A 57,004-nucleotide genomic window follows, 5' to 3' on the forward strand; every position below is an offset into this window, starting at 1 on the left:
TACGCGCCCGGGTCAACGTTCAAGGTCGTCACGGCCCTGGCCATGCTCCGCGAGGGCGACGTCCCCGGGACGGTCGTGCAGTGCCCGCCGTCCACGACGGCGGCGGGCGTGCGGATCGACAACGTCGAGTCCTATCCGCCCGAGTTCACCGGCTCCATCACCCTCACCGAGGCGATCGCGCACTCCTGCAACACCACCTTCGTGGACCAGCACGAGCGGATCAGCCAGTCCGAGCTGGCCGGCGCGGCCGCGGCCCTCGGCGTCGGCGCGGAGACGGACCTCGGGGTGCCGGTGTTCACCGGCTCCGTCCCCGAGGAGGAGGAACCGGCCCAGCACGCCGCCGCGCTGTTCGGGCAGGGGCGGACGCTCGTGTCCCCGCTGGCCATGGCGAACCTGACGGCCTCGGTCGCCGCCGGGGAGCTCGTCACCCCCCGGCTGGTCACCACCGAGGGCCTGCTCGACGACGCAGCCACGGCCGGTCCCGGCCCGGAGGAGCCCCTGACCGCCGAGGAGGCGGAGCAGCTGCGCACCATGATGCGGGCCGTCGTCTCCTCCGGGCACCTGGGCGTGCTGCAGGAGCTCGAGCCGGACACCGCGATCGGCAAGACCGGCACCGCCGAGTTCGGCGACGAGGACCCGCCCCGGACCCACTCGTGGGTGATCGCCGAGCACGAGGACCTCGCCGTGGCCGTCTTCGTGGAGGACGGCGACCTGGGCTCGGTCACCGGCGGACCCCTCATGCGGGACTTCCTGGCGGCGGCCTCCGCGTCCCGCGCCGGCTGAGGCGCGCCGCGACACGGCGCCCCAGGCCCTTCCCCGGCCTGCGCCGCTGGCCCAGGATGGAGGGGTACCGTCCGCTGCCGCGGACCGCCGAACCCCTCAGGAGCTCCCCGTGCCCGAGACCGTGCCCACCACGCCCGCGAGGACCAAGATCGGCGTGGTCGGCGCCGGCTCCGTCGGCTCGTCCCTGGCCTACGCGGCCCTCATCAAGGGCGTCGCGCAGGAGGTGGCCCTCTACGACCTCGCGGGCGACCGGGTCCGCGCCGAGGGCCTGGACCTGGCCCACGGGGCCATGTTCACCCCCAGCTCCCGGGTGACCGGCTCCGACGACGTCGCCGTGCTGGCCGGCTCGGACATCGTCTTCGTGACCGCCGGGGCCAAGCAGCGGCCCGGTCAGACCCGGATGGAGCTGGCGGGCGCCAACGCCGCGATCCTCGAGCAGCTGATGCCGCGCCTGGTGGAGCAGGCGCCCGAGGCCGTGTACGTGCTGGTGACCAATCCGTGCGACGTGCTCACGGTCATCGCGCAGAAGCTCACCGGCCTGCCCCCGGAGCGGGTGATGTCCTCCGGGACCGTGCTGGACACCTCCCGGCTGCGGTGGCTGCTGGCCGAGGAGGGCGGGGTCTCCACCACGAGCGTGCACGCCACGATCGTCGGCGAGCACGGGGACACCGAGTTCCCCCTGTGGTCGAACGCGAACATCGGGCAGATCCCGCTGCGGGACTGGACGGTCGAGGGACGCCGGCCCTTCACCGACGAGCGGCTGGACGAGATCACGCACCGGACGATCAACGCCGCGTACACGGTGATCCAGGGCAAGGGCGCCACCAACTACGCGATCGGCCTGGCCGGGGCGCGCGTGGCCGAGGCGGTGCTGCGGGACGAGCACGCCGTGCTGCCGGTCTCCACGGTCCTCGACGACTACCGGGGGATCAGCGGGGTCGCCCTGTCCGTTCCCTCGGTCGTCGCGCGGCGGGGCGTCGTCGAGCGCCTGGTCGTGCCCATGGACGAGCAGGAGCTGGCCATGCTGCACCGCTCGGCCGAGGCGATCCGGGCCACCCTGGCCTCGATCGGGTACTGACCCCCGGACGGCGACGGGGCCCGAACCGGTGTGCGGAACGGGCCCCGGTGCTGCAGCGCGAGAGGTCAGCGGGCGGCCATCTCGTCCTGCGCCGCGTGGGTGAGGCGCACGGCGTCGTCGAACTCGCGCTCGACCTCATCGTCGCGCCGGTAGGTGGCCTTCGAGACCAGCACGGCGGACACGAGGCTCACGACGAAACCGGGGATGATCTCGTAGAGGTCGGCCCACGGGGTCACGGTCCACGCGAACACGGTGACCGCGCCCAGGACCATGCCGGTGATCGCGCCCAGGTTCGTGAGCTTGCGCCAGAACAGGGACAGGATCACGATCGGGCCGAACGAGGCGCCGAAGCCGGCCCATGCGAAGGCCACGAGGCCGAGGATCGTGTTGTTCTGCTCCCAGGCCAGGAACACCGCCACGAGGGCGACGGCGGCCACGCCCGCGCGGCCCATCCACACCTGCTTGCGCTCGGACGGGGACTGCTTGACGGTCAGCTTGTACAGGTCCTCCACCAGGGCGGAGGAGGAGACGATGAGCTGGGAGGAGACCGTGGACATGATCGCCGCGAGCACGGCCGCCAGCACGAAGCCCGCCACGACCGGGTGGAAGAAGACCTGCGCGAGGTCCAGGAACACGGACTCGGGGTCGGTCGGGCTCTCGTCGGGGCGGTTGCCGTAGTAGGCGATGCCCACGAGCGCAGTGGCGATCGCCCCGACGACGCTGAGCACCATCCAGGTCAGCCCGATCCGGCGGCCGGTCTTGGCGTCGGAGGGGGAGCGCATGGCCATGAAGCGGACGATGATGTGCGGCTGGCCGAAGTAGCCCAGGCCCCACGCGAGGGCCGAGATGACGCCGATCACGGTGGCGCCGCGCACGAGGGAGAGGGCGTCCGGGTTCACCGCGGCGATGTTCTCCGCCATCTGCCCGAAGCCGCCGACGTTGATGATCCCGACGACCGGGACCATGATCAGGGCGAGGAACATGAGGATGCCCTGGGCCACGTCGGTGTAGGTCGCGCCCAGGAAGCCGCCGAAGAGGGTGTAGGCGATGGTCACGCCGACGACCAGGAGCAGGCCGGCGTGGTACGTCGAGCCGAAGGACGACTGGAAGAACAGCCCGCCGGCGACCATGCCGGAGGAGACGTAGAACGTGAAGAACACCAGGATGATCAGCCCGGAGACGATGCGCAGCAGCCGGGTCCCGCCCTTGAGCCGGTTGTCCAGGAAGGACGGGATCGTGATCGAGTTGTGCGACACCTCGGTGTAGGAGCGCAGCCGGGGGGCGATGAACTTCCAGTTGACCCACGCGCCGATGATCAGACCGATGGCGATCCACGCCTCGACCAGACCGGAGAGGAACACCGCGCCCGGCAGGCCGAGGAGCAGCCAGCCGGACATGTCGGAGGCCCCGGCGCTGAGCGCGGCGACGCCGGGCTTGAGGTTGCGCCCGCCGAGCATGTAGTCGTCGAGGTTCTTCGTCCTGCTGTTGGCGTAGAGGCCGATCGCGATCATGGCGGCGAAGTAGATGACGATCGCGATCGTCTGGGGCAGCTGGTCGGGCATGGATTCCTTTCCGCCCGGCGCCGGCCCGGTGGAGCGCAGCGTCCAGGAGGGTGGGTGGGGCAAAGGTCCCACAGGACTTTACGCGCGCTCCCGGGCAGTGGCCAGCCACTACGGGTGTAGGGAGACCGGACCGGCGGCCCGCGGGACCGGCTCAGGCGTCGTCGTGCGCCTGCAGGAACTCGTAGACCTCGCGCTCGTCGACGCCCGGGAAGGCACCCTCCGGCAGGGCGGCGAGCACGTGCGAGTGCGCCCGGGTGTTGGGCCATGCGTGGCCCGCCCACACCCGGCTGAGCTCCTCGGGCGGGCGCCGGCAGCACGAGGGGTCCGGGCACGTCGACACGGTGCGGTGCGGGGTGTCGCGGCCGCGGAACCAGCGGGCGTCGGTGAACGCGACACCCACGCCGATCGAGAACACGCCCTGGCTCGAGAGCTCCGTGCGCGTGGAGCACCAGAACGTGCCGGAGGGCGTGTCGGTGTACTGGGCGAACGCCGTGAACTGGTTGGGCTGGTCGAAGACGGTGCGCCCGGACCACTTGCGGCAGGAGATCTGGCCCTCGATCGCCCCGGTGTGGTCCGTGGGGAACGCCAGGCCGTTGTTCTCGTAGGCCTTGTGGATCACCCCCGACGAGTGCACCTTGTGGAAGTGGGTGCGGATGCCCAGGTGCCGGGTCGCGAGGTTCGTGAAGCGGTGGCCCGCCGTCTCGTGGGAGACGGCGAAGCGGTCCTTGAGGTCCTCCAGGAACAGGTCCCGGTTCCGCTTCGCCTCGAGCAGGAACGGGACGGTCTTGTCCTCCGGCAGCATCACCGCCGCGGCGAAGTAGTTGGTCTGCACCCGCTGGGCGAGGAACTCGGCGTAGTCCTTGGGCGGCTCGTGGCCCAGCACCTGGTGCCCCACGGCCTGGAGCAGCACCGCGCGGGGGTCGTGGTCCGCCCGCGGGCTCTGCACCAGGTAGATCCGCCGGTTGAGCAGGTCGGTGACCGAGCGGGTCGAGTGCGGGAGGTCGGTGACGTGGTGGATGCTGTAGCCGAGCTTGCCCACCATCTCCGAGATCACGGAGTTGGACACGGGGCCCGAGGAGTAGCCGCCCAGGGTCAGCAGCTCCTTGGCGGCCTGCTCCAGGTCCGGGAAGTAGTTGTCCTGCTCCCGCATGAGCCGGCGCAGCTGCACGTTGGCCCGGCGGGCCTCCTCCGGGGTGGCCGAGTTCTTCTCGAGGGCCTCGGCCAGCCGCTCCTGCAGGGCCACGAGCGCCTCGAGCACCTCGGTGGACAGGGCGGAGCTGACCCGGACGGTCGGCAGCCCCAGCTGCTCGTAGAACGGGGAGCGCTGGGCGCGCTCGAGCTGGATCTCGAGCGCCTCGCGCCGGGTGCCGGGCTCGGCCCCGAGCAGGGCGTCCACGCTCGTGCCCAGGACCTCGGCGAGGCGCCGCAACAGGCTGAGCCGGGGCTCGCGCCGCCCGTTCTCGATCACGGACAGCTGCGACGTGGCCGTGCCGGCCCGGTCGGCCAGCTCGGCGAGGGTCAGCCCCCGGTCCTTGCGCAGGGACCGGATGCGCCGGCCGAGACCGATGAGATCGGTGCTGCCGGCGGGCTCGGTCGACGTCGGCAACTCGGTGCCCCAGGCGTTCGTCATCATTTCTTCACCATATGCGAAGAACGGCGAAAATTCACCAGGAAATGTGGGTTCATCCGCCCGGAACTGGGGCAAAGTGGGATGTGTCACCACGGGAGAGCGAACTTCCCGGTGACCCCGCAGCCGAAGCACCCGTTCTCGGACAACTCAACGAGGAGCCGACATGTCCTACCCCAACGCCCCCAAGACCGCCGACGAGATCCGCCACGAGTGGGACGCCGACCCCCGCTGGGCGAACATCACCCGCGAGTACACGGCGGAGGAGGTCGTCCGTCTGCGCGGGTCGGTGCAGGAGGAGATGACCCTGGCCCGCCGCGGCGCGGAGCAGCTGTGGGAGAAGCTCCACACCGAGGACTTCGTCAACTCCCTCGGCGCCCTGACCGGCAACCAGGCGGTCCAGCAGGTGAAGGCCGGTCTCAAGGCCATCTACCTGTCCGGCTGGCAGGTCGCCGGCGACGCGAACCTCGCGGGCCAGACCTACCCCGACCAGTCGATCTACCCCGCGAACTCCGTCCCCGCGGTCGTGCGGCGGATCAACAACGCCCTCATGCGCGCCGACCAGATCGAGCACTCCGAGGGCATCAGGACCGTGGACGACTGGCTGGTCCCGATCGTCGCCGACGCCGAGGCCGGCTTCGGCGGCTCGCTCAACGCCTACGAGCTCATGAAGTCCATGATCGCCTCCGGCGCGGCCGGCGTGCACTGGGAGGACCAGCTGGCCTCCGAGAAGAAGTGCGGCCACCTGGGCGGCAAGGTGCTCATCCCCACCCAGCAGCACGTCCGCACCCTCAGCGCGGCCCGGCTCGCGGCCGACGTCGCCGACGTCCCCTCGCTGATCATCGCCCGCACCGACGCGGAGGCGGCCACCCTGATCACCACCGACGTCGACGACCGCGACAAGCCGTTCGTCACCGGCGAGCGCACCGCGGAGGGGTACTACAAGGTCCGCAACGGCCTCGAGGCCTGCATCGCCCGCGGCAACGCGTACGCCCCGTACGCCGACCTGCTGTGGATGGAGACCGGCACCCCGGACCTCGAGCTGGCCCAGAAGTTCGCCGAGGGCATCCACGCGGAGCACCCCGACCAGATGCTCGCCTACAACTGCTCGCCGTCCTTCAACTGGAAGAAGCACCTGGACGACGACACGATCGCCAAGTTCCAGCGGGAGCTGGGCGCGATGGGCTTCAAGTTCCAGTTCATCACCCTGGCCGGCTTCCACGCCCTGAACTACTCGATGTTCGACCTGGCCCACGGCTACGCCCGCAACCAGATGACGGCCTACGTGGAGCTGCAGGAGCGGGAGTTCGCGGCCGAGGAGCGCGGCTACACGGCCACCCGGCACCAGCGCGAGGTCGGCACGGGCTACTTCGACCTGGTCTCCACCGTCCTCAACCCGGAGTCCTCCACCACGGCGCTGGCCGGGTCCACGGAGACCGCCCAGTTCTGAGCCGCACGGCCGCGACCGGCCGGGGGCCCGAGAGGGTCCCCGGCCGCGCCGCATCCGACGACGGCCCGCTCCGGCCCGCTCCGGAGCCGCCCCACCCGATCTCCCAGGACACTCTTCAGGCGAGGAACCAGCCATGATGACCATGACCAGCAACCCCGTGACGATCAACGGCGTGACCCTCACCGGTCACCACGTGCCCCGGCAGAACAGTGTGCTCACCCCGGACGCGCTCGGCTTCCTGGCGGCCCTGCACCGCGAGTTCGAGCCCCGCAGGCGGGAGCTGCTGGCCGCCCGCGAGGAACGGCGCAAGGCGATCGCCCGCGGCACCGACCCCACCTTCCTGCCGGAGACGCAGAAGATCCGCGAGGACGACTCCTGGCGCGTGCCGCCGCCCCCGCCCGGGCTCGAGGACCGCCGCGTGGAGATCACCGGCCCCACCGAGCGGAAGATGACCATCAACGCGCTCAACTCCGGGGCGAAGGTGTGGCTCGCGGACATGGAGGACGCCAACACCCCGCACTGGACGAACGTGGTCACCAACCAGCTCAACCTGATCGACGCGCTCGAGGGGACCATCGAGTTCACCAACCCGGACGGCAAGAAGTACGCGCTGAAGAACAAGGACGCCCGGGCCAACCCCACCATCGTGGTGCGGCCCCGGGGGTGGCACTTCGAGGAGAAGCACCTGTCCGTGCGGGACGAGCCCATCGCGGGCGCCGTCGTGGACTTCGGCCTCTACTTCTTCCACAACGCGCGCCGGCTCAAGAAGCTCGGCCTGGGCCCCTACTTCTACCTGCCCAAGACCGAGTCCCACCAGGAGGCGCGGCTGTGGCACGACATCTTCAGCCGCGCGGAGTCCATGCTCGGGACGAACCGCGGCACCATCCGCGCCACGGTGCTGATCGAGACGATCACCGCGGCCTTCGAGATGGAGGAGATTTTGTACGAGCTCGGGGAGCACGCCGCGGGACTCAACGCGGGGCGGTGGGACTACATCTTCTCGATCATCAAGAACTTCCGGACCCGCGGGCCCCGCTTCATCCTCCCGGACCGCAACGCCGTGACCATGACGCAGCCGTTCATGCGGGCCTACACCGAGCAGCTCGTGCGGGCCTGCCACCGCCGCGGGGCGATGGCCATCGGCGGGATGGCCGCGTTCATCCCCTCCCGCCGGGACGAGGAGGTCAACCGCATCGCGTTCGAGAAGGTCCGCGCGGACAAGACCCGCGAGGCCGACGACGGCTTCGACGGGTCCTGGGTGGCCCACCCCGACCTGGTCCCCGTGTGCCGCGAGATCTTCGACGCGGTGCTCGGTGACCGGCCGAACCAGCTGGACCGGCTCCGCGAGGACGTGGTGCCCGACGACAAGGCGCTCATCGACATCGCCTCCGCGACGGGCAAGATCACCGAGGCGGGGATCCGCAGCAACATCGAGGTGGGGATCCGCTACATCGAGGCGTGGCTGCGCGGCAACGGCGCGGTGGGCATCCACAACCTGATGGAGGACGCCGCGACCGCGGAGATCTCCCGCTCCCAGATCTGGCAGTGGGTGAACACCCGCGCCATCACGGACGAGGGCGAGGAGATCACCCGGGACTGGGCGCAGGAGCTGATGGAGGAGGAGTTCGCGAAGATCGAGCGCACCGAGGGCGACCGCTTCGACGACGCCCGCTCCATCTTCGAGGAGGTGGCCCTGGGCGACGACTACCCCCCGTTCCTGACCACCCCCGCCTACGAGCGGTTCCTGGCCGAGCCCGAGGACCCGCACGCCCCGGAGGAGGCCGGGACCTCCGCGCCCTCGCGCGCCTGAGCGGCCCACCGGGCCGGGTCCACGACCCAGGGCTCCCGGGGCAGGACGTCCTCGTCGAAGACGGCGAGGACGTCCTGCCCCGTCCGGACCGGCCCCGGGAGGCGCAGCGACGCGGTCATCCAGCCCAGCACCTCCTCGACGCCGTGCCCCGCCGCCGCGAGCTCGGCGAGGGTCACGGCGCCGTCGCGCTTGGCGAGGCGCTGCCCGTGCGCGTTGAGCACGAGCGGGACGTGCACCCACTCCGGCTCGTCCAGTCCGAGCACCGAGGCCAGGTACGCCTGCCGGGGGGTGGAGGCCAGCAGGTCGTCGCCCCGGACCACCTGGTCCACGCCCTGGTGGGCGTCGTCCAGGACCACCGCGAGGTTGTAGGCGGGACGGCCGTCGTTGCGCAGCAGCACGAAGTCGTCGACGAGCCCCGTGTGCGCCCCGGCCCAGCGGTCCACGACCGTGCGGGAGCGCAGGTCCGCGCGCAGCCGCACCGCGGGGGGCCGCTCGCGCCGGCGGCGCGCCCGCTCGGCGTCGTCGAGGTCCCGGCACGTGCCCGGGTAGGCGCCCGGGGCCCCGTGCGGCGCGCTCGCGGCCGTCCGGATCTCCCGGCGCGTGCAGTAGCACTCGTAGGTGCGCCCCGCCGCGGTGAGACGCGCCACCACGGCACGGTGCTCGGCCTCCCGCGAGGACTGCAGCAGCGGCGGGCCGTCCCAGTCGAGGCCCAGCCGGGCGAGGTCCGCGAGCTGCCGCTCGGCCGCCCCCGGCTGCACCCGGTCGATGTCCTCGACACGCAGGACGAAGCGCCGGCCCGTCGAGCGCGCGAGGGCCCACGCGAGCAGCGCCGTGCGGAGATTGCCGAGGTGGAGGTCCCCAGAGGGGGACGGGGCATAGCGGCCGGCGCCTCCGACCGCACGGTCCGGGGACGGAGTGGTCATGGTGGTCAGGATAGCCAGCGGCGGTCGGTACCCTGGTCGGGTGGCGCGCATCAACGAACTCCGCGACGGCGTCTTCGCCGTGAGCACGGACAACTGGAGGCTGAACTCCGGTGTCGTGCTCGGGACCCGCCGCGCCCTGGTGGTCGACACGGGTGCGGGCCCGCGCCAGGCCCGGGAGATCCTGGAGGCGGTCCGCTCGCTCACGGGCCTGCCCCTGACGGTGGTGAACACCCACGCCCACTACGACCACTTCCTGGGCAACGCCGTGTTCCAGCGCGCCGGGGCCGAGGACTTCTGGGCCCACCGCGGCTGCGCGGCGGCGATCCGGGCGCACGGCGACTTCCAGCGCTCCTTCGTGGGCACCCACGAGCCCGAGATGGCCGCGGCCGAGGGACCGGACACCCGGCTCGTGGTGCCCAACCGGCACCTGCCGGGCACGGGCAGGCGTCCCGCCCTGACCCGGGTGGACCTGGGGGAGCGGGCGGCGGTGCTCTTCTCCTTCGGCCCGGGACACACCGACAACGACCTCTGCGTGGGCGTCGACGACGTCGTCTTCACCGGGGACCTCGTGGAGCAGGGCTCCGACCCGGACTTCGACGACTCGTACCCGCGGGGCTGGGCCACGGCCCTCGAGAGCCTGGCCGCCCTCGACCGGTACCAGGTCTTCGTCCCCGGCCACGGCAACCCCGTGGAGCGAGGCTTCGTGCTCCAGCAGGCCCGGCTCATGCGCACGGCGATCGAGCGCGTGGACGCGAGCGAGGCCGCCGCGGCGCAGCCGGACGGCATGCGCCCCGTGACGGCCTCGATGTTCCGCCTGCCCTACAACGCGGGGGCGGCGCGGATCCTCCTGGACCGGCTCGAGCGGATCAGGGCCGAGGACGCCGCGACCGAGGAGCTTGCAGCGCTGTCAGCGCCGCTGCCGCCAGCAGACTGACGCCGAGGATCGCCGCGCACGCCGCGACCGCCGCCCAGCCCCCGCCCGGAACGCGCAGGGCCGCCCACAGCGGCAGCAGACCGACCAGCAGGGTCCCCGCGCCGGAGACGGCCAGGAGTGCGGTCAGGCCTCCGCCGGGCACGGGGTGCTCCACCGGCCCGGTCAGGCGCAGCACAAGGCCGCCCAGGGCCGCCCAGCCCGCCACGACCAGCAGGGCCGCCACGACGTCCGAGGGCCGGTGCCAGCCGTTCAGCAGCGTGGCCACCCCGGTCGCCGTCGTGGCCCCCGCCCCGAGCAGCGCGACGAGCGGCCGGGACGGGGCGGGCGCCGCGAGCAGCACCACCGCGACGGCGGCGGCGGCGGCGGCCGTGTGCCCGGACGGGAAGGAGTTCACGGCGGCCTCCTGGATCCCGAGGTCCGGCTTCTCCAGCAGCACCCGCTTGAGCAGCTGGACCGTGAGGTTGGACAGCACGACCACCGCCGCCCCGACCACCGCCGGGGCGAGGCGCCGGGAGCGCACGGCCAGGACCGCGAGGCACACGGCCGAGACCGCGCCCACCACCCACGGGACCGAGTCGAGCAGCTGGGCGGCGCGGTCGGAGAGGTCGGGGAAGGCGCCGCTCGCCTGGCGCAGGGCCAGCTCGTCGAGCCACTGCCCGGTCGCGGTGGTCAGCGCCACGACCCCGGTCAGGGCGGCCGCCGCCCACAGGGCGGCGGCGCCGAGCAGGTGGCCCAGGACCTGCAGGACGGTGGGGAGGGGGCGGCGGGCGGTCGTGGTCATCGAGCTCCTGGGCGGTGGTGCGGATCGTCGGGGTGCCGGCACGGCCACGGCCGTGCCGGCACCCGCGGAGCCCTCATCATTCCACGCACGGATCGGAGCGCGCTGAGAGGCGCCCTCTAGGCTGGGAGCATGCTCCCCGCCGTGGCCCTGCCCCTGCTCGACGACCTGCTCGCGCACGCGCACGTCGTCGCCCTGCCGATGCGGGTGCGCTTCCGCGGCGTCGACGTGCGCGAGTCGGTGCTCCTGCGCGGCCCCGCGGGGTGGGGGGAGTTCGGCCCGTTCCCCGAGTACGGTGACGCCGAGGCCGGCGCCTGGCTCCGCGCCGCGGTCGACGCCGCGTGGCACGGCTTCCCGGCGCCCCGGCGCACGCGCATCCCCGTCAACGCGACCGTGCCCGCCGTGCCGGCGGCCCGTGTCCGGGAGGTGCTCGCCGGGTTCGGGGGCGGGGTCCGCGCCGTGAAGATCAAGGTCGCCGAGCGCGGCCAGGACCCGGGGGACGACGACGCCCGGGTCGCGGCCGTGCGGGCCCTGCTGCCGGAGGCCGAGCTGCGGGTGGACGCCAACGGCGGATGGGACGTGCCCACGGCCCTCGCGGCCCTGGAGCGGCTCGGGCGGCACGGGCTCGCGTACGCGGAGCAGCCCGTGCCCACGATCGAGGGCCTCGCCGCCGTCCGGGAGGGCCTCGCCGACCGGGGCGTGCCGGTGCTCGTGGCCGCGGACGAGTCCGTGCGCAAGGAGGACGACCCGCTCGCGGTGGCCCGGGCGGGCGCCGCCGACCTGCTGGTGGTCAAGGCGGCCCCGCTGGGCGGCGTGCGCCGCGCGCTGGACGTGGTCGCCCGGGCGGGCCTGCCGGCGGTGGTCAGCTCCGCCCTGGACACCTCGGTGGGCATCCGGGCGGGGCTCGCGCTCGCCGCCGCCCTGCCCGAGCTCCCGTACGCCTGTGGGCTCGGGACCGTGTCCCTCATGCGCGCGGACGTCCTGCGGGAGCCGCTGCGGCCGGTCGGCGGGATGCTCGAGCTGCGGGACGCGGTCCCGGACCCGGCGCTGCTGCGGCGCCACGCCGTGCCCGCGGACCGGCGCCGGTGGTGGCTGGAGCGGCTGCGCCGCGTGCACGCCCTGGCGGGGGCCGCGCCTCAGCCCTGAGCCACGTCCCCCAGCACCTCGGCCCGGAGCCGGTCCAGGTCCACGGGCTCACCCTCGTGCAGGTCGTGGCGCCGGACCCACGCCCGGGCGGCGCGCCACACGTCGTCGCAGCCGAGCTCCATGTCGGGGTGGGCGGCGCCGATCCGCGTCTGGGCCGTGTGCTCGGGGTCGTCACCCGTGAAGGAGAAGACCGCCACGGGGCTGCAGGCGAGCCCCACGACCCCGCGGACGGAGGCGATGATCCGTCCGTGCAGGCAGTCCCCCGGGTGGAGGTCCCACGCGCGGCGGACGCTCAGGCAGTCCACGCCCGCACGCCGGTACCGGCGCGCGCCGGGCTCGTGCGGACCGGGTTCCCCGTGCTCCTGCGGGGACAGCAGTCCCACCTCTGGTTCCGTGTGCATCGCGCGCCTCCTTCGCCCGTGTCCGGACCGGCACTGCCGCCGCGGCGGCACGGCCCGTGGGCGGACGGTGCAGAAGGAGGGGGGTCTTCCGAAAGTTCCCGGTCACGGGCCGGGCGCTGGACGGATGGGACGGCCTGACGGCACGAGCATCCCAGAACCGTGGCCGCCACGGAATCCGCCGGCGCATTGTTTCTTCGAGTGAACACGCTCGGCTCCCCGGCACGCCGGGCGCGGGCACGTCACCGCCGGCCGTCACGCAGGGGCAGCCCCGGACCCGGTCGGCGCGGCGCCCTCCACGGCCGGTCACCGTCCGTTAACGTGTGCTTCACCTCGGCGCCCCCAGGGCCCCATGCGGCGGTGGTGCAGTGGACTCGTATCCGATACCTGCGGCCGCGGACGCCCGTGGCCCCGACCGTCTGGGAGAGCCATGACCGACACCGCCAAGCGCCCCTTCCTCCCGCTGCTGGGCCACACCCGTGGCAAGCGCAGCCCCGTCACGTGCCGGCTCAAGTGCGGCAGCGCCTGCGCCGGCCCGGAGTGCAACACCTCGGGCAACGGCTACTTCCGCGACATCGCGAGCGCCGCCCTGTCCCGCCGCTCCGCCCTGGGCCTGGGCGCCGCGGCGGCCGTCACGGTCGGCGTCGTCGGCGCCACCCCGGAGGCCGCCCAGGCCCACGGTCGCGGACGCTCCGGGCTGTCCTTCGCGCCCATCGCCCCCGTGCCGAACACCGTGGACGACCTCACGGTCCCCGAGGGCTACGACTGGTCCCCGATCATCCGCTGGGGCGACCCCCTGTTCGCCGACTCCCCGGAGTTCGACCCCTCCGCGCAGACCCCCGAGGCCCAGGCACTCCAGTTCGGCTACAACTGCGACTACCTGGACGTCCTCCGGGACCGGGGCGGGCGCAGCGGCGTGCTCGTGAACAACCACGAGTACACCAACGAGAACCTCATGTTCCCCGCCGAGCAGCAGGACGACGTCCAGCGGGTGGCCCGGGTTGCCATGGCCGCCCACGGCATGTCCGTCGTGGAGATCGCCCGCACCGGCCCCGGCCGGCCCTGGTCCTACGTGCGCGGCGGCGCCCGGAACCGGCGCATCACGATGAGCACCCCGTTCCGGGTGGACGGGCCCGCGGCGGGCTCCGACCTGATGACCACGGAGGCCGACCCCACCGGAGCCCTGGTGCTGGGCACCCTCAACAACTGCGCCGGCGGCACCACCCCGTGGGGCACGGTCCTCTCCGGCGAGGAGAACTTCAACCAGTACTTCAAGGGCAACGGCTCCGCCGAGCAGAAGCGCTACGGGCTCGCCGCCGAGGCGCCGAGCAGGCGCTGGCACGAGGTGGACCCGCGCTTCGACTCGACCCTGCCGGGCTACGAGAACGAGCCGCACCGCTTCGGCTGGATCGTGGAGATCGACCCCCAGGATCCCGGGTCCACCCCCGTCAAGCACACCGCCCTGGGCCGCTTCAAGCACGAGGGCGCCAACGTGCGCGTGGCCGAGGACGGCACCGTGGTGGCCTACTCGGGCGACGACGAGCGCTTCGACTACCTCTACAAGTTCGTCTCCGCCCAGAAGTACGTCGAGGGCGACCGCGCGCACAACATGACGCTGCTCTCCGAGGGCAACCTGTACGTCGCGAAGTTCACCGGGGACACCGAGGCCGAGATCGACGGCTCCGGCCGACTGCCCTCCGACGGCGCGTTCGACGGCTCGGGCGAGTGGCTGCCGCTGGTCGTGGACGGGGAGTCGGCCGTGGACGGCATGTCCGTCGAGGAGGTCCTGGTGTTCACCCGCCTGGCCGCGGACCAGGCGGGGGCCACCAAGATGGACCGCCCCGAGGACGTCGAGCCCTCCCCGCACACCGGCAAGGTCTACGTGGCGCTGACCAACAACACCGACCGCGGCACTCCGGGAAAGGCCGGCCCGGACGAGGCCAACCCGCGCACCCAGAACCGCGACGGGCACGTGCTCGAGCTCACCGAGCGGAACAACCGCGCCGCCGCCCTGGAGTTCGACTGGAACCTGCTGATCGTGGCCGGGGACCCCTCGAAGAACGCCTCGGCCTACTTCTCCGGATTCCCCGCGGAGAAGGTCTCCCCGATCTCCTGCCCGGACAACCTGGCCTTCGACTCGGAGGGCAACCTGTGGGTCTCCACCGACGGCGCCCCGGGGACCATCGGCTACGACGACGGACTGTTCAAGGTCGGGCTGTCCGGGCGCGAGCGCGGCAGGGTCCAGCAGTTCCTCGCCGTGCCGCAGGACGCCGAGACCTGCGGGCCCGTGATCCACGACCGCGAGCGCATGGTCTACGTGGCCGTGCAGCACCCGGGCGAGGACGGCTCCTTCGAGGAGCCCCGCTCCTACTTCCCGGACTACGTCGTGGAGACCCGCCAGGGCGAGGGCGAGTGGTCCCTGCCGCGCCCGTCCGTGGCGCAGGTCTTCGCCGTGGACCGCGACGGGGAGCCCGAGTTCCCCGGCGCGATCCACGACAGGCCGGGACAGGGCCGCAACCAGCACAAGCGGCGCAAGAACGGCGAGCGCGGGCCCCGCTACCGCGGCTACAAGGGCAAGGCCTCCGCGGAGACGAAGGCGGCCGCGAGGACCGCGTCCCGCGCCTACTGAGCCCCGCCTCCGGAGCTCCCCGGTCCCCGGCCCGCCCCACGGCGTGCCGGGGACCGGTGCGTTCCCGGACTACCCTGGTCTCCTGTGACCACACCGTCCCTCGACACCGCCCGCACCGTCCTGGAAGAGCTCGTCGCCGCCGGCATGCGGCACCTCGTCGTGGCCCCCGGCTCCCGGTCCGCGCCGCTGGCCTACGCCGCGGCGGCCGCCCAGGCCGCCGGGGCGCTCGAGGTCCACGTGCGGGTGGACGAGCGGGGCGCGGCGTTCACCGCCCTCGGCATCGCGCGGTCCACCGGCCGGCCGGCCGGGGTGCTCACCACGTCGGGCACGGCCGTGGGCAACCTGCTGCCCGCCGTGCTGGAGGCCGACCACGCCGAGGTGCCCCTCGTGGTGCTCTCCGCCGACCGCCCGCCGGAGCTGCGGGGCACCGGTGCCAACCAGACCACCCGTCAGCCGGGGATCTTCGGCGACCACGTGCGCGCCTCCGTGGACCTCCTCCCCGGTGACGACGTGCCCGCCCGCCTCGCGGAGGTCCTCGACGCCCTGGCCGGCCGAGGACCGCGAGGACCCCGGCCGCCGGGACCGGTCCAGCTCAACGTGGCTCTGCGCGAGCCGCTGCACCCGGCGCCGGAGGACGGCCCGGTGCTCGCGGCCCGGGCGCGGCTGCTGGCCACCCGGGCGGGGGCGGCGCCGGACCCGGGCCCGAGCGCGGTGGCGGCCGGACCCGTCCGGGCCCCGCGTCCGGACGCCGGGACGGCGCGCTCCGTCGTCGTCGCCGGGGACGGCGCCGGGCCGGACGCCGCCCGCTTCGCCGAGGCGTGCGGGCTGCCGCTGCTCGCGGAGCCCTCGTCGAACGCGCGGAGCGGCCCGCACGCCGTGGGGGCCTACCGGCTGCTGCTGGACTCTCCGCTGGGCCGGCGGATCGAGCGCGTCCTGCTCGTGGGCCGGCCCACGCTCTCCCGCCCGGTCGGTGCCCTGCTCGCCCGGGAGGACGTCGTCACCGCGGCCGTGCGGCCCGTTCCCGTGGCCTGGTACGAGCCCGGCCGGCGCCGCGAACGCGTGCTCTCGAGCTGGGCCGAGGCGGCCGCCTTCACCGGTCGGGGCGCACCCGGCTGGGCGGACGCCTGGCGGGAGGCGGGCGCCGCCGCGGACGGCGCCGTCGCCCGGTTGCTCGCCGCCGAGCCACCGGGGCGGGCCACCGGGCCGGCCGTGGCCGCCGCGGTGTGGGAGGCCTGCCGGCGGGACGGGACCGTGCTGGTGGCCGGCTCCTCGAACCCGGTGCGCGACCTGGACCTGGCCGCCCGGTCCGGCCCCGGCTCCCCGCTCGTGCTCGCCAACCGGGGTCTCGCCGGGATCGACGGGACGGTGGCCACGGCCACCGGCGCGGCGCTCGGCGGCGGTCGCCCGGTCCGCGCCCTCCTGGGCGACCTGACGTTCCTGCACGACGTCTCGTCCCTGCTGCTGGGTCCGGGCGAACGCGAGCCCGACCTGCAGCTGGTGGTCCTCAACGACGGCGGCGGGGGGATCTTCACGACCCTCGAGCACGGGGCGCTGGGAGAGCAGGAGGAGTACCGGGCGGTCGTGGAGCGGTTCTTCGGCACTCCGCACGAGGCCCGTCTCGACGCGCTGTGCGCCGGCTACGGCGTGACCCACCGGCGTGCGGCCGGCGTCGCCGAGCTCGAGCAGGCGCTCGCCGCGCCCGTGCGGGGGCGATCGGTCCTGGAGGTCGTGGTGGACCGGCGCGGGCTGCGGGACCTCCACGCCCGGGTCCGGGCCGCCGTCGCGCAGGCCACCGCTGAAGCCACAGCGCAGGACACGGCGCAGGGCGCCGCGCAGGACACGGCTGACGTCACCGCGCAGGGCGCCGTGCAGGAAACCCCTCGGGTCCCGGACGAGCGCTGAGGGGCCCGAACCTCCCGGCGCCGCCGGGCCGGAGGACGCGGACGGGCCCCGTCCCCCCGCGAGGGGGACGGGGCCCGTCAGCGGTGCCGCGGGGGCTCAGCCTCGGACGCGGGGCGTCCCGTGCTCGGTGGGGGCCTGCGCGTGCTGGATGGCGAGCTCCTCCACCCGGTGCTCGGCCTCCTCGAGCGCGCGCTGGTGGGGCACCACGAGGGTGACCACCGCGCCGGCCAGAGCCACGCCGGCGAAGACGTAGAACGCCTGGGGACCGCCGAGGCCGGCGGCGGCGAGCCAGCCGCCGATGATCGGGCCGAAGATGCCGCCGAACCGGCCCATGCTGGCGCAGAAGGCTACGCCGGCGGCCCGGGCGTTGGTCGTGTAGTAGTTCGACTGGAACCCGTAGACCAGGACCTGGGTGCCGATGGTGCCCACACCGGCCACGGCGATGAAGAGGAACAGCAGCGGCAGCGGGAAGCCGAAGGTCATCAGGACCAGGGCGATCGCGGCCAGGGCGAACGTCGTGGCGATCATCCGCTGCGGGCCGGTGCGGTCCGCGAGGCGGGAGGCCAGCAGACCGCCGACCAGGGCGGAGCCGTTGAGCACGAGGACGAAGTACAGCGGGCTGATGTCGTGGCCGTAGCCGTTCATGATGACGGCGAGCCAGGTGTTGAGTCCGTAGGTGAGCAGCAGGCCGCAGAAGGACATGAAGCCCAGCAGGATCGAGGCCAGAGCGAACTGCCGGGAGAACACGGCCGCGTAGCCGGTCCTGCGCGGGGCCGCGCCGACCTCCTGGATGACCTGCTCCTCGATCAGCGGGACGCCGGTGCGGAGGGCGACGGCCCCGGCCCGCTCGGTCTGGCCGCGGGCGAGCAGCCAGCGCGGGGACTCGGGGAGCTTCCAGAGCATGAGCGGGACCAGCAGGACCAGGGGGAGGGCCCCGATCATGAAGAGCCCGCGCCAGCCGATGTCGGTGAGGAAGGCGATGCCCATGACGGCGGCGAACACGCCGCCCGCCGGGATGCCGGAGTAGACGATGCCGTTGTAGAACTGGCGGCGGCCGGCGGGGGCGAACTCCGCCATGGTGGCGCCGGCGGTGGCGATCACGAGGCCGAGACCGATGCCCGTGACGAAGCGCATCGCGCCGAAGGCGAGCACGCTGGTGGTGAGCGCGGTGACGAACATCCCGATCGAGAACCAGGCGACACCGGTGATCAGCAGCCGGCGACGGCCGAAGAAGTCGCCGATGGCCCCGCAGACGAGCGAGCCGATGAGCACGCCGATCAGGGCGTAGGAGCCCACCAGGCCCGCGACGGCCGGTTCCAGGATCCCGATCTGCGTGGGATCGGCGAGCAGGCCCGGCAGCACCACGCCGTAGATGACGAGGTCGTAGCCGTCGAAGAGCAGGGCGAGGCAGATGACGAACGCCACGAAGCGGGCCGTCCTCTGCTCGAGCTGCGGATTCTCCGCGATGTCGATGTGTGGTTGTGTCATGTTCCCCGGGACCTCTCTGGGCAGCGCGTGGACAAGGCAGGAAGCGGGGAGACCGGCGGTGCGTCCCCTGGCTGCGCCCAGCCTGACAGAGCGGTGATCCGGGTCATATGAGGCAAAGACCTAGGGATCCACCAGGGGGGGATTCATCTGTTCAGGATATCGATGCCCTCGATACGGACTGTTCTGGATATGAGACCGGGTCCGACGTCCGGGTCCTCGTCCGGGGACGACGGACCCGGACCGCGCCGGGTCACTGCTCCGGTGCCTGCACCTGGGTGGGGTTGAGCACGCGGGAGAGGAACGACTGGGTGCGGGGCTCGCGCGGGCTGCGGATCAGTTCCGCGGCGGGACCCTCCTCGACGACCACCCCGCCGTCCATGAACACGACCTTGTCGGCGACGTCGCGGGCGAACTCCATCTCGTGGGTGACCACGAGCATCGTCATGCCCTCGGCGGCGAGGTTGCGCATGATGGCGAGGACGTCGCCCACCGTCTCGGGGTCCAGGGCGGAGGTCGGCTCGTCGAAGAGCATGAGGGACGGGTCCATCGACAGGGCCCGGGCGATCGCCACGCGCTGCTGCTGCCCGCCGGAGAGCTGGTCGGGGTAGCTGTCCGCCTTCTCTGCCAGGCCCACGCGCTCCAGGTTGCCGCGGGCGATCCGCTCGGCCTCGGCCTTGTCCCGCTTGAGCACCTTGAGCTGGGCCACGGTGCAGTTCTCGAGGACGTTCAGGTGGGGGAACAGGTTGAACTGCTGGAAGACCATGCCCACGTGCCGGCGCATCCGGTCCACGTCGGCCTCGGGATCGGTGACCTCGAAGTCACCGATCGTGATCCGGCCCTGCTGCGGGGTCTCGAGCAGGTTGACGCAGCGCAGCAGCGTGGACTTGCCGGAGCCGGAGGGACCGATGAGGCAGACCACCTGGCCGGCGCCGACGCTGAGGGAGATGCCCTTGAGGACCTCGAGGGAGCCGTAGGACTTGTGCAGGCCCTCGATGACGACGGAGGCCGCGTCCGCGAGGCCGTCGGCGCCGCCGGGCCCGGACCGGGGAGTGGGGGAGGATGCAGTGCTCACAGTCAGGCTCCTAGGACTTCTTCATGCGGTCGGTCTTGGACTCGAAGCGGCGGGTCAGGATGCCCAGCGGCACCGTGATGATGAGGTAGCAGACACCCGCCACCACCAGCGGGGTGAGGCCGGCACCGGCCCCGGAGATCGCCTCGCGGCCGTACTTGGTGAGCTCGTACTGGCCCACGCCCATGCCCAGCAGGTAGACCAGGGAGGAGTCCTTGGTCAGCAGGATCACCTCGTTGGTCAGCGGCGGCAGCACGATGCGCAGGGCCTGCGGGATGACGATCGTGACCATGGCCCGGCCGTGGGACATGCCCAGGGAGCGGGCGGCCTCGTACTGGCCCTTCGGCACGGCCTGCAGGCCCGCCCGCAGCGACTCCGCGATGTAGGCCGCGGCCACGAGTCCCAGGGCGATCATGACCGTGACGTAGTGGTTGAAGCGGAAGCCGAAGGCCAGCGGGATGCCGTAGCCGAAGGCGAGGAAGACCAGCAGGGCGGGCACGCCGCGGAAGAACTCGATGTAGAGCGTGGCCAGCCAGCGGTAGGGCGCCACGGACGAGAGCTTCATGAGCGCGAGGACCACACCGCCGGTGAGGCCGACCACGAAGCCCAGCAGCGTGTAGATGAGGGTGTTCTTCAGCGCCACGGCGATGATGCCGGGGAACTGCTGGGCCGCGATCTCCGGGTTGAACACCTTCTCGACGAGCAGCGGCCAGTCGGCGATCGCGATCAGCGTGATGAGGACGAGGATCAGGACGGCGTACTGGACGCCGCGGGAGAGGCGTGCTCTCTGGTGCATGGTCATGGCCATGGGGTGGTCCGATCTGGGTGGTACGGGCGGGCGGTGACGTGGCCGGCGCCCCCGGTGCGGGGCGCCGGCCCGGTGGTCAGTTCTCCTGGACGGGGATCCACGTCTCGACGATCTGCTCGAGCGTGCCGTCCTCCTCGATGCGGTCCAGGGTGGAGTCGACCGCGCCGAGCATCGCCTCGTCGCCCTTCGCCACGGCCACGCCGAGCTGGTCGTCGAGGGCCGCGGTCTCCTGGACCACGAAGTCCGGGTCGTCCTGGGCGTGCTGGGCGATCGCGGTGACGTCGTCGAGCACCGCGTCCACGCCGCCGGTGCTGAGCCCGGTGAACAGCGTGGTGGCGTCCTCGAACTGGACGGCGTTGAGGCCCAGCTCCCGGGCCTGCGTCTCGCCGACCGTGCCCTGCATGACCCCGACCCGCACCTGCTCCTCGCGGGCGGCGTCGATCGAGTCGACGCCGTCCTCCCCGTCGGTCACGAGGCCGACCTCGTTGTCGTAGTAGGGGTCGGAGAAGTCCATCACCGTCTGCCGCTCCTCGGTGATGGACAGGGCGGAGATCGCGACGTCGCACTGGTCGGTCTCGAGGGCCGTGCCGGACTGGATCGACTCGAAGGCGAGCGTGACGTTCTTCATCTCCACGCCGAGGTCCTCGGCGATCTCCCGGCCGAGGTCCATGTCGAGGCCGACCATCTCGCCGCCCTCCTCCATCTCGAACGGCGGGTAGTTGGACTCCGAGCACACGGTGAGGAACCCGGGCTCCACCAGGGCCACGGCCGAGGACGCGGTGGCCCCCGCGGTCTCCCCGCCGCCGTCCGCGGCGTCCCCGGTGGGGCCCTCGGGCGTGCAGGCGGTCAGGGCGAGGGCGGCGATCGCGGACAGCGCCGCCAGGGCGGGTGCGCGGGACGGGCGGGTCGTCGGACGGGGCATGCGGGGTTCCTCCGGTGGGAGCAGTGGTGGTCGGCGCGGTCGGGCCGGGCTCGGGGCCGGCCCTGCGGGGTGGTGACCCCGACCGTGTTCGGGGACCAGGATACGGTGCGATCCCCGCGTCCGGCTCAGCCCGCGGACAGCCCCGGTGCGGGCACGAGGCGCTCCGGCGCCCCGGCGGCCCGCTGCCCCAGGGCCTGGAGCATGGGCCGCAGCTTCGCCCAGGTCTCGGCCAGCTCGGACTCGGGGTCGGAGGCGGCCACGATGCCGCACCCGGCGTAGAGCCGGACCGTGCGCTCGTCCTCCTGCACCGCCCCGCGCAGGGCGATGCCCCAGTCCCCGTTGCCGGCGGCGTCGAGCCAGCCGACGGGGCCCGCGTACAGTCCCCGGTCCATCTGCTCCAGCTCGGGGATCGTGGCGGCGGCCACGGCCGTGGGCGTGCCGCACACCGCGGCGGTGGGGTGCAGGGCCTCGGCGAGCTCGAGGGAGGACGGCGGGTCCCCGGCCGGGCCCGGCCGCAGTGCCGCGGTGACGTCCGAGGCGAGGTGCCACACGTTGGGCAGCTCGAGGATGAACGGCTCCGGGGAGGTCGTGACGGCGTCGGTGTAGGGGGCCAGCGACGCCTCGAGGGAGTCGATCGCGAACCCGTGCTCGTGCTGCTGCTTCTCGGACTCGCCGAGCACTCGCGCGGCGTACTCGTGCGGGTCCTCGTCCGGGGGCGCGGCGTCCCGGTCCAGGGTGCCCGCGAGCACGCGGGCGTGGGCGACGCCGTCGAGGACCCGCACCAGCATCTCGGGGGTGGCCCCCATCAGCCGGCCCCTGCCCGCAGGGTCCCCGCCGAGGCCCACGCAGTACGTCCAGCACTGCTCGTAGCGCCGGGCGAGCTCCCGCACCACGGCCACGGCGTCCAGCGGGGCGTCAGTGCGCGCCACGACGTCCCGGGCCAGCACCAGCTTCTCCATCCGGCCGGCGCGGATGCGCTCCACGCCGTCGCGCACCGCCTCCGTCCACTCGTGCTCGCCCAGCGTGCCGGAGGACAGCCGGACCACGGCCGGCGCCGCGGGCGGTCCGCTCGGAGCGGGCGCGCGGCCGGGGGCGGAGCCGACCCGGCGCAGCCAGGCGGCCGCGACGTCGTCGGCGCTCAGCGCGAAGGGGGCCCCGGGGGCCGCGACCACCACGAGGCTCGCCCACGCGACGTCGTCCCGGCGGCCCACGAGCAGCTCCGGGACGACGAGCCCGGAGTCCACGGCGGAGCCGGTCGCGAACGTGAAGGCGCCGAAGGCCGCGAGCCCGGTCCCCGGCACCCCCACGCGGTCCTCGACGACGGCGGCGGCCGCCAGGTCGTCCCACCACACGCGCGCGGCCGTGAACCGGTCCGCGCCGCGCACCGTGTGCTCGGCGGCACAGCCCCAGGCCACGAGGCCGCGCCCGTCCACCGTCCAGGTGAGCAGGTCCGGCCCGACGAGCAGCTCCCGCAGGTCCGGGGGGGTCCCGGGGTCCGCGCCCAGCGCGGACAGCGGCACGGTGAGAGCGTGCAGGACGGGGACCGACGGGACGGCTGCGGGGTCGGCTGCGGGGGCGGTGGAGGACATCGCCCACCAGTCTAAGCCGCCCGCCCGACAGCCCCGGGCCCCGCTGCCGCGGGCGGGGCCACCGGAAAGAGCGCAAGAGCTGCCGGGGGGAAGGGCCCGGGCGGGGGCGTCGGAGCGAGGTGCGACAATGACCGGGTGAACCGAGCAGACCTGTCCAAGCAGCCGCACGAAGTCTCCGCCATGTTCGACGACGTGGCGCCGCGCTACGACCTCGTCAACGACATCCTCTCGCTGGGGCGGACCCGCGGCTGGCGCAGGGTCGTCGCGGAGGCCGTCGGCGCCGTTCCGGGGGAGAAGGTCCTCGACCTCGCCGCCGGGACCGGGACCTCGTCCGAGCCGTACGCGGACGCCGGTGTCGACGTCGTGGCGGCGGACCTCTCGCTCGGGATGCTCGAGGTGGGCCGCGCCCGCCGCCCCGACATCGAGTTCGTCCAGGCCGACGCCACGCGCCTGCCGTTCGCGGACGCGTCCTTCGACGCCGTGACGATCTCCTTCGGGCTGCGCAACATCCAGGACTACCGCCGCGCGCTCGCCGAGATGCTGCGGGTCGCCCGCCCGGGCGGCCGAATCGTGATCTGCGAGTTCTCGACCCCCACGGCGGCCCCGCTGCGCACCGTCTACACGGAGTACCTCATGAAGGCGCTGCCCGGGATCGCCGCGCGCGCGGCGTCCAACCCGGAGGCCTACCGGTACCTCGCCGAGTCCATCGCGGCGTGGCCGGACCAGGAGGACCTCGCCGCCGAGATCCTCGCGGCCGGCTGGACCGGCGTGCAGTACCGCAACCTCACCGGCGGCATCGTGGCCGTGCACCGGGCCGTCAAGCCCGCCGCGGACGCCCCCGCCCGATGAGGGCCCTCGTGCTCGGCGGCGGGCCGGCCGGCGCCACCGCCGGGTACTGGCTCGCGGCGCACGGGATCGAGGTCACCGTCCTGGAGAAGACCGCGTTCCCGCGGGAGAAGGTCTGCGGTGACGGACTGACCCCGCGCGCCGTGCGCGAGATGCAGCTCATGGGCCTCCAGCACGGGCCCGAGCTCGGCTACGCCCGCAACCGGGGGCTGCGGCTCGTGGCCCGCGAGCGCAGCGTCGAGGTGCCGTGGCCCGAGCTGAGCGACTTCCCGCCCTACGGGCTCGTGCGCACCCGGCTCGGCTTCGACGAGCAGCTGGCCGGGCACGCCCGCGCCGCCGGGGCCCGGGTGCTCGAGCGCCGGGCCGTGACCGGGGTGCTGCGCGACGGCTCCGGCCGGGTCGTCGGCGCCCGCGCCAACGTCCTCGACGCCGCCGGGCGGCGCACCGGCGAGACCGAGGAGCACCGCGCCGACGTCGTGCTCGCCGCCGACGGCACCTCCTCCCGCACCGCGGTGTCCGCCGGGCTGCACAAGCGGGACGACCGGCCGATGGGGGTGGCGGTGCGCGCCTACTTCGAGTCCCCGCGCTCGGACCTGGACTGGATGGAGGGCTGGCTCGAGCTCACCGACGGCACCGACCCGCACCGGGCGCTGCTGCCGGGCTACGGCTGGGTCTTCGGCGTCGGGGACGGCACCGCCAACGTGGGGCTCGGGATCCTGGACACCTCCCCGGCGTTCGGGGCCCTGGACTACCGGAAGGTGCTCGCCGACTGGACCGCGTCCATGCCCGCCGAGTGGACGTTCGACGAGGAGCACCGCCGCGGCCGCGTGCTCGGCGCGGCCCTGCCGATGGCCTTCAACCGCACCCCGCACCACGTGCCGGGGATGCTCCTGCTGGGCGACGCCGCGGGCCTCGTCTCCCCGTTCAACGGGGAGGGCATCTCCAACGCGATGGAGTCCGCGCGCTACGCCGCCGAGCACGTCGTGGCGGCCGCGGCCGCCAACGGCCCCGCCCAGCGGGAGCTCGTGCTCGCCGGCTACCCCGACCGGGTGCGGCAGGAGTGGGGCGCCCACTTCACGCAGGGCCGGGTCCTGGCCCAGCTCATCGGCAGCCCCGCCGTGATGACGGCCGCCGTGCGCACCGGCATGGCCGTGCCCGCGCTGATGCGCTTCGTGGTCCGGGTCATGACGGAGCTCTCCGACCGTCCCGCCGCCACGTGGGAGGACCGCGTGGTCTCCCTCCTGGACGCCCTGACGCCCGCGACCGGCAACACCCGCCCCCCGAAAACTCGCTAGAGTGGTGGACCGTGACTGAATCCTCCTCCTCGAGCGCCGACGGCCCCGCCGCGGGTCCCGGCACCGATCAGGTGAAGCTGCCCGCCGGCTTCGACCTCATCGCGTCCGACGACCGGCTGGGCCCGGTCGTGCTGGGGTCGCTCGCCCGGATCGAGGATCGGCTGGACGAGGCGGTGCGCAGCGCCGACCACCTGGCCGACGTCACCTCCCGCCACCTGCTCCAGGCCGGTGGCAAGCGCGTGCGACCCCTGCTGACCGTGCTGGCAGGGGAGATCGGCGGCGGCATCAACGACGCCGTCCTCGAGTCCGCGGCCGTCGTCGAGCTCACGCACCTGGCGACCCTCTACCACGACGACGTCATGGACTCCGCGCCGCTGCGCCGCGGCGTCGCCACCGCGCAGACCGTGTGGGGCAACTCGGTGGCCATCCTCACCGGCGACCTCATCTTCGCCCGCGCCTCGTCGATGGTCTCCGAGCTCGGCCAGCGCGCCCTCAAGATCCAGGCGGACACGTTCGAGCGGCTCGTGCTCGGCCAGCTGCACGAGACGGTCGGCCCGCGCGACGGGCAGGACCCGCTGGAGCACTACCTCGACGTCCTCTCGGGCAAGACCGGCTCCCTCATCGCGGCGTGCGGGCACTTCGGCGCCGTCCTGGCCGGGGCCGAGCAGGACGTCGTGGACGTCATGGTCGAGTACGGGGAGAAGGTCGGCATCGCCTTCCAGCTCGCCGACGACGTGATCGACGTGACCGGCGAGGACGAGGTCTCCGGGAAGTCGCCGGGCACCGACCTCCGCGAGGGGGTGCCCACCCTGCCGGTGCTCATCCTGCGCCGGATGGCGGGGGAGGGCGACGCCGAGGCGGTGCGCGTCCTCGAGCTCCTCGACGCCGACCTCGCCTCGGACGAGTCCCTGGCCCGGGCCGTGGCCGCGGTCTCGGAGCACCGGGCCACGCAGGAGGCGTGGCGGATCGCCCGGGAGTGGGCCGACGCGGCCATCGCGTCGCTCGAGCCCCTGCCGGACACGGTGGCCAAGCGCGCGCTCGTGGCGTTCGCGCACGCCGTCGTCCACCGCGAGGCCTGAGCAGGCCCCGCGACGTGGTCCCGGGCCCGTCGCCCCGGGTGTGGTTCCTGCGGCCCCACGGGCTAGCCTGTAGCCGTCCGCAGACCACTTCCCGCACCCGAGGACGACCATGACCCCACAGTCCCCACCCGGCCGTGCCGCCGCGCCCCGCGAGGCGTTCTCCAGCCGCACCGTCTTCATCCTGGCCGCGATCGGCTCCGCCGTCGGCCTCGGCAACATCTGGCGCTTCCCCTACATCGCCTACGAGAACGGCGGCGGGGCGTTCCTGATCCCGTACCTCGTCGCGCTGCTCACGGCCGGTCTGCCGCTGCTGATGCTCGAGTACGGCATCGGGCACCGCTTCCGCGCCTCGGCGCCGCTGGCCTACCGCCGCCTGCACCCCAAGACCGAGTGGATCGGCTGGTGGCAGATGGGCATCAGCTTCGTGATCGCCGTCTACTACGCCGTCATCCTCGGCTGGGCGATGCTGTACACCTACTTCTCGTTCGGCAAGGCCTGGGGCGACGACCCCGCCACGTTCTTCCTCTCGGACGTCCTGCAGACCTCCGAGCAGGTCGGCGTGGGCCTCGACTTCGTCCCCAACGTGCTGGCCGTCACGGCGGTCGCCTGGATCGCGCTGCTCGTGGTGCTGCTGCTGGGCGTGCAGAAGGGCATCGGCCGGGTGAACCTCGTGCTCATCCCGCTGCTGGTGCTCATGTTCCTCACCATCGTGGTCATCGCCCTGACGCTGCCGGGCGCCACCGACGGTCTCAACGCCTTCTTCACCCCCGACTGGGCGGCGCTCGCGGACAGCGCCGTGTGGGTCGCCGCCTACGGCCAGATCTTCTTCTCGCTCTCGGTCGGCTTCGGCATCATGATCACCTACTCGTCGTACCTCAAGCCGAAGACGGATCTCACCGGCTCGGGCCTCGTCGTCGGGTTCGGCAACTCGAGCTTCGAGATCCTCGCCGGCATCGGCGTCTTCGCGGCGCTGGGCTTCATGGCCGGGGTCTCCGGCGTGGGCGTGGACGAGGTCGCCACCTCGGGCATCGGCCTGGCGTTCATCGCGTTCCCGACGATCATCTCGCAGGCGCCGCTCGGCACGCTCATCGGCGTGCTCTTCTTCGCGACCCTCACCTTCGCGGGCTTCACGTCGCTCGTGTCGATCGTCGAGGTCGTCGTGGCGGCCGCCCAGGACAAGCTCGGCCTGCGCCGGCGCACCGCCGTGGTGGCCGTCGTGGTGCCCATGGCGCTGATCTCCCTGGCCCTGTTCACCACCACCACGGGGCTGAACCTGCTGGACGTCACGGACAACTTCGTCAACCAGTTCGGCATCGTCGCCGCGGCGCTGGTCTCCATCATGCTGCTCACGGCCGGCTTCTCCGCGCTGCCCACCCTGCGGGACCACCTGAACTCGGTGTCCTCCTTCAAGCTGGGCCGCACCTGGATGGTCGTGGTCGGCGGCATCACCCCGATCATGCTCGGCTACATCCTCATCAACACGCTCACCACGACCCTGGCGGAGGGCTACGGCGAGATGCCCGCGTGGTTCGTCAACACGTTCGGCTGGGGCACGGCCCTCGCGATCGTCGTCGTCGCGCTGCTGCTCTCCCGGCTGCCGTGGCCGGCCGGGTCGGCGGCCTCGGACCTGAGCCCGTCGCCGGCCATCGTCGACGCCTCCGTGGACCGGCGCCGGCTGCAGGGCGGCCAGCCGCTCTCGCGCTGGTCGGACACCGCCCTGCGCACCCCGGCCCTCGACCAGGACTTCTCCTACCGCTCCCTCGCCGAGAGCGCGGCCGGGTCCACGGGCCGGCACGCCGAGGTCCCCGCCGAGGAGGCCGGCCGGGCGCCCTGGAGCTCCGGCGACCCGTCCAGCACCACCGGATCCCAGGAGGACCCCCGATGACCACTCCCGCCATCATCATGCTCATCGTCGCCGTGTGCACGGTGTGGGGCGGCTTCATCGCCGCCGTGCTCCACCTCCGGCGCACGCCGGAGGTCGACGAGAGCGACCAGGGCTTCGGCAGCGACGACTACGTCCGCACCACCTGATCCGGACCGGGTCCCGTCCCGGGACAGCAGGAGGCCCCCGGCGCCGCACGGCGCCGGGGGCCTCCTGCGCCTCGGCGGGGTGTCCGGCGGGAGCGCCCCGGCATCCGGCGGCCGGGGCCGGTCGCCGGGGCCGGGGCCGAGTCCCGGGCCCCGGCCCCGGAGCCGAGCACGGGGCTCAGGCGCGGCGGACCCGCGGGGCGCGCACCGCGTCCAGCACGAGAAGCAGCACCGCGAGCCACACGAAGCAGAAGCTCACCCAGCGCACCACCGGCATCTGCTCGCCGAGCACGAGCACGGCCAGCAGGAACTGCATGATGGGCGTCAGGTACTGGATCATGCCCACGGTGCTCAGCGGCAGTCGGCTCGCCGCGGCGCCGAAGAGGATCAGCGGCACGGCCGTGATCACCCCGGCGGCCAGCAGCAGCAGCGCGTGGCCCGTTCCCTCCGTGCCGAAGGTCAGCGAGCCGTCCGCCGCGAGCACCGCCACGACCACGGCCGCCACGGGAGTCAGGGCCATCGTCTCCACGGTCAGGGTCACGACGGCGGGAAAGGACCCGCCCACCCGGTTCTTGACCAGCCCGTAGAGGCCGAAGGAGAAGGCGAGGCCGAGGGACAGCCAGGGCACGCTGCCGTAGAAGACGGCCATGACCACGACCGCGACGAACCCGACCCCCACGGCCGTCCACTGCAGGGCCCGCATCCGTTCCCGCAGCACCACCACGCCGAGCAGGATGGCCACGAGGGGATTGATGAAGTAGCCCAGGGAGGCCTCGATGGTGTGCCCTGTGGTCGTCGCGACCACGTAGAGGAACCAGTTGATCCCGATGAGCAGGCCCGCGAGAGCGAGCGCAGCCAGGGTGCGGGGGGAGTGGAGCGCCCGGCCCAGCGCGCCCAGCTGCCGTGTGAGGGCCAGCAGCGCCAGGCAGAACACCAGGGAGAAGAGCACGCGCAGCGCCACGATCTCCAGGGGGGTGGCCGGCTCCAGGACGACGAAGTAGAGGGGCAGCAAGCCCCAGATGCCGTAGGCCCCGAAGCCGGCCAGCAGACCGTCCCGGGTCCTCGACTGCTCGTCGGGATCCGGGCCGGGCGCGGTGTTGTATGCGGTCACGCTCGAGGGTACCGCCGGGGATCAGAGGCCGAAGAATCGGCTGAAGAAGCCCTTCTTCCGATCGCCCTGCTCCTCCTCGGCGGTCTCCTCGCCCTCCACCACCGGCTCCGTCCCGGCGCTGCCCGGGACACCGGGGCCGGCCACGACCTCGCGTTCCACCTCGCGCTCGACCGTCGGCTCCTCGACGGGCTCCCGGTGCTGCGCGGCGGCGGGCTCGGGCACCTCCTCGGGGGCCGGCCGGACGGGCTCGGGGCCGGGCACCACCGTGGTGCTCACGCGGCCCGGGCGCACGTCCCGGTCCGAGGGCTCCTGGTCGAACGGGAGATCGGCTTCGGCGGCACCGGCGTGCGCGGCGGCTGGCTCCTCGGCCTCCCGGGGCTGCTCGACCGGCTCGGGCTGCTCCCGCGCGTGCTCCGTCTCGACGAAGTCGGGCACCTCGATCGGCTCGGGCCGCTCCTGCGGGGCCTCCGCGGGCACCGGGGCCTCCGCGGGCGCCGGGGCGCGCCGCGGCTCGGCCTCCTGCCGGGCGGCCGTGGCCTCGGCGGCGGCGCGCTCCTGGCGCAGGGTGGCGGCGCGGTCCCGGGCATCGGCGGCCAGATCCACCAGGATCTCGGGACCCACGGCCGGCTCGGCGGGCTCGACGCCGGAGATCTGGTGGTCGTCGAACCAGAACCGCTGCGCGCCGTCCCGGACGGTCACCACGCACGTGGCCGCGGTGTCCCACTCGATGTGGGCGCCGCGCAGCTTGGCGTAGGAGTCGACGGCGAGGTTGTGGTCCACCGCGGTGTCCGTGGTCAGGGCCTCGGCGATGACCCGCATCATCCGCTCCACGGTGAGCTCGGGCAGCTCGAACTCGGGCCCGTCCAGCAGCAGCCACGCGGTGACGCCGCCGCCCGCTCCCGCGGGGTAGTGCGCGTACACGCCCGTCACGGCCTTGGCCGCCAGGGTCAGCCGGCGGGCCAGGCCCTCCGCCACGGGCAGCTCGTCGGTGGACAGCTCGTCCACGCCCAGATGCTCCCCGGCCTCGCGGGCCTGGACCGCGGCGGAGACCACCTCGGCCGGGAAGTGGCCCAGCTCCTGCCAGGACCAGATCCAGGACCCGCGGGAGGCGGACTCGGTGCCCAGCAGATAGGGGGTCAGCGTCACGGGGGGCTCGGTCTGCAGGGTGAACGCCGGCGCGGAGAAGTCGACGTCCCACCCGGCGCCCTGGGTCAGCTCGGCCAGCCTGGCCTGGTACTCGGTGGAGATGAAGATCGACTCGTCGATCAGGTCCTGCAGCGTTTTCGTCATGCGTCCAGGCTAGCAACCCTCGCGGGTGCGGGAGCGTCACCGCGGGCGTCACCCGGTGCGTCGGCGGGGTGCCGGACGGCCGTTGCGCCCGCGGCGGCCGGGGACCGCTTGGGTAGGGTGGGGACGAGACCGCCGGGGCCCGGCGGCGCCGCGTCCGGCCCCGCGCCCGCCCCGTGACCACCACGATCCGAGCAGGCCCCCCGCGGGCCGGGAACGAGCCACCGCATGAGCGAGACCCCCGCCACCCCGCCCCCCGGACCGGAGCGGCAGGAGCTGCTGAACACGATCGGCTCGTGGGTGCTCTCCGTGCTGCGCACGGAGCCGGGATGGGACCGGATGGTCGTGGACCTCAAGTTCCAGGGCGGGCGCGTGCACCTGCGCGTGCGCGAGCAGCGCGGCCAGGAGGTGGTGCCCGGCACGGCCGGGCCCATCAAGGAGGACAGCGCCGTCGTCCCCGCCGTCGAGCAGCTGCGGGAGAACGTCCACGTCCCGGGGCGCGGGACGTGGTTCACCGCCACGGTCGTGATCCTCGCCGAGGGCTGGCCCGAGCCGACCCACCGGATCGGAGGGACCTACGACCTCGACGGCGAGCCCGGCCAGTGGGGGACCGAGGGGCCGTTCACGGCCCAGGACGTCCTGGCGCACCTCGAGCGCTTTCCCCGCACCCGTGCCCGGATCCCGGCGTGGGCCGCCGAGCTCGCCCAGCGGGACGGCGTCGAGCTGCCCGTCCTCGCCCCGGGCGCCGAGCAGCCGGCCGACCCCGAGGGGGTCGTCCACCCCCTGGTGCGGGCGGCCGTCGACCGGTTCGCGAGCGCACCGGACAACAAGGCCATGATCGAGGTCATCCGCCAGTGCATGGCGGGCTCCCTGCTGCTGGACGTCACGGCGAGCGACCTCGTGGAGGGCCCGGGCGGGCAGACCGTGGGGCCGGGGTCCACCCTGCGCGTCCAGACCCTGGGGGAGCCGGATGGGACCCGGTCGCTCGCCGCGTACACCTCGGCGGCGGAGGCCCAGGCCATGTTCGACCGCCACCACCCGGACGGGGGGAAGCCCGTGCTGCTGCGCGAGTCCGCCGTGAAGGTCCTCAAGATGCTCGCGGACGACCCGCAGCACGACCACCTGGTCATCGACCCGGCCCGCCAGGGCTGCCGGATCAGCCGGCCCCAGGTCGAGTGGGCGATGCGGGCCCCGCGCAACGACGCCGTGAAGACCGCGATGCTCGAGAACAACATGTCGCAGCTGCTCGCCGGGCTCCTGGCCCCGGACGCGGTGCTGCTGCTCGGCGCGCGCCTGCAGGACGGGCGGGCCGTGCCCGTCTACGCGAAGCCGCAGGAAGAGGGCGCCGCGCCGGACACCCTCATGCTGTTCACGTCCGCGCCCGAGATCGCCGTGCTGGACACCACCCTGGAGGTCCGTTCCGCACCGGCCCGCCAGGCGCTGCGCTTCGCCCTCGACGCCGGGGCACGGAAGATCAGCATCAACGCCCACCCTCCGGTGGCCACGCTGACCGCCGACCAGGTCCGGGATCTCCTGGCCCTCGTGGAGACGGAGACGGGGCGGGCGGGGGCCGCCGGCGGAGAGACCGAACAGGGTCCGGACGGGAGTTGAGACCGGGCGGGCCGTTCAGTCCGTGGTGGGGGAGGCCTGCGCGGGGGCCGGCCCGGCCGCGAGGCAGTCGGCGCAGATGCCCTGGTAGACGACGTCGGCGGTGAGCAGCTGCATGCCGTGGTGCTCGGAGGGCGTGAGGCACGGGGCGTGGCCGACGGCGCAGTCGACATCGGCGACCGTTCCGCAGCGCACGCAGTACGCGTGGTGGTGGTTGTCCCCGGTGCGGGTCTCGTACCGGGCCGGCGACGCGGGCGGCTCGAACTTGCGGAGCATGCCGACGGTCGTGAGGTCGGAGAGGACCACGTAGACGGACTGGAGCGTGATGGCCGGCAGCACCGTGCGGACGTCCGCGAGGACGTCGTCCGCGGTGGAGTGCGGGCGGCGGTCCACCGCGTCGAGGACGGCCAGCCGCTGCTTGGTGACCCGGCGGCCGTGGGAGCGCAGCAGGTCCGACCACGCGGCGGCCCGGGCGGTGTCCGGTGCGGGGCGTTCCGTTGTCTGCATCCTTCCACCGTAGCGTTATCACGATGGACTCACAATAGCGGTGCACGTCCGCGCCCAGTGTGCTCGTCATGGTCAACCCCTCGTGACCGTTCTGGTCGCCCCGGCGGTCATCGGCTTTCACCGGTCTCTGACCTGCGCTTACGATGTGCGAGGGGGATGGGGATCCGGCGCCGTCGTCGTGGCGTGCGCGCCCGCGGGCCGGACGGGACGTTCCCGAAGCTCTTTCTTCCCGAACGACCGCGACCACCACGGAGACACACATGACGCGTCCTGCCCACGCCCGCTCGAACGGCCCCACCGGCGAGTCGGAGGCGCCCCGCGACGACGTCCTCCTCGACGCCGTCCACTCCGGGGACGCCGACGCCTTCGGGGTGCTGCGGGAGAGGTACCACGGCACTGCCTTCGCGGTGGCGCGGTCGCGGACCGGCAGCGCGGAGGAGGCGGAGAGCGTCGCCGCGGCGGCCCTCGGGCGGATCGAGCAGATCGTCGGCGAGGGCGGTGGCCCCCGTGCCTTCCTCGGCGCCTTCGTCGTGTGGATGGTCGGGCGGGAGGCCGACGGCGGCACGCGGCCGGTTGCGCTGCCGGACGATCCCGCGGACCCCACGTCCCTGGTCCGGGTCTTCAGCGGCCTGCCCGCCGAGTGGCAGGCCTTCCTCTGGCGCACCGAGGTGCTGGGCCACAGCGCCCGCCGGGCCGCCGCGGCGCTGGGGCTCGGCGCGGTCGCGGCCGCCGGTCTGCATCGCGACATGGTCCGGGGGCTGCGGGGGCTCTACGGCCAGGCGGCTGCGGACCGGGCGGCGGGACCGGACTGCGCGGAGTTCTCCGGCGAGCTGCCCCACTTCGTCCGCGGCACCCGCGGGCAGCGGAGCCGGCGGGACGTCAAGGCGCACCTGGACGGGTGCGCGCGCTGCACCGCCGAGTACCTGAGCCGTCAGGACGTCGGGACGGGCCTGCGCACCTGGACGCTCCCCGTGCTGGCCGGCCTGCCCCTGTGGGGCACCGAGGCCCTCGAGCTCACCAACAGCATCGCTGGTGCCGAGCCCGGCGCGGCCGCTGGAGCAGGTGCCGGAAAGGGCGCCGCCGCGGCCGGTGCGGGCGCCGCCGCGGGGGTTGCCGCCGTCGCCGCCGGAGCGGGAGCCTCCGCGTCCCGTCCGGACGGTGCCACGGGGACCTCCTCGTGGTCGGGCCGCAGGGCGAAGGTCCTCCTGGGCGCCGGGGCCCTGGCGACCGCCGTGGCGGTCGCCGCGGTGGCCGTGTCCGGCGGGGACGACCCCGTCCGGGGCGCCGGCAGCCTCGCCGCCGAGCAGGCGCCGCGCACCGCCGAGGACCTGGAGAGGCCACGCGCGGACGACCCGGCGGCCGGAACCGAGCGCGCGGACGACGACGCCGCGGCCGGAGCCTCCGCGTCGGAGCGCGACGGGAGCTCGTCCGGGTCGGACGGCGCCGCGGCCGAGCAGGACCCGCCCGGCGCTCCGGTCGACTCCGCGGCCGGAGCGCTCCAGGGCGGTGCCGGGCCGGAGGCCGCGGCGCTCGTGGCCGACGCCGACCGCACCGGCGACGACGCGGGCGGGGCTGCGGTCGACGCCGACGGCGTCCCCGTGGGCGCGTCGGATCCCTCCGGGGGCGGCGGAGCGGCCCAGCCGGGGACGGGCAAGGGACGGCCGGCTTCCGTGCCGGGCGGGTCCCGGACCGCGGAGGCCGGCACGCCCGGCGCGGCGTCGACCGGTGGCGCCGCGCGGGACACGTCCACCGGGGACGCTCCTGTGAGCGCTCCGCCGGCAGAGAAGGCGGATGCTCCCTCACCGGCGCGGGGTGCGCGCACCCCTTCACCCACGCCGGCGCCGCGGATCTCCCTGCCGACCGTGACCCCCAGTCCCGCGCCGTTCCAGGCGCCGGTGCCCCCGGCCCTGACCATCGATCCTCCGAACGATCCCGCGCGTCCCGGTGCCGCTCCCGGGCACGGACACCAGCGCGCGAACCAGGGGGCCGACACCCCCCGCGAGCACTCGCGGCGACAGTGGGAGTCCGGCTGGAGCGACGCCCGGTCCCACGAGCGGGAGCACGCCGGTCGTCCTGACCGCGACCACCACCATCGGGGTCAGGACGGCAAGCCCGGTCGCCCGGACCGTGGCGCCGAGCACCGGGAGGACCGCGCTCCCCGCTGAGCCAGATCCCCGCCGGCGCCTCCCGACAGCCCGGCGCCATCCGGCAACCCTGTGTTACGAACGGGAACCCCTCGTGACAGGGGGGCGTGCCGAGCCCCGTCGAGGCGCTCTACCATGGGGTCGGGGGACCGGGGGGTCCACAGTCCGAGAAGCCGCGCGCCGTCGGCGTGCGCGTCGTCATCGTCATGCCGGGGGCCGCGACCTCGCGGCACCGCTCCCGGGTCGCCCGCACCGCAAGGTGCCCGAGCGTTCCCGAGACCGACGGAGATCCCATGACGCGCACGACCGAGGGGCGCACCCCGCGCACCGACGAGGAGCTGCTCGCCGCGGTGCGGGCGCAGCACCCCGACGCCTTCCCGGACCTGCGGGACCGGCACTGGCACACGGCCGTGGTCGTGGCCCGGCTCCACACGCCGAGCCGCCAGGACGCGGAGCAGCTGGCGGGCACGGCCTTCGACCAGGTCCTCGTGGAGATCGGCGACGCGGGCGGCGACGAGGACGGTCCGGGGGTGTTCCTGCGGGCACGGCTGGTCGCCGTCGTCGGCCGGGCCGGCGCGGAGCGGGACGGCGCGGCGGAGACGGTCGCCGGCATCTACCTCGGGCTTCCGACGTCCTGGCAGGCCGCGCTGTGGTACCTCGAGATCGAGGCCCTCGGACTCGAGCGGACGGCCGCGGTGCTCGGGCTGAGCCCGGCCGCCACCACCGCGCTGCACCTCGAGGCCCGCGCCGGGCTGCGGGCCGCCTACCGCCGGGCCCGTCAGGACCTTGCGACCCTCCCCGGGTGCGCGGACTGCGCGGCCGACCTCGGCGCCTTCGCCGGCGGCGGCCTGTCCGCCGAGCGGACGCAGGCCGTGCAGCTCCACCTCGACGAGTGCTCCCGCTGCACGGCCGACCACCTGTACCTCCAGGACACCGAAGCAGGCCTGCGCGGTTGGCTGCTGCCCGTGCTCGCCGGGGTGCCGCTGAGAGGCACCCGGACCGACGAGCTCGTGGAGCTGGTCCGGACCGCAGGACGGATGAGCGCCGGACGACTGGGAGCGGCTCCGGGCACCGACGTGGCCGGAGGAGCCCTCGCCGCCGTCCACGTCACCCGACGGGGCCGGAAGGTGCTGCTCGGCGCCGGCGCCCTGGCGGCCGCCGCGGCGCTCGCGGGAGTCGCCCTGTCGGGCTTCGACGGTCTCGGCGACGGGACGACACAGGCCGCGGGACGCGTCGGCGGCTCCGGTGCGACGACACCCTCCGCCTCCGCGCCTCCCACCCCCTCCGGGGCCGACGACGACGCGGTGACGATGGCCCGCGGCGCCGGTCCCGGTGCCGCGGTGCCCCGCGGTGCCGGCGGGGTGCTCTCCCTGCCGACCTCCGAACCGTCCCCCGGTCCCCTGACCGAAGCCGCGGCCGAGGCCCGGACCGCTCGCGCGGGCGGGACGCTCGCCACCGCCGCCACGGTGGACGGGACGGCCGCCGGCTCGCGGCAGGCCGGCGCCGAGCCCGGTGCGTCGACCGGCCCTCGCACCGAGGCGGCCCCCCGCACACCGGGGAGCATGCAGGTCGACGGCCCTGCGCCGCGGCCCGCGGCGTCGGGCGCAGAGCCGTCGGGTGCGCAGTCCTCGGGCGGCGGCGTCACCGGCGGCTCGTCGGCAGCCGGTGGCGGGGGCAGCGCCCCCGCGTCGCCGCCCGCGGGCGACGGCGGCACCCCGGCCGGGGACACCCCGGTCGACCAGCCCCCGGCAGCTGAGACGCCGGCGCCCGGGAGTCCGGTCGTCGAGACGCCCGTCGAGCTCCCGGCGACGGAGGCTCCGACGACGGAGGCTCCGTCGACCGAAGCGCCGGTGGCCGAGACGCCCGTGGAGCTCCCGGCGACGGAGGGTGCGGCGACGGAGGCTCCGGCGACCGTGCCTTCGGCGACCGTGCCTCCGACTGACGAGGATCCGGCGACCTGAGGACCCGTGCCGGTGACACCGCCGGCACGGGTGCCGGCGGTGTCACCGCTCCCACCCCCCCCCGGTGGCTGTCCGCGGATTGCGCACCCCGGCCGGAACGACAGGAGGCCCGGAGCCGGCTGGGAGATCCCTGGAGCTCGCCCGGCCCGGGAAGACGGGCGCCGCCGGCGGGGTTGTGCCCATCGGAAGACTCGCGTCCCCGATGAAGGAGCCACACCCCCGATGCACAACCACAACAACGGGCTCAAGACCGTCCTGCTCCTCGGCGGCTTGTGGGCGGTGCTGCTGGCCATCGGATGGGTCGTGGCGAGCGGGACGGGAAGCAGCGTCTTCATCTGGGTCTTCGCCCTGATCGGTCTGGCGTCCACGGCGTACAGCTACTGGAACAGCGACAAGCTCGCGCTGCGCTCCATGCGCGCCATCCCGGTCACCGAGCAGCAGGCACCCGGGTACTACCGGATCGTGCGAGAGCTGTCGCAGCGGGCGAACCAGACGATGCCCCGCCTGTTCATCGCCCCGACGATGAGCCCCAACGCGTTCGCCACCGGGCGCAACCCGGAGAACTCGGCGGTGTGCGTGACCGAGGGCATCCTCCAGATGCTCGACGAGCGCGAGCTGCGGGGCGTGCTCGGCCACGAGCTGATGCACGTCTACAACCGGGACATCCTCACGTCTTCGATCGCCGCGGCCGTGGCAGGCATCATCACCTCGGCCGCGCAGTTCCTCCAGTTCACGGCCATCTTCGGCGGCGGGCGGGGCGGGGACCGCGGCAACCCCCTGGTGGGGCTGCTCCTGGCCTTCCTGGCGCCGCTCGCCGCGACCGTCATCCAGCTCGCGGTCTCCCGCACGCGCGAGTACGACGCCGACGAGGACGGCGCGCAGCTCACCGGGGATCCGCTCGCGCTGGCCTCGGCCCTGCGCAAGATCGAGATGGGCACGACCGCCCGGCCGCTGAACCCCGCCGACCAGAAGCTCGTCAACACCTCGCACCTCATGATCGCCAACCCGTTCCGGGGCGGCGGTGCGGCAAGCCTGTTCCGCACCCACCCGCCGACCGCGGACCGTGTGGCCCGGCTCGAGGGCATGGCGGGGATCGGCCGCCGCTGATCCGGCCCACCGACGACGACGGAGCCGCCCACCTCGCGAGGTCGGCGGCTCCGTCGTCGAACGAGAGGTGTCGTGCGGGAGGACGTGTGGAAGGAGCTCGGCGGTGGTCGACGAACAGCGTCCGGGCCGATCGAGCGACGGGTGAACCACTGGTGAACCACTGGTGAACGGGTAGCGTAGCCGTACTAGTCTTCTACGGGCCCGAGAACGGGTTGGGTGTCAAGGGTGCTCGACGAGCACGCGGGCATCCGGAACGCGAGGTGTTGCCATGTCCGGCCGGATTCCGCACGTGATCCGACGGGTTGGCGTCGTCGTGGGACGCACCTGGGTCTACGTCCTGATCTGGGCGGGGCTCGCGCTGCTCATCGCCGCCGCCGGCATCCGTTTCTTCTGGGGCAGGATCTCCGTGGGTCAGATGCTCCTGAACCTCGTCTCCGTGGAGATCGACGGCGGGGGCGGAGCCATCGTCTGGATCGGCGTCCTGGGGATCGGCGTCGTGCCCCTGCTCGTCACCGTCGGGATCGCCCTGTGGCAGTCCTCCCGGCGCCGCGAGCGCCGCCGCAACGGCGACGACACGCGTCCTGGTCGCCCGCAGTGGATCATGCGCACCGTCTCCACCGCTCTGGTGGCCGCGGTGGTCGTCGGCGGCACCACGGCCTTCGCCACCACGGTGGGCGTGGCGGACTACCTCAGGGCGACGAACTCCGCGTACGACCTCGGCGACTACTACGTGGAGCCGACCGTCACCAGCGCCGAGCGCAAGCGCAACCTGGTGCTGATCTACCTCGAGTCCGGCGAGGCCACCCTCGCGGACGACCAGCTCTTCGAGAAGGACGCGTTCGTCCCTCTGAAGGAGGTCACCAAGGCCTCGGACGGTTGGCAGAGCGTGGACGATCTCCGGCAGTACCAGGGCGGAGGCTGGACCATGGCCGGTCTCACCTCGACGCAGTGCGGCGTCCCGCTGAAGGGCGTGGGCTCCGCCGCGGGCAGCGGCGCCTCCGACGAGCTCAGCGGCGACGTCGGCACCTACCTGGGAGGAGCCACCTGCCTGGGCGATGTGCTGGACGAGCACGGCTACCACAACGTCTTCCTGGGCGGGGCCAACGCCTCCTTCGCCGCGAAGGACGACTTCCTGGGCAGCCACGGCTACTCCGAGGTCAAGGACCTCTCCGACTGGCGGGCCGCCGGCGAGCCGGAGAAGAACTTCCGCAGCGACTGGGGCCTGAGCGACGAACGCCTCATGGCCCACGCCAAGGACGAGATCGACGAGCTGCACGCCGAGGCGGAGAGGACCGGCCGGCCGTTCAACCTCTCCGTGCTGACGCTGGACACCCACGAGCCGGTGCACGTCTACGACTACTGCACCGTGGACACGGAGGACGAGGTCACCTCCGTGTTCTCCTGCTCCATGACCCAGGTGGCCGGATTCGTGGAGCACATGGAGGAGAAGGGCTACCTCGACGACACCGCCGTGGTGATCATGGGCGACCACCTCAAGCACATGAGCGCCGGCGACGCTTTCCACGAGCAGCTCGACGACCACGACAACCGCACGATCTTCAACCGGATCTGGATCCCGGGCGAGGACGGGAACAGCACGCTGCGTCCCCGCGTGGACCAGCTGAACATGTACCCCACGATCCTGGAGGCCGCCGGCCTGACCCTGGAGGACCATGAGGCCGGGCTGGGCGTGTCCGCCTTCGCCTCCGGCGTCCCGACTGGTTCGGCGCAGGCGATGGAGCCGGATCCCTACGCCGAGCTGCTGGACTCGCACTCCCCGCAGTTCTACGCGGAGGCCTGGGCCGGCGAGGACGCCGCCCGGTAGCGCTGTCCGTTCCCGGTCCGCCGGCCGGGGCGCACGGCCCGGGTCAGCGGTAGTTGATGAACTGCAGGTCCACCTCGAGGTCCGAGCCCTTGAGCAGCGTGATGACGTCCTGGAGGTCGTCGCGGGACTTGGACGACACCCGGAGCTCGTCGCCCTGGATGGTGGCCTTCACGCCCTTGGGGCCCTCGTCGCGGATGAGCTTGGTGATCTTCTTCGCCTGGTCCTGGGCGATGCCCTCCTTCACGGAGGCCTCGATCCGGTACTCCTTGCCGGAGGCGAAGGGCTCCCCGGCGTCGAGGGACTTCAGGGAGATGCCGCGCTTGACGAGCTTCGACTGGAAGACGTCGAGGACGGCGTTGACGCGCTCCTCCGAGTTCGCCTTCATGAGGATCTTCTCGCCGGAGAAGTCGATCTCCGCCCCGACGCCCTTGAAGTCGTAGCGCTGGGCGATCTCCTTCTGCGCCTGGTTCAGGGCGTTGGACACCTCCTGCTTGTCGACCTTGCTGACGACGTCGAACGAGGAATCGCTGGCCATGCTGCCTCCTGGGCTGGGACGGTGGACGGGCGGCGTGCGGCCCGCGGGACTGTGAACCAGCCTACCGGGAGGGCCCCGTCACCGTTTCGTGACCTGAGCCCAAGGGTCCGTCCAGGTCCGTCTCCCAGGATGGCGGCATGAGCACATCCGAGGGTCACGACGACGTGACGCCCGGCTCGGGGCGGACCTGGCACGGAAGCGCCGTGGCGGCCACCGCGCTGGCGGCGGTCCTGCTGATGGGCATCGGGCTGGGCCCGGCGGTCGCGACCACCGGCGGCACGGCGCCGCCGCCCCGTCCGGGCACAGGCGCTTCGGCCACCGAGCGGATCGACCCCGAGGTGGCGCAGCGGTTGATCGGTGTCGCCGAGGACCTCGCGGAGGCCGTGACGCACGGCGAGATCACCGCGGAGCAGGCGGAGAAGTTCCTCCAGCAGGTCTGCGAGCGGCTCGCCGACTGAGCCGGTCCCGGCAATTTCGCATCACGGCCGATGTTCTGTACTGTTGAACTGCTCCCGCACGCGGGGGCGGCCACCACCGGGCCGGAAGGTCCGGCGGCAGCACCCCGGCAGATTACCCGAGCGGCCAAAGGGGGCTGACTGTAAATCAGCTGGCAATGCCTACGGGGGTTCGAATCCCTCATCTGCCACGAGCTCCACGACGATGGCCCCGGTCCGCGGACCGGGGCCATCGTCGTGCCCGGTCACGACGGGGTCGGGCAGTCCCTCGCCGGTGGGACGCCCGCGGTTGCCAGGATGGCCCCGGAGCCCGCGCTCGTGCATGGGGGAGGGGCTGCCGCTCCTGCGGCATCCTGCGCAGAGAGCCCCTGTTGCGGGGACACGGGGACGAGGCCGCCCCGCCGTTCCAGCCTTAACAATTGCTAAGAACATGAATATCCTTGTAGCTTGAGGCGACAGCATCATCCGGCCACGTGCCAGCACTCCCCGAGCCGGCACGTCGGGACCCCCTACTCCGGATGACCAGCAGCACGACCGACCCTGCAGCGCTCCCGCCGGTGTGCACCGCCGAGGACGCTGGGAAGGACTGTGCCGCGCGCTGGTACCCCAGGGGCAGGCCCGGGGTTCTGAACGATTGAGGAGACAGACCGATATGACTGCTGTGAAGAAGTGGGTGGCCGCGGGTTCGTCGGCTGCCGTCCTGGCCGGAGGCCTGTTCCTGGGCGCCCCCGCCGCCCACGCCGACACCTGTGTGGCCCCCGCCGCCAGCACCGCGGTGACCAACCTGGTCACCGCGGCCGACCACCTCTACGACGCGGGCACGCACTTCAACTCGCTCGTCACGGACCAGGCGGTCCTGGGCCAGCTCCAGACCCAGCAGGCCGTGCTGGAGGACGCCGTCGTGAACGACGACACCATCGACCGCGCCCAGGCCGCCTGGAACGAGATCCTGCGCCTGCAGGAGTCCTACGCCGCCTCGAGCAGCGATCCGGCAGTGGCCGAGGCCTACGCGGCCAGCTCCGCCGCCGCTGCCAACTTCCAGACCGCCGCCGTGGACGCCCGCGCCCAGGGCGAGGTCTTCATGGAGGACGGCGCCGACCTCGTGGCGCTCTTCCAGGGCAACTGCGACGTCCTGGGCACCGGGACCGGCTCGGACGACTGGACCGGCACGGACTCCGGCGTGAACCAGGGCATCAACATGCAGACCGCCGAGGAGAGCGGGCTCAGCACGGGTGTGCTGGCCGGCCTGCTGGCCGCCGGTGCGGCCGTGTCCGGGGCCGTGGCCCTTCGGGTGCGCCGCGGGCGCGCCTGATCCCGATCCGCTGACCGCCCTGGTGCCGCGCCCGCGCGGCACCAGGGCGCAGCCATCTGCCGAGCCGACCCCGTAAGGACCAGAGCATGGACGCACCCGAGCAGGAGACCGCGCCGCGCCGTCGTGCGGGCACGCGCTGGGCCGCCGTCGGCGGACTCGGCGCCGCGGCGGTCCTGTCCACCGTGCTGCTGACGGATCCCTGGGGCGCGGAGGGCACCGGCTCCCCGGCCGCGACGGCGACCGCCCCGGTCCAGGCAGCCTCGGCGGCACCTCCCACCGCGGCCGCCACGGACGCGCCGCCCGCCACGACCATCTCCGACCGTCCGGCGGCGGCGGCGCCCGTGCGGCTGGCCGTCGAGGACGCCCAGCTCGACGTGACCGTCCTGCCCCTGACGCCGAGCGAGCAGGAGCTGGCCACGGAGCTGCTGGTCCCACCGGACACCCTGGACGGCTACTGGCTCACCCCCTACGGCATGCCGGGCGAGGGCTCGGAGAACACCACGTACATCACCGGCCACAGCTGGGAGGACCGGGACGCCCCGTTCAACCGGCTGAGCGACCCCGGACTGGTGGGCAGCGAGATCGAGCTGGAGACCGCGGCCGGGACCCTGGAGTACGTGGTGGACTCGGTGGTCACCCACGACAAGAACACCCTGAAGGACAGCGACATCTGGCGCATCGTCCCGGACCGTCTGGTCATCGTCAGCTGCTACACCGAGGACCTCTGGGGGAAGAACGTCGTGCTCACGGCGTCCCCGGCGCAGGCCTGAGACCCGCGCCCTGGGCCTCGCTGCCGGGCTTCACGGCCGGGCGCCGCTGCCGGGTGTCAGCCCAGGGCCGCGCGCACCCGCGGCACCACCTCGGCGCCGAGCAGCGTGATCGACTCGAGCGCCAGGTGGTGCGGGACGCCGCCGGCGTCCATGCGCAGCAGGAGGCGTTCGTGGCCGAGCGCGCGCTGCTGCGCCACGATCTTGGCGACCACCTCGTCCACGTCCCCCACCACGAGGGTCCCGTCAGGGCCGCACTCCCGCTCGTACTCCTCCCGGGACCAGCGGGGGTCCGCCGGGTGGACCGGCCCGTGGCTGCGGGCCCCCGCGGCGAAGTAGGGGTGGCTGAGCTCCTGCGCCTTCGCGGGGGCGCGCGCCACGAAGCCCGGGACGTTGAGGCCCACCGGGGTGTCGCCGTCGTGGCCGGACTCCTCGAGAGCCCGCCGGTAGGCCTCGACGACGGGCACGGCCTCGGCGAAGGGACCGTGCGTGCGCAGCAGGGCGAGGGGCAGCCCGAGAGCCCCGGCGCGGGCCACGGAGGCCGGCGTGCCGGAGCTGCCGAGCCAGATCGGCAGGCACGGCTGCAGCGGGCGGGGCTCGAGGTCGAGCTCCACGCCGTGCCGGGGGAGTGGGCCGACGAGGGTCACCGGATCCGTCTCGCGGACCGTGAGGAGCTGGCGCAGCTTCTCCTCGAACAGGGCGTCGTGGTCCTCCCGCCCGAGGCCGAGGGCGCACAGCACGCGCTGGGAGGCGCCGCGGCCCACGATCATCTCGGCCCGCCCGCCGGAGATGTTGTCCAGCATGGCGATCTGCTCGTAGAGCCGCACGGGGTCCCCGGCCGTGAGCACGGAGACGGCCGTGGTGAGCCGCAGGAGGTGGGTGCGGCCGGCGATGGCGGACAGGAGCACCACGGGGGAGGCCGCGACCACGTCCGTCCCGTGGTTCTCGCCGACGCCGATCACGGTGAGCCCGGCGCGCTCCGCGGCCTCGGCCTGCTCCATGATGTCCCGCAGGCGCTGACGGCTGTCGGGTCGGGTGCCCGTGACGGGGTCCGGGACCACCTCGCCCAGCGAGAAGATGCCGATCTCGAAGTTCATGGCGCACCTCGGCGTGCACGGGATCCGGCTCCGGTCCGGTCGCCCGGTCCCGGAGCCCGGGCCGCAGGCCCGACCCGGACGCCCAGTCTAGTTCCCGCGCGCCACCCGGTCTTGAGCCGGCAGTGAAATCCTGTGCCCCCGGACGGCTCTGCCTCTACGCTGGAGGGCATGGCTACCGTTGACATCACCCAGGACACCCTGGGCCAGACCATTGCCGAGAACGACATCGTCCTGCTCGACTGGTGGGCCGAGTGGTGCGGACCCTGCAAGCAGTTCGCCCCGACCTACGAGGCCGCCTCGGAGAAGCACGAGGACATCGTCTTCGGGAAGGTCGACACCGAGGAGCAGCAGATGCTCGCCGCGTCGGCCCAGATCTCGTCGATCCCCACGCTCATGGCCTTCCGGGAGGGCATCCTCGTCTTCTCCCAGCCGGGCGCCCTGCCCGCCTCCGCCCTCGACCAGGTCATCGACGCCGTCAAGGGTCTTGACATGGAAGAGGTCCGCGCCGAGGTCGCCAAGCAGTCCCAGGACGCGCCCAACGCCTGACCGCGGGACCGTTGCCGCACCACCGCGCCGGGCCCCGCCTCTTCGGAGGAGGGGCCCGGCGTCGTCGTTCCCGGCGTGCCCGTGCCCGGTCCCGTGCCCACGACCGGGGACCGGTCCGGGCGGCAGGGGATCAGACGAGACCGGTGACGCCGAGCAGCGAGCCGAGCGCGAAGGTGGCCACGAGGGCCAGCGCCCCGCCCACCACCACGCGCACCACCGCGCGCCCCCGCTGCGGCGTGTCCCCGAGGCGCGCCCCGAGCCAGCCGGTCAGCGCGAGGGCTGCGAGCACCGTGACGAAGGTGACGGGAATCCGCCAGGCCTCCGGCGGCAGCAGGATCGCGAGCATGGGCAGCAGCGCTCCGACGAGGAAGGACAGCGCGGACGCGACCGCTGCGCCCCACGGGCTGACGATGTCCTCCGCGTCGATGTTGAGCTCGGCGTCGAGGTGCGCGGCCAGGGCGTCGTGCTCGGTGAGCTCCAGCGCCACCTGCCGGGCCGTGCCGACGGACAGGCCCTTGGTCTCGTAGATCTCGGCGAGCTCCAGGAGCTCGGCCTCGGGCATGTCGATCAGCTCCTGCTTCTCCTTCTCGATCAGGGCCCGGTGGGAGTCCGACTGGCTGGACACGGACACGTACTCGCCCTGGGCCATGGACAGGGCTCCACCGACCAGGGCCGCGCCCCCGGCCAGGAGGACGGCGCTGGTGCTCGTCGTGGCGCCGGCCACGCCCACCACGACCGCGGCCACCGAGACGATGCCGTCGTTGGCACCCAGGACCCCGGCCCGCAGCTTGTTCATCCGCTCGGTGTAGCCGGCACCGTGCGGCTCCTTGATCACGTGTTCGGTCGTCATGGCCCCATTGAACTCCCACCGGTGCGCCGGTGCCAGCAAGGACAGGATGTCCTCACCGGCACCCAGCCGTGCCCACCGGCACCCAGCGGTGCTCAGCGGCGCCGGTGGTCCTCCGGGTGCAGCCGCGGGGCGAACGAGGGCTTGCGGAAGCCGGAGGCCCGCAGGAGGCGCACCACCCGCTGCCGGTCACCCCGCCACGGCTCCAGCAGCTCGAGCATCCGGCGGTCGTCGCCGGGGCGCCGGTCGAAGAACCAGCACACCGTGTCCGCGAGGTGGAAGTCGAAGACGCTGACCGAGTCCGGGTCCCCGTGGGTGCACTGCACGATCTCCGCGACCGTCCAGGGCCCGAGCCCGGGGATCGAGCGCAGGCCCCGGTGCAGCTCGGCGTCCAGCGGGGCCCGGCCCAGGCGCTCCAGGGCGGCGGCCCGTCCGGCCACGCGCCGGACGGTGGCCGCCCTGGCACCGTCGACCCCCGCCCGGTGCCACTCCCACACGGGCACCCGGCACCACGCCTCGGCGGTCGGGGTGATCCGCATGCCCTCCGGGGCCGGGCCCGGCGCGGGCTCGCCGTAGCGCCGCACGAGCTGCCGGTGCGCGGCCACGGCCTCGCGCACGGTGACGCGCTGCTCGAGCACCGAGAGCACGGCCCGGTCCAGCACCCGGCCGGTCGAGGGCAGGCGCAGCCCAGGGTGGTGGTGCCGGGCGGCGCTCAGCCGGTGGGGCAGCGCGCGGAAGGCGTCCGAGGCCTCGAACCGCTCCCAGGCGTCCTCCGCGCCCGACCAGCGCGGGGCCTCCAGCAGGAACTCCTCGGCGCCGGGCCCCCACGCGCGCACGAGCACGGGCCGCTGCAGGGGACGACCAGCGCCGGTGCGAGAGAAGAGGGCGGTGACCGGGCCTGCCGCGGTCCGGGCGGTGACCCACACGACGTCGGGAGCCGCGACCCGGACCAGGGGATCGGCGCTGCCTCGGCCCAGCACGCCGAGCGTCTGGCCCAGGTGCAGCGCGCCCTCCGGGTCCCACACGAGCTCGGCGTCCGGGGTCACCGGGCGCCGGCGGGCGGACGGGGGAGCGGTGACGGCCATGAGACCATGATGGCAGTCCTGTCCGACGGCGCCCCCCGCCACCGAGGAGGCCATGCCCGCCACCGCGCTCCGTCGCGCCGCACCGCCGGCCCGTCCCGTGCCGCTCACCGGGCGGGCGCGGCTGGTGCCGCTGGGCGTGGGGCTCCTCGTGCTCGTCCTGTACGTGTGGTGGTCCCTGCTCCAGTGGCACCGCTGGGAAGTCCCGTCCTGGGACCTGGGGATCTTCACCCAGCTCGCCAAGTCCTACGCCGCCGGGGACGGCCCGGTCGTGCACCTCAAGGGCCACGGCGCCAACCTGCTGGGCGACCACTTCCACCCGATCCTCGCGCTGCTGGGCCCGGTCTACGCGCTGTTCCCCTCCGCGCTGACCCTGCTCGTATTCCAGGACCTCCTCGTGGCGGTCTCCGCGGGGGCGCTGACGGGCTTCGCGGCCCGGGCGCTGGGCCCGGGCCCGGGCGCGGCCCTGGGACTGGCCTACGGGCTGAGCTTCGGGCTGCAGGCCGCGGTCGCGGCGCAGTTCCACGAGGTGGCCTTCGCCCTGCCGCTCCTGGTCCTCGCCCTCGGCTGCCTGGTGGAGCGGCGGTGGACGGCGTCCGCGCTGTGGGCCGCCCCCGTCGCGTTCGTCAAGGAGGACCTGGGCGTCACGGTCGCGGTGCTCGGCCTGGTGCTCGCCTGGCGGGCGCACCGCGAGGCGGACGGGGACCGTCGCCCGGTGGCGCTGGGGCTCGCGCTCGCCGCGTGGGGCTCGGCCTGGTCGGCGCTCGCGGTGACCGTGGTGCTGCCCGCCCTCAGCCCGGACGGCCGGTTCGCGTACGCGGACCGGCTGGACCTCGCGGCGGCGGCCGCGGACCCCGCCGGGGCGCTGGTCTCCCTGGTGGTCCCGGGCCAGAAGGCGCTCACCTGGCTGACCGTCCTGGCCGTGGGCGCGGTGGTCGCGGTGCGCTCGCCGCTGGCGCTCGTGGCGCTGCCCACGCTGATCTGGCGGATGCTCTCGCCGAACCACGGCTACTGGGGCACGAGCTGGCACTACAGCGCCGTCCTCATGCCCGTCGTCGTCGTCGCGCTGCTCGACGCCGTGCTCCGGCTGCGCGGCGGACGGTTCCGGCGGCTCGCCCGGGTCGCGCCGGCGCTGGCGCTCGCCGTCGCCCTCCTGCTGGTCCCGGGGCGCCCGCTGGCCGACCTCGTGGACCCCGCCGCCTACCGGCCGGACCCCCGGGCGGACGCCAAGGCAGCGGTCGTCGCGGCCGTCCCCGAGGGGGCGAGCGTGGCCACGGACCTGACCCTCCTGCACCACCTCGTGCCCGGCGCGCAGGTGCACTGGCTGGGGTCCGAGGGCGATCCCGCCCCCGAGTACGTGGTGGTCGACCGGCTCGGCGCCGCGTGGGGCGGGCACCCGCCGGGGGACGTCGCCGACTGGGCCGGCCGGCGCTACGGCACCGGCTACACCGAGGTGCGTGACGAGAAGCACCTCGTGGTGGTGCGCCGGCTGGGATGACCGCGCCGCCGGGTGCGCTAGACTGGGCGGACCGAATCCGGTCACTCCCTCACTTTCTCGTGCAACGCGATGCCGTCCGCGCATCGTGTTCGGCCGCGGCCCGTGTCGCGCCGTGTCCGACGCTCCCGTTCCCGAACGGGGCTCCAAGTGGTTGGCAGGGACGTCCGGACACCACGACCGTGGCCGACGCCCCTGGGCATGCTCCCGGGCCGCCACCCGCACAGATAACGAGGCACTTCTCCATGACCGTCGACACCCCCAGCACCTCCGGCACCGCCGAGGAGCACACCATCACCTTCGCCGAGCTCGGCATCGACCCCCGGGTGCTCGCCACCCTGGACGAGGTCGGCTACGAGAACCCCACGCCGATCCAGGCCGCCACCATCCCGGTGCTGCTTCAGGGCAAGGACGTGGTGGGCCTGGCCCAGACCGGCACCGGCAAGACCGCAGCCTTCGCCGTGCCCGCGCTGTCCCGGCTCGCCGAGCTCTCCGACGTCAACGGCGTCTCCCGCGACACCCAGGTCCTGGTCCTCGCCCCGACCCGCGAGCTGGCCCTCCAGGTCGGCGAGGCGTTCTCCTCCTACGCCACCCACCTCGAGGACTTCACCGTCCTGCCGGTCTACGGCGGCTCCCCCTACGGCCCGCAGCTGGCGGGGCTGCGCCGCGGCGCCCAGGTGGTCGTCGGCACGCCCGGCCGCGTGATCGACCACCTCAAGAAGGGGTCCCTGGACCTGTCCCACCTGCAGTACGTGGTCCTCGACGAGGCCGACGAGATGCTGCGCATGGGCTTCGCCGAGGACGTCGAGCAGATCCTCTCGCAGACGCCCGTCGAGAAGCAGGTCGCGCTGTTCTCCGCGACCATGCCCCCGGCGATCCGCAAGATCGCGAAGCAGTACCTGCGGGACCCGCAGGAGATCGCCGTCAAGGGCAAGACCACCACGGGCACCAACACCCGCCAGCGCTACCTGCAGGTCATGGGCTCCCACAAGATGGAGGCCATGACCCGCATCCTCGAGGTCGGGGACTACGACGGCGTGATCGTCTTCGTGCGCACCAAGGCCGCCACCGAGGAGGTCGCCGACCGGCTCAAGGCCCGCGGCTACGCGGCCGCCGCGATCAACGGCGACATCCCGCAGAACCTGCGCGAGCGCACGGTCGAGGCCCTGCGGGACGGCAAGATCGACGTCCTCGTGGCCACGGACGTCGCGGCCCGCGGCCTCGACGTCGAGCGCATCTCGCTCGTGGTCAACTACGACATCCCGCACGACACCGAGTCCTACGTGCACCGGATCGGGCGCACCGGCCGCGCCGGGCGCTCCGGCGAGGCGATCCTGTTCATGACCCCGCGGGAGAAGTACCTGCTGCGGGCGATCGAGAAGGCCACCCGCCAGCCGGTGGAGCTCATGCGCATGCCCTCCACGGAGGACGTGAACCAGACCCGCAAGGACAAGTTCGCCCAGCAGATCACGGACACCATGGAGTCCGAGGACCTCGCCCAGTTCCGCGAGCTCGTCGAGCAGTACCAGGGTGAGCACGACGTCGACGCCGTGGAGATCGCCGCCGCGATCGCCGTGATGGCCCAGGACGGCCGGCCCTTCTTCGTGGAGGAGCTGCCCGAGCCGGTGCAGCGCACCCGCGACCGGGACCGCCCGGGACGGGACGGCGACGACCGGCCGCGCCGCGAACCGCGCACCGAGAAGGGCATGGCCACCTACCGGATGTCCGTCGGCCACCGGCACCGCGTCTCGCCGGGCTCCGTGGTGGGAGCCCTCACCAACGAGGGCGGCCTGAGCGGCGAGCAGATCGGGGCGATCGACATCCGCTCGACCCACACCCTCGTGGGCCTGCCCGAGAACCTGCCCGCCTCCACCCTGGACCGGCTCTCCCGCACGCGCATCAACGGGGAGCTCATCCAGCTCGAGGCCGACCGCGGCCCGGGCGCCGGCGGCCGGCCCCGCAGCACCTCGTCCTCCTACCAGGACCGGCCCCGCCGCGGCGGCGGTGCCCGGGGCGACGACTCCCGCGGCGGCTACCAGGGCAAGCGGTCCGGGTTCTCCGCGGGCGACCGGGACGGCGACAAGCCGTTCCGCAAGCCGCGCAGCAAGAAGTACTGAGCCCGGGGGCAGGACCCCCGCGCCGAGGGAGGGGACGGGCCGCACGGCCCGTCCCCTCCGTTCATTTTACTCTCACGTGCCGTCGATAGGCTGGGCCGCATGGCGGGCGCGCGGTGGGACAGGGTGCGGACGGAGCTTCGGTCCGTGCGCAGCCGGGTGCTCGCCACGACCATCGCCTTCCTGGCCGTCGCGCTCCTCGCCGTGGGAGGGATCACCCACTACCTGCGCCTGGTGGACCTCGACGAGTCCGTGCGCCAGGACATCGTCCAGGAGGCCGGCGAGCTCCAGCGGCTCGCGCAGCGTGGGCCGCTGGGCCCGGACGCCTCCCTCTCGGAGGACCTGAACGCCACGGCCGAGGAACCGTTCACGGACCTGCCGCAGCTCTTCTACACCTTCATGACCACCACGGTGCCCGGGGAGCACGAGAGCATCCTCGCGCTGGTGGGCGGCGAGCCGGCGTTCGAGCACGCCGACCGGTCCCGGTTCCAGCTCGACGACCCCGCCACGCTCGGCGCGGCCGTGGAACGGGCCCGGCCCGGGCAGACCGTCGTCTTCGACCACGAGCAGGACGGCCGCATGCTCCGGCTGGGCGTCATCTCCGTGGTCCTGGACGAGGACCCGCGCCAGGGCTACCTCGTGGTCGGCTTCGACATGAGCGCCCAGCGCCAGATCGTCCTGGACTCGCTGTGGCGCTATCTCGGCATCGCCGCCCTCACGACGGTCGTGGCGGGGCTGGTGGCCTACGTCCTGGTGGGCCGGGTCACCGCCCCGATCACCCGTCTGCGCCGGGCCACGGAACAGATCAGCCCGGAGGACCTGGGGCGGCGCGTGCCCGTGACGCAGGACGACTCGGACGTGGGCCAGCTCGCCGTGAACTTCAACGGCATGCTCGGCCGGATCGAGGCGGCCTTCGTCCAGCAGCGCCAGTTCCTCGACGACGCCGCCCACGAGCTGCGCACACCCCTGACGATCCTGCACGGCAACCTCGAGCTGATGGACCAGCACGACCCCGCCGACGTCGAGGAGACCCGGGCGATGCTCCTCGACGAGATCGAGCGGATGAACCGCCTCGTGGAGGACCTGCTGTTGCTCGCCAAGGCCCAGCGCGCCGACTTCATCCGTCCCGGCCCCGTGGACGTCCCCGCCTGGCTCGACGACACCGTGGACCGGCTGCGCGCGCTGGGGGACCGGCGCTGGGAACTCGAGGCGCGGGTCGAGGGGCAGGTCGTGGCCGACGCGCAGCGCCTCACCCAGGCGGTGGTGCAGCTCGCCGCCAACGCGGTGAAGTTCTCCGCCCCCGGGGACCTCGTGGCACTGGGTGCCGCCTGGGCCACCGGGCCCGCCGCGGCCGGCGAGGACGCCCCCGCACGCACCCTCGAGGTGTGGGTCCGGGACACCGGCCCGGGCGTGGCCCCGGAGGACCAGCAGCGGATCTTCGAGCGCTTCGGCCGGGCCGAGACCGGTCGCACCGTGGAGGGCTCCGGGCTCGGCCTCGCGATCGTGGCGGCCATCGCCCACGGCCACGGCGGGACCGTAGGACTGCGCTCGAGCCCCGGCAACGGGGCCACCTTCACCCTCCGCCTGCCCGGAGCCCTGCCCGCCGCGGCCCCGGGCCCGGCCCCCGATCCGGCGGTGTCAGGTTCCACGACGTCCGATCCCACCGTGTCCGGTCCCACCGTGTCCGGGTCCGCCCCGTTCCCGGTCCCCGTGCCCGGTCCCGACGTCCCCACCGCACCCCCCAGGAAGTAGAGGCGACCCATGGCCAGCATCCTCATCGCCGAGGACGAGGAGCGCATCGCGCGCTTCATCCAGAAGGGCCTGCGCGCCGCGGGCTACACGACCACGGTGGTCGAGGACGGCACGAGCGCCCTCGACTACGCGAGCACCGGGGAGTTCGACCTGCTCGTCCTCGACGTGGGCCTGCCCGGCATGGACGGGTTCCAGGTGCTCTCGGTGCTGCGCTCCACGGGCTTCTCGATCCCCGTGATCATGTGCACCGCCCGCGACTCCGTCGAGGACACCGTCGCGGGGCTGGAACAGGGGGCGGACGACTACCTCGCGAAGCCGTTCCGCTTCCAGGAGCTGCTGGCCCGCGTCCGGGCCCGGCTCCGCGACCGCGCGGTGGCCGACCCGGCCGCCGACGCGCTGCGCTACGGCGGGCTCGGCCTCGACGTCGGGACCCGGTGCGCGGTGCTCGAGGACCGGCAGATCGAGCTCTCCGCCCGGGAGTTCGCCATGGCCAGGGCCTTCCTCGAGAGCCCCGGCCAGGTGCTCACCCGCGAGCAGCTGCTGAACAAGGTCTGGGGCTACGACTTCGACGGCTCGTCCAACGTGGTGGACGTCTACGTCCGCTATCTGCGCAACAAGCTCGGCGCGCAGCGCATCGTCACCGTCCGCGGCGCCGGATACCGGCTCGCCAAGCTGTGAGAGACATCTGCCCGCAGGTCCTCGTCCGGTGGAAGGCGGGGACGCCGGAAGTGGCGGGTCACAATGGTGCGCGGGTGAGGGCCGGTCTGGACAATGGACACTCAGAGCCGGGCGCCGCAGGGTGCGTCCTCGGCAGGAGGTGGGGTGGTCTCATGGGGGAGGTGTTCCGGCAGGAGCTGACGATCGCGGACCCCGAGGTGCTGGCCGGTCTGGGGGAGCGGACCGGGATGCGTTTCGGGTACGGCTCCACGGACCCGGATTTCTCCTATTCTCTGTCCCGGGCCGGGGACGACCGGCTCGCGGTGTCGGCGGTCCATGTGGGCGGGACGATGTCCCTGTGGGGTGACACCGAGACCTTCACGGTGGCCCAGGTGCGCGGGGTCCGGTACGACTGGCAGATCGGCCGGCAGAGCGGTAGTGCCGCTGCGGGCTCCTCGGTGCTGTTCCGCCCCGAACATCCGTCCCTGACGGTGATCGAGGACGCGGACGTGACCCTGGCGCACCTGTCGGTGGAGCTGGTGCAGGAGGTCGCTGACACCGTCTACGGCACCAGGACCCCGGTGGCTTTCGACTCCTGCACCCCGGCCGGGTCCCGGTGGGGACGGTACTGGTCGGGTCTGGCCCGTTACGGGGCCGGTGTGGTGGGCTCGGAGGCCTACGCCGAGCCGTTGGTGCGCGCCGAGCTCACTCGTTTCCTGGCCGTGGGGTTGCTGGAGTGCTTCCCGCTGGCCGGGGACCGTGAGGTCCGGTACCTGTCCATGGAGGCCCAGACCCGCCGCTACCGGGTGGCGGTGCAGTTCATCGACGACCACGCCGGGCACCCGATCACCGTCGAGGACGCCGCCCGCGCGGCCGGAACCACCACGGCCGCGCTGATGCGGGCGTTCCGCTCCAACGACCCGCTGGGGCTGACCCCGGCGCAGTACCTGCGCCGGACCCGTCTGGAGGCCGCCCACCGCGACCTGGAGGCCGGTGACCCCACCGTCGGGGACACGGTGCAGAGAATCGCAGCCCGTTGGGGTTTCACCCACCGGGGCCGCTTCGCCCACTACTACCGCCAGATCTACGGCGCCACACCCAGTCACACCCTCGGCCACTGAGGACCGCGGGCCGACCGGGGCGGCAGCACCACCGGTGCGCACACACTCGCGACCAGGAGGTGCGTGCTCGGGTCGCCCCGTCGTGGCGGGGCTCGATCACGCAGCTTCCAGTCTTCCGTGGAGGGGTCCTGGCGGACAGTGCCTCGGCCAGGTGCGGGGCGATCTCGGCGAGGCGAGCGAGGCAGCCGTGGGCCTCCAGCTCCTCCGGGGCGGCGGGGACGCAGGTCTTGGGAGTGCTTCCACAGGAGGCGAGATCTGCCACGGCCGGCGTGCCCTCCTCAGCCCCCTGGCCGGTTTGACTGACACGATCCACGCCGAGCGGTCCGGTCCCCCGACCGTCCACCCTGCGTGCTACGTCGACCCTGCTGCCCGGTAGACGGAAGGTCGATCCACCTACCGTCCTCGTGCCTGTCCCGCCAGAAAAGCTCCGCGAGCAGGGGGCCGCCCCCTCGAGCCGGTGGGCCGGTGGCACTCCTTCGTCGCCCCGTCTGGATCGCGGACAACAGTGGCCGGCGACACCGTCGGCGCCCGACGCGGCGTCCGCGCCACCGAGGATCGGTGCCGTTGCGTGAGTGCCGCTCGCATGGACCGGAGCAAGCTGACCCGAGCATCGACCCCTCCCAAGCCAAGGGATGCGAGACGTCTCCTCCAAGATATTCGTGGCCGCATGTTTCCGCGGTTCGGCCTGTCTCGCATCCGTGTGCGTTATCCATCCCCCTACAATCGGATGCTCAGCGTGGGTTGCGAGACAGACGGGGTGGACGTGGGGAAGCTGATCGGACGATCTACCGAGTGGTGCGACAGGGGCAGGAGATGTTCCCCGGCTAGCGGCCGTCGGGGTCACTTCAGAGACCCCCGGCAGGTTCCGCCTGGCAGGGCTCACCCGTCACTCCCGGGCCATCGTTGGTCGGAGTTTCCTGCTCTGGTCGCCGGCGTCTCGACAGTACGTGCCGTCCGGAGGAAGCTGGGCCTACGCGAGGCGGATCGCCCACCGTCCCACAGCAGCGCACAGGCTGTCTCGCCCAGGCCCTGATCTCGTCGGTCCCAGGGGAGAACTCGAACTGCGTGGCTTGAGCGGCTTGGTGTGGTGCGGTGACAGGCGCAGCAACGGAACAGTTCTTCGTACAGTGATCGACTGCTGGAACCACTCAACGGAGCTTCATCATGAAGAAGAAGATTTTGGCGACTCTCGTAGCGGCCATGCTGGGGGTCAGCGCAATGACCTTCGCCGTCCCGGCCGACGCGGCACCCGAGGTGCCACACGTCGCGGGGCAGATCATGGTGAAGTTCCGCGACCAGGAAGCGGCAGCAGGCGTGCTGCGCCAGCATGGCCTGGAGCAAGGGCCCGAGATCGGGGGCACGGGCGCTCACCTCATCAGGGTGCCGGAAGGGAAAGAGCTGCGACTCATCGAAGCGTTGAGCCGGAATCCGGCAGTGGAGTACGCCGAGCCGGACCACATGGTGACTGCCCTGACAGACGACAAGTACTTCTCGCGGCAGTACGCCTTGCACAACGAGGGGCAATCATTCACGAACACCAAGGGCGACATCGTGGTGGCCGGCGGCAAGCTGGACGCTGATGTCGATGCCGTCGAGGCGTGGAACGTCACGACCGGTAGTGGCATCAAAGTGGCCGTCCTCGATTCCGGTGTCGACGGCGACCACGAAGACATCACCCCCAATGTCGTGGCACGGGCCAACTTCACCAATGGCGTGGCCGGTGACGACAAGTACGGCCACGGAACGCACATGGCCGGTCACGTCGCCGCCACCCACAACACGGTAGGTGTGGCCGGCACCTGCCCGGGGTGCAAGGTCCTGGACGGGAAGGTCCTGGACGACAGCGGGATCGGCTCCAGCTCCGGTCTGGCCAACGGCATCAACTGGTCGGTGAACAACGGCGCGAAGGTGATCAACATGAGCCTCGGCGTGCGCTCCTCACGCACTCTGGAAAGTGCTGTCAACAACGCCTGGAACAAGGGGACGGTGCTCGTGGCCGCCGCCGGCAACGGCGGCAACCAGACCAAGATCTACCCGGGCGCCTACCCCAACGTGATCGCCGTGGCCGCTACCGACAACAACGACGTCAGAGCCTCGTTCTCCACCTACGGAGCCAGCTGGGTGGACGTCGCAGCGCCCGGGGTCAACGTCTACTCGACCTTCCCGAACCACACGTTCGTGCTGGGAACGCAGAACAACCGATCCCCGAATTATGACATCGGCAACGGCACCTCGGTGTCCTCAGCTATCGTCTCTGCCACTGCCGCGCTGGTCTGGAGCTCCGATCCCGGTGCGACCCACACCTCCGTCCGCGCCCAGGTCGAGTCAACCGCCGACAAGATCCCTGGCACCGGCACCTCCTGGGCCCATGGCCGGGTGAACGCCCACAGCGCCGTCCAGTAGCCCATGAGCTTGAGTACTCCGCCGGCAAACCTGGCGGAGTACTCAAGTGAAAGGCAGAACTGCGGGCGAAGGCTGATGAGCCGTGAATCCCCTGAGGACCTCTACAGGTCCACGTGGAAGTGAGGGCTTGTGCGCTGACCGGTGGAGACAGGGACCGGTTGAGCGCCCCTCCGACGGGAGACGCCATCGCAGACACACCCGGCCCGGACGATGTGCTCCTGTAAGGCAACTCATATGCCCAGGGGACATGCGGGTATGCTGACGCAGACCTTGTTCTGGACACGCGGGGGGCGTGGCAATGATGAAGAACTTGAGCGGACTTCTGGGTGGGGCGGCGGCACTGAGCCTGGCGGCAGGGCTGATGGCCCCGTCGGCGGCGGTCGCGGCACCGGCGGACTACGACATCGACTCGGCCGCCAGCGTCACGGTGGTGGTGAACAAGCATCGGCCGCTGGACCCGCCCAGCTACGTGCCGGACTACCTGATCCGGATCCAGACCGAGCACCTGCGCACCGAGGCGGCCAAGGCCTACCAGCGGATGGCCAAGGCCGCGGAAGCCGACAGGGTGAACCTCGTGGCCGTGAGCGGGTACCGCTCCTACGCCCACCAGGCGAGCCTCTACGACAGCTACGTGGCCCAGTACGGGCAGGCCACCGCCGACACCATCGCAGCCCGTCCCGGCTACAGCGAGCATCAGCTCGGGCTGGCCATGGACGTGGCCAACGCCGACGGAACCTGCGCACTTCAGGACTGCTTCGATGAGACTCCCGTCGGGGCCTGGGTGGCCGAGCACGCCTGGGAATACGGGTTCATCATTCGCTACCCGGAGAACGAGCAGGACGTCACGGGCTACGCCTACGAGCCCTGGCACCTGCGCTACGTCGGCACCGACCTGGCCGAGGAGATGCAGGCGGCAGCCCACGACCCGCACCGGAAGCCCGGCGAGCCCGACGTCGACACCATGGAAGAGTTCTTCGGGCTGGAACCGGCCCCGGGCTACCTGCCGTAAGCGGAGCCGACCCCGACCCCCATCGCTGCTCGACCCAGGACCTCAATGGCGCCACGAGCCACGCGTCGACACCTGGGGGCGGGATGTGCTCACCGGCCCGAGTCGGTGAAGAGGAAGT

46 protein-coding genes and 1 tRNA gene (1 of these 47 running past the window's edge) are annotated in these 57,004 nt (G+C 73.2%); 30 read left to right on the forward strand and 17 right to left on the reverse strand.

What is annotated here, in order from left to right; all coding sequences use genetic code 11:
- Positions 1-783, forward strand: partial view of a penicillin-binding transpeptidase domain-containing protein gene (locus ACFYE3_RS02635; protein ID WP_387605132.1) — the final stretch only. The gene continues 1,206 nt to the left of window position 1, outside the view; only the last 783 of its 1,989 coding nucleotides appear in the window; the start codon falls outside the window, past its left edge; it ends in the stop codon at positions 781-783.
- A 109-nt stretch (positions 784-892) separates the two neighbouring features.
- Positions 893-1,861, forward strand: coding sequence for an L-lactate dehydrogenase (locus ACFYE3_RS02640; protein WP_387605131.1), 969 nt, complete (start codon positions 893-895; stop codon positions 1,859-1,861).
- A gap of 65 nt (positions 1,862-1,926) precedes the next feature.
- Here the strand turns inward: ACFYE3_RS02640 and putP are convergent, their stop codons facing one another.
- Together putP and ACFYE3_RS02650 are read right to left on the reverse strand one after the other, a co-directional pair.
- A complete protein-coding gene (gene putP, locus ACFYE3_RS02645; RefSeq protein ID WP_387605130.1) occupies positions 1,927-3,423 on the reverse strand; it encodes a sodium/proline symporter PutP in 1,497 nt (498 codons plus the stop codon).
- A gap of 151 nt (positions 3,424-3,574) precedes the next feature.
- A complete protein-coding gene (locus ACFYE3_RS02650; protein WP_387605129.1) occupies positions 3,575-5,056 on the reverse strand; it encodes a helix-turn-helix domain-containing protein in 1,482 nt (493 codons plus the stop codon).
- A gap of 160 nt (positions 5,057-5,216) precedes the next feature.
- Here ACFYE3_RS02650 and aceA point away from each other — a divergent pair, with 160 nt between their 5' ends.
- Entirely contained in the window at positions 5,217-6,500 is a 1,284-nt protein-coding gene (gene aceA, locus ACFYE3_RS02655) for an isocitrate lyase (protein WP_387605128.1), read from the forward strand.
- A 136-nt stretch (positions 6,501-6,636) separates the two neighbouring features.
- Positions 6,637-8,310: a malate synthase A gene (gene aceB / locus ACFYE3_RS02660; protein WP_387606007.1), complete on the forward strand. Its 1,674-nt coding sequence runs from the start codon at positions 6,637-6,639 to the stop codon at positions 8,308-8,310.
- Here the strand turns inward: aceB and gluQRS are convergent.
- Positions 8,232-9,233, reverse strand: coding sequence for a tRNA glutamyl-Q(34) synthetase GluQRS (gluQRS, locus tag ACFYE3_RS02665; RefSeq protein WP_387605126.1), 1,002 nt, complete (start codon positions 9,231-9,233; stop codon positions 8,232-8,234). The two genes, aceB and gluQRS, sit on opposite strands and share 79 nt — an antisense overlap.
- Positions 9,234-9,273: 40 nt before the next feature.
- Between gluQRS and ACFYE3_RS02670 the strand changes: the two genes are divergently transcribed.
- Complete coding sequence (locus ACFYE3_RS02670) at positions 9,274-10,167, forward strand: MBL fold metallo-hydrolase (protein ID WP_387605125.1); 894 nt, start codon at positions 9,274-9,276, stop codon at positions 10,165-10,167.
- On the opposite strand, the gene ACFYE3_RS02675 is transcribed toward ACFYE3_RS02670, so the two are convergent.
- On the reverse strand, positions 10,100-10,948 hold the full coding sequence (locus tag ACFYE3_RS02675) for a phosphatase PAP2 family protein (RefSeq protein WP_387605124.1): 849 nt from the start codon (positions 10,946-10,948) through the stop codon (positions 10,100-10,102). The genes ACFYE3_RS02670 and ACFYE3_RS02675 overlap by 68 nt on opposite strands.
- Before the next feature lie 129 nt (positions 10,949-11,077).
- On the opposite strand from ACFYE3_RS02675, the gene ACFYE3_RS02680 reads away from it, so the two are divergent.
- A complete protein-coding gene (locus tag ACFYE3_RS02680) occupies positions 11,078-12,091 on the forward strand; it encodes an o-succinylbenzoate synthase (RefSeq protein WP_387605122.1) in 1,014 nt (337 codons plus the stop codon).
- Here ACFYE3_RS02680 and ACFYE3_RS02685 read toward each other — a convergent pair.
- Positions 12,082-12,492, reverse strand: a complete 411-nt coding sequence (locus ACFYE3_RS02685) for a hypothetical protein (protein ID WP_387605120.1) — start codon at positions 12,490-12,492, stop codon at positions 12,082-12,084. The two genes, ACFYE3_RS02680 and ACFYE3_RS02685, sit on opposite strands and share 10 nt — an antisense overlap.
- A 427-nt stretch (positions 12,493-12,919) precedes the next feature.
- Here ACFYE3_RS02685 and ACFYE3_RS02690 point away from each other — a divergent pair, with 427 nt between their 5' ends.
- Together ACFYE3_RS02690 and menD are read left to right on the forward strand one after the other, a co-directional pair.
- On the forward strand, positions 12,920-15,118 hold the full coding sequence (locus ACFYE3_RS02690) for a PhoX family protein (protein ID WP_387605119.1): 2,199 nt from the start codon (positions 12,920-12,922) through the stop codon (positions 15,116-15,118).
- A gap of 144 nt (positions 15,119-15,262) precedes the next feature.
- A complete protein-coding gene (gene menD, locus ACFYE3_RS02695) occupies positions 15,263-17,020 on the forward strand; it encodes a 2-succinyl-5-enolpyruvyl-6-hydroxy-3-cyclohexene-1-carboxylic-acid synthase (protein ID WP_449274653.1) in 1,758 nt (585 codons plus the stop codon).
- Positions 17,021-17,116: 96 nt separating this feature from the next.
- Here the strand turns inward: menD and ACFYE3_RS02700 are convergent, their stop codons facing one another.
- The 5 genes from ACFYE3_RS02700 to ACFYE3_RS02720 form a co-directional block, all read right to left on the reverse strand.
- Positions 17,117-18,508 carry an MFS transporter gene (locus tag ACFYE3_RS02700; protein WP_387605117.1) on the reverse strand — a complete coding sequence of 464 codons (1,392 nt, stop codon included), beginning with the start codon at positions 18,506-18,508 and terminating at the stop codon, positions 17,117-17,119.
- A gap of 250 nt (positions 18,509-18,758) precedes the next feature.
- Positions 18,759-19,580 carry an amino acid ABC transporter ATP-binding protein gene (locus tag ACFYE3_RS02705; RefSeq protein WP_387605116.1) on the reverse strand — a complete coding sequence of 274 codons (822 nt, stop codon included), beginning with the start codon at positions 19,578-19,580 and terminating at the stop codon, positions 18,759-18,761.
- A gap of 10 nt (positions 19,581-19,590) precedes the next feature.
- Positions 19,591-20,385: an amino acid ABC transporter permease gene (locus ACFYE3_RS02710; RefSeq protein ID WP_387605115.1), complete on the reverse strand. Its 795-nt coding sequence runs from the start codon at positions 20,383-20,385 to the stop codon at positions 19,591-19,593.
- Between the two features lie 76 nt (positions 20,386-20,461).
- Positions 20,462-21,307 (reverse strand): ABC transporter substrate-binding protein, encoded by an 846-nt coding sequence (locus tag ACFYE3_RS02715; protein WP_387605114.1) that lies wholly within the window; start codon positions 21,305-21,307, stop codon positions 20,462-20,464.
- 125 nt (positions 21,308-21,432) lie between these two features.
- Positions 21,433-22,896 (reverse strand): isochorismate synthase, encoded by a 1,464-nt coding sequence (locus tag ACFYE3_RS02720; RefSeq protein WP_387605113.1) that lies wholly within the window; start codon positions 22,894-22,896, stop codon positions 21,433-21,435.
- A gap of 135 nt (positions 22,897-23,031) precedes the next feature.
- Here ACFYE3_RS02720 and ACFYE3_RS02725 point away from each other — a divergent pair, with 135 nt between their 5' ends.
- The 5 genes from ACFYE3_RS02725 (at position 23,032) to ACFYE3_RS02745 (ending at position 28,147) form a co-directional block, all read left to right on the forward strand.
- Positions 23,032-23,745: a demethylmenaquinone methyltransferase gene (locus ACFYE3_RS02725; protein WP_387605112.1), complete on the forward strand. Its 714-nt coding sequence runs from the start codon at positions 23,032-23,034 to the stop codon at positions 23,743-23,745.
- Entirely contained in the window at positions 23,742-25,037 is a 1,296-nt protein-coding gene (locus ACFYE3_RS02730) for a geranylgeranyl reductase family protein (protein WP_387605111.1), read from the forward strand. Before ACFYE3_RS02725 ends, ACFYE3_RS02730 begins: the two co-directional genes overlap by 4 nt.
- An 11-nt stretch (positions 25,038-25,048) precedes the next feature.
- Positions 25,049-26,116, forward strand: coding sequence for a polyprenyl synthetase family protein (locus ACFYE3_RS02735; RefSeq protein ID WP_387605110.1), 1,068 nt, complete (start codon positions 25,049-25,051; stop codon positions 26,114-26,116).
- Positions 26,117-26,225: 109 nt separating this feature from the next.
- Complete coding sequence (locus ACFYE3_RS02740) at positions 26,226-28,001, forward strand: sodium-dependent transporter (RefSeq protein ID WP_387605109.1); 1,776 nt, start codon at positions 26,226-26,228, stop codon at positions 27,999-28,001.
- Entirely contained in the window at positions 27,998-28,147 is a 150-nt protein-coding gene (locus tag ACFYE3_RS02745) for a methionine/alanine import family NSS transporter small subunit (protein WP_368830477.1), read from the forward strand. Before ACFYE3_RS02740 ends, ACFYE3_RS02745 begins: the two co-directional genes overlap by 4 nt.
- A 175-nt stretch (positions 28,148-28,322) precedes the next feature.
- On the opposite strand, the gene rarD is transcribed toward ACFYE3_RS02745, so the two are convergent.
- Positions 28,323-29,255: an EamA family transporter RarD gene (gene rarD, locus ACFYE3_RS02750; protein ID WP_387605108.1), complete on the reverse strand. Its 933-nt coding sequence runs from the start codon at positions 29,253-29,255 to the stop codon at positions 28,323-28,325.
- Between the two features lie 21 nt (positions 29,256-29,276).
- Positions 29,277-30,545, reverse strand: a complete 1,269-nt coding sequence (locus tag ACFYE3_RS02755; RefSeq protein ID WP_387605107.1) for a DUF6882 domain-containing protein — start codon at positions 30,543-30,545, stop codon at positions 29,277-29,279.
- Between the two features lie 225 nt (positions 30,546-30,770).
- Here ACFYE3_RS02755 and ACFYE3_RS02760 point away from each other — a divergent pair, with 225 nt between their 5' ends.
- Positions 30,771-32,153 carry an SseB family protein gene (locus ACFYE3_RS02760; protein ID WP_387605106.1) on the forward strand — a complete coding sequence of 461 codons (1,383 nt, stop codon included), beginning with the start codon at positions 30,771-30,773 and terminating at the stop codon, positions 32,151-32,153.
- Between the two features lie 15 nt (positions 32,154-32,168).
- Here the strand turns inward: ACFYE3_RS02760 and ACFYE3_RS02765 are convergent, their stop codons facing one another.
- Entirely contained in the window at positions 32,169-32,657 is a 489-nt protein-coding gene (locus ACFYE3_RS02765) for a Fur family transcriptional regulator (protein WP_387605105.1), read from the reverse strand.
- A 260-nt stretch (positions 32,658-32,917) separates the two neighbouring features.
- Here ACFYE3_RS02765 and ACFYE3_RS02770 point away from each other — a divergent pair, with 260 nt between their 5' ends.
- From ACFYE3_RS02770 to ACFYE3_RS02785, 4 genes are all read left to right on the forward strand, one after another.
- On the forward strand, positions 32,918-34,822 hold the full coding sequence (locus ACFYE3_RS02770; protein ID WP_387605104.1) for a zf-HC2 domain-containing protein: 1,905 nt from the start codon (positions 32,918-32,920) through the stop codon (positions 34,820-34,822).
- Between the two features lie 272 nt (positions 34,823-35,094).
- A complete protein-coding gene (locus ACFYE3_RS02775; protein WP_387605103.1) occupies positions 35,095-36,762 on the forward strand; it encodes a zf-HC2 domain-containing protein in 1,668 nt (555 codons plus the stop codon).
- Between the two features lie 222 nt (positions 36,763-36,984).
- Positions 36,985-37,869, forward strand: coding sequence for a zinc metalloprotease HtpX (gene htpX, locus ACFYE3_RS02780; protein WP_387605102.1), 885 nt, complete (start codon positions 36,985-36,987; stop codon positions 37,867-37,869).
- A gap of 289 nt (positions 37,870-38,158) precedes the next feature.
- Positions 38,159-39,694, forward strand: coding sequence for an LTA synthase family protein (locus tag ACFYE3_RS02785; RefSeq protein ID WP_387605101.1), 1,536 nt, complete (start codon positions 38,159-38,161; stop codon positions 39,692-39,694).
- A gap of 43 nt (positions 39,695-39,737) precedes the next feature.
- Here the strand turns inward: ACFYE3_RS02785 and ACFYE3_RS02790 are convergent, their stop codons facing one another.
- A complete protein-coding gene (locus ACFYE3_RS02790) occupies positions 39,738-40,229 on the reverse strand; it encodes a YajQ family cyclic di-GMP-binding protein (protein ID WP_017832435.1) in 492 nt (163 codons plus the stop codon).
- 137 nt (positions 40,230-40,366) lie between these two features.
- Here ACFYE3_RS02790 and ACFYE3_RS02795 point away from each other — a divergent pair, with 137 nt between their 5' ends.
- The 4 genes from ACFYE3_RS02795 to ACFYE3_RS02810 all read left to right on the forward strand — a co-directional run bounded on the left by ACFYE3_RS02795 (position 40,367) and on the right by ACFYE3_RS02810 (position 42,766).
- The gene (locus ACFYE3_RS02795; protein WP_387605100.1) at positions 40,367-40,687 is read left to right on the forward strand and encodes a hypothetical protein; all 321 of its coding nucleotides are present in this window, start codon (positions 40,367-40,369) and stop codon (positions 40,685-40,687) included.
- A gap of 106 nt (positions 40,688-40,793) precedes the next feature.
- Positions 40,794-40,875, forward strand: a tRNA-Tyr gene (locus tag ACFYE3_RS02800).
- 461 nt (positions 40,876-41,336) lie between these two features.
- Positions 41,337-41,996 carry a hypothetical protein gene (locus ACFYE3_RS02805; RefSeq protein WP_387605099.1) on the forward strand — a complete coding sequence of 220 codons (660 nt, stop codon included), beginning with the start codon at positions 41,337-41,339 and terminating at the stop codon, positions 41,994-41,996.
- 86 nt (positions 41,997-42,082) lie between these two features.
- Positions 42,083-42,766, forward strand: a complete 684-nt coding sequence (locus ACFYE3_RS02810; RefSeq protein ID WP_387605098.1) for a class F sortase — start codon at positions 42,083-42,085, stop codon at positions 42,764-42,766.
- A 56-nt stretch (positions 42,767-42,822) separates the two neighbouring features.
- Here the strand turns inward: ACFYE3_RS02810 and ACFYE3_RS02815 are convergent, their stop codons facing one another.
- Complete coding sequence (locus ACFYE3_RS02815; RefSeq protein WP_387605097.1) at positions 42,823-43,860, reverse strand: LLM class flavin-dependent oxidoreductase; 1,038 nt, start codon at positions 43,858-43,860, stop codon at positions 42,823-42,825.
- 168 nt (positions 43,861-44,028) lie between these two features.
- On the opposite strand from ACFYE3_RS02815, the gene trxA reads away from it, so the two are divergent.
- On the forward strand, positions 44,029-44,406 hold the full coding sequence (gene trxA / locus ACFYE3_RS02820; RefSeq protein ID WP_035924949.1) for a thioredoxin: 378 nt from the start codon (positions 44,029-44,031) through the stop codon (positions 44,404-44,406).
- Positions 44,407-44,536: 130 nt separating this feature from the next.
- Here the strand turns inward: trxA and ACFYE3_RS02825 are convergent, their stop codons facing one another.
- Together ACFYE3_RS02825 and ACFYE3_RS02830 are read right to left on the reverse strand one after the other, a co-directional pair.
- Positions 44,537-45,256: a VIT1/CCC1 transporter family protein gene (locus tag ACFYE3_RS02825; RefSeq protein ID WP_387605096.1), complete on the reverse strand. Its 720-nt coding sequence runs from the start codon at positions 45,254-45,256 to the stop codon at positions 44,537-44,539.
- A 92-nt stretch (positions 45,257-45,348) separates the two neighbouring features.
- Positions 45,349-46,338, reverse strand: coding sequence for a DNA-3-methyladenine glycosylase family protein (locus ACFYE3_RS02830; RefSeq protein ID WP_387605095.1), 990 nt, complete (start codon positions 46,336-46,338; stop codon positions 45,349-45,351).
- A 52-nt stretch (positions 46,339-46,390) separates the two neighbouring features.
- Here ACFYE3_RS02830 and ACFYE3_RS02835 point away from each other — a divergent pair, with 52 nt between their 5' ends.
- The 7 genes from ACFYE3_RS02835 (at position 46,391) to ACFYE3_RS02865 (ending at position 56,886) form a co-directional block, all read left to right on the forward strand.
- Positions 46,391-47,833, forward strand: coding sequence for a DUF2079 domain-containing protein (locus ACFYE3_RS02835; RefSeq protein WP_387605094.1), 1,443 nt, complete (start codon positions 46,391-46,393; stop codon positions 47,831-47,833).
- A 179-nt stretch (positions 47,834-48,012) separates the two neighbouring features.
- Entirely contained in the window at positions 48,013-49,947 is a 1,935-nt protein-coding gene (locus tag ACFYE3_RS02840) for a DEAD/DEAH box helicase (protein WP_387605093.1), read from the forward strand.
- A 99-nt stretch (positions 49,948-50,046) separates the two neighbouring features.
- Positions 50,047-51,696, forward strand: coding sequence for a sensor histidine kinase (locus ACFYE3_RS02845; RefSeq protein WP_387605092.1), 1,650 nt, complete (start codon positions 50,047-50,049; stop codon positions 51,694-51,696).
- Between the two features lie 9 nt (positions 51,697-51,705).
- Entirely contained in the window at positions 51,706-52,374 is a 669-nt protein-coding gene (locus ACFYE3_RS02850; RefSeq protein WP_387605091.1) for a response regulator transcription factor, read from the forward strand.
- Positions 52,375-52,526: 152 nt separating this feature from the next.
- Complete coding sequence (locus ACFYE3_RS02855; protein ID WP_387605090.1) at positions 52,527-53,474, forward strand: helix-turn-helix transcriptional regulator; 948 nt, start codon at positions 52,527-52,529, stop codon at positions 53,472-53,474.
- Positions 53,475-54,638: 1,164 nt separating this feature from the next.
- Positions 54,639-55,877, forward strand: a complete 1,239-nt coding sequence (locus tag ACFYE3_RS02860) for a S8 family peptidase (protein ID WP_387605089.1) — start codon at positions 54,639-54,641, stop codon at positions 55,875-55,877.
- A 310-nt stretch (positions 55,878-56,187) separates the two neighbouring features.
- Positions 56,188-56,886 carry a M15 family metallopeptidase gene (locus ACFYE3_RS02865; protein WP_387605088.1) on the forward strand — a complete coding sequence of 233 codons (699 nt, stop codon included), beginning with the start codon at positions 56,188-56,190 and terminating at the stop codon, positions 56,884-56,886.
- Positions 56,887-57,004 lie beyond the last annotated feature (118 nt).

It is taken from the genome of Kocuria arenosa, from assembly GCF_042879215.1.
Lineage (GTDB): Bacteria > Actinomycetota > Actinomycetes > Actinomycetales > Micrococcaceae > Kocuria > Kocuria arenosa.

What these genes read in the sequence shown, in the direction of transcription:
- ACFYE3_RS02680 (WP_387605122.1), top strand. Translation starts at nt 11,078, where the DNA reads ATGCTCCCCGCCGTGGCCCTGCCCCTGCTCGACGACCTGCTCGCGCAC.
- ACFYE3_RS02685 (WP_387605120.1), bottom strand. Translation starts at nt 12,492, where the DNA reads ATGCACACGGAACCAGAGGTGGGACTGCTGTCCCCGCAGGAGCACGGG.
- ACFYE3_RS02815 (WP_387605097.1), bottom strand. Translation starts at nt 43,860, where the DNA reads ATGAACTTCGAGATCGGCATCTTCTCGCTGGGCGAGGTGGTCCCGGAC.
- ACFYE3_RS02700 (WP_387605117.1), bottom strand. Translation starts at nt 18,508, where the DNA reads ATGACACAACCACACATCGACATCGCGGAGAATCCGCAGCTCGAGCAG.
- ACFYE3_RS02810 (WP_387605098.1), top strand. Translation starts at nt 42,083, where the DNA reads ATGGACGCACCCGAGCAGGAGACCGCGCCGCGCCGTCGTGCGGGCACG.
- ACFYE3_RS02830 (WP_387605095.1), bottom strand. Translation starts at nt 46,338, where the DNA reads ATGGCCGTCACCGCTCCCCCGTCCGCCCGCCGGCGCCCGGTGACCCCG.
- aceA (WP_387605128.1), top strand. Translation starts at nt 5,217, where the DNA reads ATGTCCTACCCCAACGCCCCCAAGACCGCCGACGAGATCCGCCACGAG.
- aceB (WP_387606007.1), top strand. Translation starts at nt 6,637, where the DNA reads ATGACCATGACCAGCAACCCCGTGACGATCAACGGCGTGACCCTCACC.
- htpX (WP_387605102.1), top strand. Translation starts at nt 36,985, where the DNA reads ATGCACAACCACAACAACGGGCTCAAGACCGTCCTGCTCCTCGGCGGC.
- ACFYE3_RS02730 (WP_387605111.1), top strand. Translation starts at nt 23,742, where the DNA reads ATGAGGGCCCTCGTGCTCGGCGGCGGGCCGGCCGGCGCCACCGCCGGG.
- ACFYE3_RS02795 (WP_387605100.1), top strand. Translation starts at nt 40,367, where the DNA reads ATGAGCACATCCGAGGGTCACGACGACGTGACGCCCGGCTCGGGGCGG.
- menD (WP_449274653.1), top strand. Translation starts at nt 15,263, where the DNA reads ATGCGGCACCTCGTCGTGGCCCCCGGCTCCCGGTCCGCGCCGCTGGCC.
- ACFYE3_RS02715 (WP_387605114.1), bottom strand. Translation starts at nt 21,307, where the DNA reads ATGCCCCGTCCGACGACCCGCCCGTCCCGCGCACCCGCCCTGGCGGCG.
- ACFYE3_RS02765 (WP_387605105.1), bottom strand. Translation starts at nt 32,657, where the DNA reads ATGCAGACAACGGAACGCCCCGCACCGGACACCGCCCGGGCCGCCGCG.
- ACFYE3_RS02770 (WP_387605104.1), top strand. Translation starts at nt 32,918, where the DNA reads ATGACGCGTCCTGCCCACGCCCGCTCGAACGGCCCCACCGGCGAGTCG.
- ACFYE3_RS02675 (WP_387605124.1), bottom strand. Translation starts at nt 10,948, where the DNA reads ATGACCACGACCGCCCGCCGCCCCCTCCCCACCGTCCTGCAGGTCCTG.
- ACFYE3_RS02710 (WP_387605115.1), bottom strand. Translation starts at nt 20,385, where the DNA reads ATGGCCATGACCATGCACCAGAGAGCACGCCTCTCCCGCGGCGTCCAG.
- ACFYE3_RS02845 (WP_387605092.1), top strand. Translation starts at nt 50,047, where the DNA reads ATGGCGGGCGCGCGGTGGGACAGGGTGCGGACGGAGCTTCGGTCCGTG.
- ACFYE3_RS02860 (WP_387605089.1), top strand. Translation starts at nt 54,639, where the DNA reads ATGAAGAAGAAGATTTTGGCGACTCTCGTAGCGGCCATGCTGGGGGTC.
- trxA (WP_035924949.1), top strand. Translation starts at nt 44,029, where the DNA reads ATGGCTACCGTTGACATCACCCAGGACACCCTGGGCCAGACCATTGCC.
- ACFYE3_RS02850 (WP_387605091.1), top strand. Translation starts at nt 51,706, where the DNA reads ATGGCCAGCATCCTCATCGCCGAGGACGAGGAGCGCATCGCGCGCTTC.
- ACFYE3_RS02690 (WP_387605119.1), top strand. Translation starts at nt 12,920, where the DNA reads ATGACCGACACCGCCAAGCGCCCCTTCCTCCCGCTGCTGGGCCACACC.
- putP (WP_387605130.1), bottom strand. Translation starts at nt 3,423, where the DNA reads ATGCCCGACCAGCTGCCCCAGACGATCGCGATCGTCATCTACTTCGCC.
- ACFYE3_RS02835 (WP_387605094.1), top strand. Translation starts at nt 46,391, where the DNA reads ATGCCCGCCACCGCGCTCCGTCGCGCCGCACCGCCGGCCCGTCCCGTG.
- ACFYE3_RS02745 (WP_368830477.1), top strand. Translation starts at nt 27,998, where the DNA reads ATGACCACTCCCGCCATCATCATGCTCATCGTCGCCGTGTGCACGGTG.
- ACFYE3_RS02755 (WP_387605107.1), bottom strand. Translation starts at nt 30,545, where the DNA reads ATGACGAAAACGCTGCAGGACCTGATCGACGAGTCGATCTTCATCTCC.
- ACFYE3_RS02650 (WP_387605129.1), bottom strand. Translation starts at nt 5,056, where the DNA reads ATGATGACGAACGCCTGGGGCACCGAGTTGCCGACGTCGACCGAGCCC.
- ACFYE3_RS02790 (WP_017832435.1), bottom strand. Translation starts at nt 40,229, where the DNA reads ATGGCCAGCGATTCCTCGTTCGACGTCGTCAGCAAGGTCGACAAGCAG.
- ACFYE3_RS02825 (WP_387605096.1), bottom strand. Translation starts at nt 45,256, where the DNA reads ATGACGACCGAACACGTGATCAAGGAGCCGCACGGTGCCGGCTACACC.
- ACFYE3_RS02760 (WP_387605106.1), top strand. Translation starts at nt 30,771, where the DNA reads ATGAGCGAGACCCCCGCCACCCCGCCCCCCGGACCGGAGCGGCAGGAG.
- ACFYE3_RS02855 (WP_387605090.1), top strand. Translation starts at nt 52,527, where the DNA reads ATGGGGGAGGTGTTCCGGCAGGAGCTGACGATCGCGGACCCCGAGGTG.
- ACFYE3_RS02805 (WP_387605099.1), top strand. Translation starts at nt 41,337, where the DNA reads ATGACTGCTGTGAAGAAGTGGGTGGCCGCGGGTTCGTCGGCTGCCGTC.
- gluQRS (WP_387605126.1), bottom strand. Translation starts at nt 9,233, where the DNA reads ATGACCACTCCGTCCCCGGACCGTGCGGTCGGAGGCGCCGGCCGCTAT.
- ACFYE3_RS02740 (WP_387605109.1), top strand. Translation starts at nt 26,226, where the DNA reads ATGACCCCACAGTCCCCACCCGGCCGTGCCGCCGCGCCCCGCGAGGCG.
- ACFYE3_RS02775 (WP_387605103.1), top strand. Translation starts at nt 35,095, where the DNA reads ATGACGCGCACGACCGAGGGGCGCACCCCGCGCACCGACGAGGAGCTG.
- ACFYE3_RS02720 (WP_387605113.1), bottom strand. Translation starts at nt 22,896, where the DNA reads ATGTCCTCCACCGCCCCCGCAGCCGACCCCGCAGCCGTCCCGTCGGTC.